Origin of the sequence: Rhizobium sp. CF080 (assembly GCF_000282095.2) — a bacterium.
Classification (GTDB): Bacteria; Pseudomonadota; Alphaproteobacteria; order Rhizobiales; family Rhizobiaceae; genus Neorhizobium.
Window position 1 is genome coordinate 275,383 of the sequence record NZ_AKKC02000009.1, and the last position, 56,105, is coordinate 331,487.

The following is a 56,105-nucleotide window of genomic DNA, read 5'->3' on the forward strand; positions in this document are numbered from 1 at the left end:
TTCCTTTTCGGACTTCGCCTTGCCTGCCGAGCGTTCATAGTTGGCAGGTGCGATTTCCATCGCCTCATCCATCTTCGAAGCCTTCCCCTTGACGTAGGTGAAGACACTGGTTGCCTTGTCAAACGAGACCTTGCCGAAAGCCGTTGACCACGAAACGAGACCCTTGCGGTAGTTGACCGGAGTCACCGCGTAAAGCGCGTTGAGGTATTTCGGATCGTTGTGCAATTCGACATGGTTCAATGCCGAATATGCAAGCTGGTGCTCGCGCTCCGAAAAGGTGGAAACCACCTTGCCGAAACCGTTGATTGCCGAATTGAGCTTGGAACCAGTGAGAACAACGAACTTAGCCATAACCATTTCTCCATTTGTGCCATGATTGGCGGGTTTGAAGCGATTGCTTCACTAAAGGCATGCTCGGAGACATGCCCTTAAAGCTGCAATCACAAGGCCATTGCGGCCTCGTCTTTCCGGCGTTCGATTTCTTTCCGGTGAGACCGTGCCGTTTGTTCCGCCGTGATCGATCCGGCAAGGTTGCCGTTTCGAAGGTGGGAAGCCGCACGACGTTCCATGTAAGCCGCAAGGTTTTCCAACGCCTGAATTGCCCGTAGTTCTTCCATCTCGTTCGCCCTTCCACTGAAAGAGCAAGGCCGTTCGCCTTGCCGTCGCAATGGAAAAGGCCCGCCAGAGTGAGACCGGCAGGCCCTTAGAAACTTTGATGTTTCGGTTATTCGGTTGTTTGTTCTCTGAAATCCCGTGCCTGTATCGGTTGAAGGGTTGCAGCACTTAAGGGATTTTCTCCCTTTGCCAGCTATCTTTCCGCCACCTGAGAGCGTTGCCGCTCCCTGCCGTGCCTATTGCTATTCCTAAAGCGAGCCTTTCGCCTTTCCAGTGCATGTTGATCCATGCTTCGCAATCTCTCCCGCCACCGCTCTAAGAGCGTTCGGCCGGAACCTTCACCGATGCAAGTGTTTTGATATCCGTACCTTGCCGCACGTCCTTCCCCGCAACACTGGTTTTGAGTTTCCAGCTACTGACACGCTTTCGCCTTGTCATTGGGTCGCCTGATTCGTGACCGCGTTTCTCGTTCGTCCAAGCTTTCTTTCAATCGCCAGAAACCACACGAACGAGTGTCCGTCACGTCTCTGGTACACCTGCCGAAAGCTTGGCAAGAAACCGTCATCTTGTTTTCAAAGAACCCGGCGAACCGCCTAACCGGCTTGCCGTCCCGAATGCTTTTCTCCATTCGGTATGAACAAGATAATACGTTTCGTATTGAGTAAAAGCCCTAAATTACGAAAAACATGCCGAAACCGTATATCATATTGAAAACATTGAAAAAGAAAATTTGCAGAAACGTATTGCTACCCGTTCACAGCTGCCAAAAGTAGACCGGTTTTTCAGCCGAAATCCGCAAAAGTTATCCATTTAAATCAGAGAGTTAGACGAGGAAAATAGGGTGTCGAGCTGTGCTCCGGTTCGAAGCCCGCCAAAAAAGCCAGCAAAACCAATAGGGCGTTCGCCTGGTAGCAATCCTATACGACCCGAATAAACAGCACTCGAAGAGGGCAGGGGGACGCAAGGGAACGGGAAAGAGCCCCGCTTGCGTGTTAACAGTGCTGCGAGTCACACAAGCTTCCAGAACGTCGGATTGCGTCCTGAGTGATCCGGCTTCCAGCTTCCCCCTTCCATCGCTAGCACGCTAGGCAGCACCCGCCGCGCATATCCTTCCAAGCCGGGTAAGCGCCGTTCCGTGCATCCGTCACCGCCACGCCGCGACCGCTTCACCGCGACCACGCAAGCAAGCGAACCATTGACGCAAGGCAGGTGGAAGGGGGAGGGACAAGCCCCCAGAGGGGGAGAGGCAAGGCACCCGCCACCATGCCAGTGCGTCACCTGCCAGACTGCCAAGCCGCACCCTTGGCACCCGCCACACGGCAGCACCTGCCGCGACCATAGGCAGGCAGGCACCCTCGCAGGGCATTAGTTCAATGATATCAACGCGCTACGCACCCCCGCCGAGCTAGGTTCTTCCGAGGGGGAGGGGGTCGACCGCGGGTCGGCGGCAGCGCAGCCTTTGAGCGTTTTTGTGATTTCGAAATTCACCCTTCCGATTCCCGTTTTTCCAGCGAGAGGAAGCGATCGTGTTCAGATCTCCATTCAGCATCACGCCGGTGACGGACGGCCGAGGGGTGGTCACTGGCACCAGGTACTTCTTCGACGAACTCGACGAGGATCAACGTGAGGAAATCATTCGCAAAATTCCCCGAGCGAAGATCTCGGACCGGGGAGTTATCGAGGTGATCGTTCCGGCTGACGACGAAGAAAAATAATTCTCCGGATCGGGCAAGAAATGACCAGGCGCCACCGGGCGGATACCAAGCGCCTTGCGAAATCATTCTACGGGTCGCATCACCTGAATGCGCAACGTAGAACAATCATATCGTTTGGGGTCTCGGATGCGCATCGTGGTCGGCCGGTCGAACATGTCGGCGCTTAGGCGCTTCGAGGAAATGGCAAAGCTGCTCGCAAGTCCTCGAGCAAAATCGGAACTGATGCGCGGCGTGATCGACGCCGGCCGCAGGACGAAGACGCCAGTGCAGCGCGCGGTCTTTCGGCAGATGGCGCTGAAGCCTGGCAACTACAACAGCTACGTCGTGGCCGGCACGAGAGGCGTGCCTCGCAAGGAGCTCCTGGCCTACGACATCTTTGGCGTGAAGGGCGGCGCCAAGATCGAGGCTTACAAGGGCCTGCGCGCGGTAAGCCGAGGCAACAAGCTGAACGTCGGCCGCAAGGGCGGCGATCGCGGCGTGGTCCGATCCGGCGTCTGGAACAACCCGCGCATCTTCAAGCGCTCGTTCGAAGGCAATGCCGGCAGCTTCTATGCGATGCGGCCGGCGAGCGCCGGGACATCGAGCCGCGCACCGAAAGCGCTGTGGACGTTCGGCCTGAAGGTCAGCCAGCCGAGAGGCGCGCGCGGACGGTTCGAAGCGACCAATGTCCAGTATGGCAAGGTCCGCAAGCTCTTCGGCCCGGCGCTGATGAAGGAAATCCCGGAGGACCAGTCGCTCATGACCTTCATGGCGCAAGGCCCGATGCACCTCGAGCAGCAGGTGATGAAGCGGGTAACGAAACTCATGAGGTACTGATGGCAGCCCGGACTAAAAACGCCGCAGCACCGGCGAAGTCGTCCAAGAAGGCCCTCAAGCCCTTGAAAACCAAGGCGGCGAAGGCGGACGAAAAAACGGCCGTCGACGAGATGGTCGTCAACCAGACCGAAATGGCCGCCGTTCTGGGCGTGACCACGCGGTGGCTTCGGGAGCAGACCGCGGCCGGCATCGTCCCAACGGAAGGACGAGGGCGCTTCAAGATCGGCGCCGTCGTCCAAGCATACATCGCCTACTCCAAGGAAGGGGCGGTGAAAAAGACCGGGACCGAGAGCCTGGACGATCTCCGAAAAGAAAAGGCCCTCGACATCCGCCTCGCTCGAGCGCGGAAGGATCGTGAAGTCATCGCCCTCGACGAAGCCATCAGCACGGCAGAGGAGTTGGCAGGCTTGTTCGTCTCCTCGCTCGTCGGTCTCCCAGCACAGATAACGGGGGTGCCGAGAGAGCGGCAACGGCTGAATGACATCTTCGACGCAGAGCGCCTACGCCTCACCGATCGTTTCACCAAAAGGATCGCAACTCTTCGCACGGGCGAGGAAGATCCTGACTCCACGGCCGAGGACTAACCCGGTCGAATGGGGCAAGACCCGCGAATACAAGGAAACGGCCGGGCATCCCGGACCGCGCAACCCCTACAAGACGCCATACATGGTGCCGTTCGCCATGCGGGTTCATGCGCGCACTCACAAGCGCGTCGTCATGGTGGTGTCGGCGCAGTCCGGGAAATCGGAAACGTTCCTGGACCTGATGGGCGAGCGCCTGGACACGGCGCCGGTGCCGATCATCTACGTCGGCCCCTCGAAGCGATTCATCACCGAGCAGTGGGAGCCCCGCATCCTCGAGCTGATGACCGAGACGTCGCTTAAGGATCGGGTCGGCGCCAAGAGCCGGCAGACCAAGAGCCGCAAATTCATCAACGGTGTCCCGCTTCGCCTGGCACACGGGGGCTCGACCGGCGCCATGAAATCCGACCCGTTTGGCATGGCGTTCACTGACGAAGCCGACGAGCTCATGAAGGAGCTCAAGGGGCAGGGTAACCCGATCGGCCTGATCGATGCGCGCGGCGACACCTACGCAGACTTCGTGCATGCGATCACGTCAACGCCGAGCGAGGGGGTGGCTGAAGTGGAAGTCGACCCTGAAAGCGGCCTCGAGTTTTGGGGCGAGAGCGATCCGGAAGAGGTCAAGTCGACCGTCTGGCGCCTCTGGATGACCGGCACCCGGTACCATTGGGCGTGGCCTTGCCCACACTGTGGCGAGTATTTTATCCCGCGCTTCACTTGCCTCGGTTGGGAAAAGCCGAGGGACAAGGACGACAGGGAGCTGCCGTCGACGCCGATCATGGCGATGCAGACCGCGCACCTGGTTTGTCCGCACGGCTGCGTGATCTTCGAAAACGAGACGGTCACCGTCGAGCCGGCCAACCTGCCGGCGAAGGAATGGATGAACGCCCGCGGCGTCTATGTTGCCCCAGGCCAGAAGATCCTCGCAGACGGCACAGTTGAGGGCCCCGTCCCGGAAGCGACAACGGTCAGCTATTGGGTGTCGGGCTTGTGCTCTCCGTTCGTGCCGTGGGGCGAGCGCGCTCAGCGCTACGTGGAAGCGGTACGATCGGGCAACCCGGGCGACATCGCGGCCGTCAAGAACCAGGGCTTCGGCGAGCTCTATTCGCCAGGTGGTGGCGCGGTACCGGAGTGGAAGGAAGTCGCCGCGCGGGCCAGCCCGGACTATCGCTGCGACGAGATCGCAGAAGGTGTCCGTGTCCTAACGCTCACTGCCGACGTCCAGAAGGACCGGATCTATTACACGATCCGCGGATGGGGAGCGCACGGGACGTCTTGGTTGGTCAAAGCCGGCGAATTGTACGGGTCGACCGAAGAGCTCGAGGTCTGGAACGACCTGGCAGTGGTCGTCACAGATACCTACGACGGCATCCCGATACGGCTGGCGCTGGTCGATTCCGGCTTCCGGCCCGGCAAGAAATTCGTCGTTCCAGAGCACCGTGTCTATGCGTTCGCTCGTCGCTTCCCCCAGCTTGTGAGGGCGACGAAAGGCGCATCGACAACGATGAGAAAGCCGATCAGCACCAACACGATCGACATCAACATCGACGGCAAGGACATCAAGAAGGGCCTCGAGCTGGTCCGTCTCGACACCGATTACTTCAAGAGCTGGGTGCAGCAGAAGATCCGGTGGCTCGATGACCAACCCGGCTCCTGGTACCTGCCCGAGGATATTTCGGAAGATTACTGCAAACAGATGGTCTCCGAAGCTCGAGTCCGCGCACCGGGCGGCAAAGTCAAATGGATCATGAAGTCGAAGGCGAACCACTACTTCGACTGTGAAGCCATGCAGGGCGCAGCGTGCATGCTGCTCAACCTGACGAAACTGAGAGATGGACCGCCGCAGCGTCGGCGCCCCGTCCAAGAGCAACCAGCACCACCACAGGAAGCGGCTCGGCCGGCGCAACCCAACAAGGGGGGCAGCCGTCCCTCCAGCTATTGGGGAGGTGCTTCAGACAGGTATTGGTGATGGCTGACGAGATCCCCATCGACGGACTGACCACGGAGGAGAGGCAGGCTTTCCTGAAAGATTTGAAGGAAGCCTTCTACTCCGGCACCCATCGCGTCCGCTTCCGTGAGCGCGATGTCACCTACCGCAAGCTCACGGAGATGAAGCAGATCATCGACGAGCTCGAGGCATCCCTGAAACCGAACCGCCGGCCACGCGCCGCCGTCTTCACAACGTTCGGTCGGGGGTACTGATGGTTTCCAACTTCCTCGACAGAACGATCGGCTTCTTCAGCCCTGAGAAGGGAGCGAAGCGGGTCGCGGCACGGAAGCGGATGGAGCTGCTGGATGGGATACGGGCTTACGAGGGCGCGTCGAATGGGCGGCTGGCTCAAAACTGGCTTGCGCCTCGCGGGGATGCAAACGGCGAAATTTCGCGGGCGGGTGCAACGCTCCGGGATCGATCGCGCGATGCTGTCCGCAATCATCCGCTCGCGGCAAAGATCGTAACCATCCACGCCAACAACTTCGTCGGCTTCGGCATCACGCCGCAGTTCAAGACCGGCGATCCGGATCGTGACAAGAAGCTCACCGAGCTCTTCGACGAATGGTCGAAGGTTTGCCATGTGGATGGATCGACTGACTTCTACGGCCTGACCTATCTCCTCGCACGCATGATGGTGCAGGACGGCGAACTCTACATCCGTAAGCGGACCCGGCTCATGTCGGATGGGCTGCCGGTACCGCTCCAGCTGCAGGTGCTCGATAGCGAGTTCTGCGACTGGTCCAAGAGCATCACGCTCGAGGGTAACCGGATCATCAACGGCATCGAGTACGACGCGATCGGCCGGCGCCGCGGATACTGGCTCTACCCGCAGAATCCCCTGGGCAGTTACTCGTTTGGCGGCACGGTGGCCGTCAGCGGCTTCGTGCCGGCGACGGATGTGGCTCACATTTTCGAGCCGCAGACGAACCAGATCCACGGTGTGCCTTGGCTGGCGCCGATCCTGACCGAGCTAAAGGATCTCAGGGACTACGAGCTTGCGGAGAACATCCGCAAGAAAGTGGAAGCCTGCTCCGTCGGCACAGTCGTTCTAGGCGACACCGAGAACGATGACGACCCGAACGTCGGCATCACCGTCCCCGACCCGCCTGGCGAGGGCAAGGTCGAGCCGGCGGTTACGGACGTCTACGGCAATCCGATGGAACGGATGGAGCCGGGGATGTTCCACATTCTGACGGGCGGCAAGGACATCAAGTTCAACACCCCGGCGATCTCGGCGGGCATGGAAGCGTATCTCCGCACTCGCCACCGCAGCATCGCGGCCGGCGCGCGGGTGACCTACGAGCTCATGACCGGCGATTTTAGCCAGGCCAATTTCGCATCGGGCAAGCTCGGCTTGCTCGAGTATCAGCGGTTCGTCGGGCATGTGCAGTGGCACATTCTGATTCCGCAGGCACTCGACAAGATCGGCGCTTGGTTCATCGAAGCCGCAAAGCTGGCCGGAAAGCTTCCTGCGAACGTGGCGGTGAAGATCGAATGGACGCCGCCCGAAGTCGAAAGCATCACCCGTCTCGACGACGCGCGCGCAGATCTCCTCGAGGTCCGCATGGGCAAGCGCTCCATGCCCGAGATCATCGCCAAGACCGGACGCGATCCAGCGACCGTGCTCAAGGAGACAGACGAGTGGAGCGCCAAGGTCGATGCGACCGCCACCAAGCTCATCCTCGATTCCGATCCGCGCAAGGTCACCATCCAGGGCCAATTGCAGATGACGAAACAGGATGGCGACAACGGAGAAACCGATGCCCCAAGCTCTTAGAGAGGCAATCGAGAAAGAAATCCGCATCCCGAAGAGCTTCGGCGAGGTCGAGGTGCGGGCCGACACCTTCAACGAGAACGATCGCACAGTCGAGGTTTGCTGGTCTACCGGCGCCAAGGTGAAGCGATATTCCTGGGATGAAGGCTACTACATGGAAGAGCTGCAGGTGGACAAGAAAGCTGTCCGCCTCGATCGGTTCAGCGCGATGTCGTTGCTCGACACGCACGACAACTACTCCATGGATTCGAGGCTGGGCACTGTCGTCCCAGGCTCGGTTCGCTTCGAGAACGGCAAGGCTTACGCGCGCATCAAGTTCTCGAGGAAGCAGCGCGCCGAAGAGATCATGCAGGACATCCGCGACGGACATCCCCTGCCGATCTCGGTTGGCTACAAAATCCACCGGTATGAGAAGACCGAAGGCGCAGACGGGCAGCTGCCTGTGCTGAGGGCGATCGATTGGGAGCCGCTCGAATTGTCGGCGGTACCGATCCCGGCGGACGCCGGAGCAATCTCCAGATCCGAGCCGGACGGCAAGGACTTCGAAACCGTCCTGGTCCGGCAGGACTCACCCCACGCGGCCGTGCCCGCAACTACGAAGGAAAGACCCATGAATAAGCGCGAAGCCGCGAAGCAGTACAAGGGTGATCAGCTGGACGCCCTTGCCATTGGTGCAGGTATCTCCCGCAAGGAAAACGAGACTGACGAAGCCCTGCGCGCTCGCCTGCTCGATGCCTTCGACAAGGAAGACCGCGCCGCCGACGAGGCCGAAAAGGCTCGCAAGGCTGCTGAAGAAACCGCTCGCCGTGCCGCTGAAGAAGAAATCCAGCGCCGCGCAACCGGTCAGCAGCACCAGCAGCAGCCCACCGGTCTGACCGAGCAGCAGGCGCAGCAGCGTGCGGACGAGGCTGTCGCCGCCGAAGTCAAGCGCCGCTCCGACATTGAGGGCTTCGCTAAGATCTCCGGCCTGAAGTCCGACGACGAGCTCGTCCGCAAGGCGATCGACGACCGCCACACGATGGAGCAGTTCCGGAACGCGGTCCTCGACAAGATGATCGCCGACCAGGCGCGCTCCCCGACCTTCCCGCACAGCGAGAGCCGTGGGATGGATGCGCAGGACACAATGCGCCGCATGGTCACCAACGCCATCCTCCATCAGCTCGGCGTCGAGTCGAAGCTCGAGGACGGCGCCCGCGAATGGCGCTCGATGGGCGCGATGGAGATGGCCCGGGAACTGCTGGCTGCACGCGGCCAGAGCACCCGTGGCGGCGTCCACCAGATCGCCGAGCGCTCGCTGCACACAACGAGCGACTTCCCGATCATCCTGCAGTCGGTCGTCCGTGCGGTTCTCCTGTCCCGCTACACCGGCTACGAGAACACGTTCCAGCTCTTTGCCTCGCGCGAAGTGCTGCCGGACTATCGTGAAGCCAAGGTGCTCGATATCGGCGCGGCGCCCGACCTGAAGCTGAAGAACGAGCACGGTGAGTTCGTGTCCGGCACGCTCCGCGAAAGCGAAGAAGCCATGAAGCTGCAGCGCTACGGTCGCGCGATCGGCTTCACCCACGAAATGCTCGTGAACGACCAGCTCGGTCAGTTCATGAAGGTGGTCGGCCAGTGGGGCGAGAAGGTCGCCAAGCTGGAAGGCGACGTCATGTGGGGCGCCATCATCAACAACCTGGTAATGAAGGATGGCTTTGGCCTCTTCCATGCCAACCATAAGAACCTTGCCGCCAGCGGTACGGCTCTCGACATCGCCAACCTGAAGAAGGCCCGCACGGCGATGCGCGGTCAGAAGGACATCGACGGCGGTATCATCAACCTCAACCCGAAGTATCTGTTCACCGGCTCGAACCTCGAGCTCGATGCGCAGACGCTGGTTGCGGCTCCGTACAACCCGGTCGTCGCCGGCGAAGTCACCCCGCAGGCGATCAAGTCGCTGGTTCCGGTCTACGAGCCGCGCCTCGACCTGATCACCAAGAACGCATGGTTCCTGTTCTCCGACTCCGCTTCGGATCGCGGCCTGCACTACCTGCACCTGCTGGGTTACGAGCAGCCGACCACGAACGAGCAGATCGGTTTCCGCATCGAAGGCGTGGAGTTCACCATCGCGCATTCGTTCGGCGTCGGCCTGACAGACTACCGGTTCGCCTACAAGAACCCTGGCGTCGATCCAACCTGATCGGGATCACCTGACCCACTAGGCGCCGATTAAACCCGGCGCCTTTTCCTTTTTGCAAACACGGGAGAACCCCACATGCGCAATTTCATTCAGCCGGGCAAGGTGATCACCGCAGTGGCGCCGTCTGGCGGCGTCGTCAGCGGCGGCTTCTACAAGATCGGTGCCTTTTTCGGTATCGCCACCACGACCAAGGCGGTTGGCGAGAACTTCGAGCTCGACATCAGCGGCGGCGTCTACGAGCTGCCGAAGACCTCGGCCGAAGGCTGGGCGTTCGGCGACACGATCTACGCCACCTCCGGCGGTCTCATGACCACGGTCAGCTCCGGCAACACCAAGGTGGGTACGGCCGCTGCTATCGCCGCCAACCCCTCCGGCTCCGGCCTGGTGAAGCTCAACAACAACTTCTAATCGCCTGACGGCGGCCTTCGCCGGCTGCCGCAACTCCCACAAGGAAACGCGATCATGACGACCAAGAAGACCACCGCCAAGGCCGACCTCTCGAAGAGCTACGTGGCCGCACTCGACACCATCTTCGAAGGCAGCCCGGTTCGTGAGGGTGTCCCCGTCAGCGTGAGGGGTATGGCCGAAGAGCGCGTCCAGGAATACCTCGACGCCGGCCTGATCGAGCTCCCGGACGAGCCGTCGAAGGAGGCCGTGGAAACGAGCAAGCAGCTCTCGGAAGAAGCCGCAAAGATCGACACCTCCGGTGACAAGCGCACCGAAAAGTAGGGGCAGGCAATGGCACTCTTCAACCGCCTGGACAAATTGACGAGCCGGGCGGTTGATACCGTCAACGCCACCCGCTTCGTGCTCACGCCGATGACGAGCACGCCGAACGGTCGCACCCAACGCGACGCCAATCGGCAGATTATCGATGGCCGCGGCATCTTCGACTATGCCGAGATGGAATATGGCGTGCAGCTCGGCGTGCGCAAATCTTACCGAGAGGGCAATGACCTTCGGTCCGTCCAGTCTGGACGAGATCCGCAGCTGTCGGTTGACCGCAAATATTTCGGAAGCTTGTCCGAGGAGGCGCTGCAGGGCGACATCGTCAAGTTCCCGGATGACCCCCACCTTCCAGATTTTCAGGTGACGAAGGCGCAGCGTGACGGGTTGACCCGCATAAAGCTCGACCTCGTCCAAATAGGAGGACAGGCATGAGCCTGAACCGCTTGGTAGCGCGGCTCTCCGTCGTGTCCGCCCTGAACAATTACCTCACGGCGCCCTGGCCGACGCTGGCCGGCCCGAACATCTTCGACTCCAAGATCGAGCCGGTCGAGGATATGAAGCTGGACCGCGCGTTCCCGTGTGCCGTTGTCTACACCGACTACGACAAAGACCATTGGGCGAAAGCTGACAGCGATCGCAAGCACCGCCTCATGACGGTCACCATCGAACTGCTGATCGTTCAAGTGGCGGAGCAGATCGAGACAGAAGGTCAGCCGACTCGCTATCAGCTCGAGACGCCGACCACGGACAGCGAGATCGAAACCTCGCTCGACATATTCGAGGTGCAGATCTTCCGCGCGCTCAACGCCGGCAACGTGGCGAGCGACTGCTTCAACTATCTGTGCACGTCCTACGACAACGTGATCAGCCGCCGCGGTGCATCGATCGAGGGCGGCCAGCGCCTAGCAGCGCGCCAGCTCACGCTCGAAATGAAGACGCCGCGGGACAATATCAAAGGGGTCATCCCGGAGCAGATCGAGGCATTCCTCAACAAGCTGGAGGAGCACGCGGACTACGGCGACCGCGTCGACAACATCCGCGCCATGTTCACCGCTACCGCTACCGAGACGGCGGGGGAGAAGGCACGGAAGGCTTACGGCTATTCGACGGATGTCGGCAGGATGCTCGGCTACGAGCCCGGGCCGGAGGTGCTCCTGCCGGCGAACCTGACCTTCCAGCTCAAGGGAGGATGAAGGCATGAGCTACGAGGTGGTCTTCCGCCGACTGCTGGACCGCATTGAGCTCCTCGAGCGCACCCTTCAGCGTGTCCAGACCCGTCAGAACAGCATGTTCCGTGAGGGCGTTGTCACGTCGGTCGATGCTGAGAACTATACCGCGATTGTCGATGCGCACGGGATTGAGAGCAAGCCCGTCCCTTGGCTGCAGCAGGCAGGCGAGATCAACGAATGGACTCCGCCATCAAAAGGGCAGCGGGTCGTTCTGGTTTCACCCGGCGGCGACATGGGGAAGGCGTTCATTCTCCCCGGGGGCTTTACTGATGAGGTGAAGCAACCGCATGACAAGGGAGCCGAAAAGCGTGTGAAGATCGGTGGATGCGTGCTCACGCAGTCAGCCTCGGGTCTGATCCTCGAGGTCGACGGCACGAAATTCGAGTTCACTGCCGGAGGTTTTAAGCAGACCAACGGCGACCAGATCCACCATGGCGGCAAGCAAGAGCACGACGGCCAGAACGTCGGCAAGACACACGTTCATGGCGGCATCGTTCGCGGCGTCGCGGACACCGACCCACCCCACTAAGGAGACGACCATGAAGACCACCTATTTCGCGACCGCCGAAGGTCACATCCTGGGCAGCTGGCGGAACGCGGGCGATTCCGTCGGCGAACTGACTGAGCGCGAGGCGAAGTATCTGGAGATGCACGGCACAATCGCCAGGACGAAGCTTGAAACCAAGGGCAAACCGCCCGCCCTGGAACCTGACGCGGCAGTGATCGAGCGGAAGACGCGATAATGGCTCGGGTCGGGCTCGACGCCACAACCGGTCGCCTGCTTTACGGGTGGGACCACTGCGTTCAGAGCATCACCAAGATCCTGACCACTGAACTGCGCGAGCGGGTGCAGAGGCGGAGCTTTGGCTCCGTCCTGCCAAGAATGATCGACCGTCCGCAGAACCAGGAGACGGTCATCGACATCTATATGGCCGTTGCTGAATCGCTCGAGCCACGCGTCGTCGAAGGCCACCAAATGGGCGAGCCAGGCTTCGTGCTTTTGAGGACCAGCCTGGATGCTAATGAGGCCGGTCATCTCCTCATGCTCGTCAGCGGCGTGTTTTTCGAGAACGGCCACCTTGGCGACTATAGCAACCCTGCCGCTCGTGAAATCTCCTTCGTGGTCACACAGGACAGTTTGGAGATCGCCGCGGCCTAAGCTCGAAAGGAAGGGCGTTGTCCACTTCGGCGATCGACATAACCAAATTGCCAGCGCCGAGAGTAATCGAAGAGCTGAACTACGAGGCCTATCGAACTCGCGGCATTCAGGAATTCGTCGCCGTGTGGGAGACCGTTCGTGCGGAGAATCCCTCTCTCGGGCTACCATCTTACACGGTTGACGCGCTGGAGACCGACCCCTTCGTCATCCTCAATGAGGCCGAAAGTTATCGCGAGACGCTTCTGAGGGCTCGCGTCAACGCGGCGCTTCGAGCAACTCTTTTGGCGTTTGCCAAGGGTAGCGACCTAGATCATCTCGCCGCCTTCTATGACGTTTCACGAATGATCGGGGAGCTTGACGACAGGTTGGTTGACCGCGTCATACTGGCCATCCAGGGCAGATCGACCGGCGGTACTGAGCCACGTTACAAATTCATCGCCATGTCGGCGGATATCCGCGTCCAAGACGCCATTGTCTATACTGTCGGCCGTAGCCCGCTCATTCACGTCGCCGTTTTTTCCACTGCTCCAGACGGCGTGGCGTCCGCGGATCTGTTGGAGATCGTCAACGCGGCCCTTCAGGACCCAGCAGTTCGAATGGTCAACGACACCATCGTAGTCGCCTCGGCAGTGAAGCAAGTCATCGACGTCGTCGTGGATGCCTGGCTGTTGCCAGACGCCGACGTCGCAACCTTGGACCGGGCTGCCGACAACCTCCGGGCAGCTTGGTCATCCGCTCGGTCGCTCGGCCGCGACTTCACCACCAGCTGGTGGATGGCGCAGCTCATGATCGCGGGAATTCACAGGGTGAAGCCAATCGCACCGTCTGCCGACGTGGTTGTCGTGCCGTCAGAGTCAATTTCGATCGGAACGATCACCCTTAACAACAGAGGAAGGGCTTACTGATGACTTCTTTGCTCCCCCTCAATACAGGATTGTTTGAGGGGGCGCAGGAGAAGGCCCTCCTGCCGAGGTGGCCCCTTTTGGAGGTTGGAGCAGATGCAATTGCTTCCGCAAAGAGAGCCCCTCCGCCTTCCGTCCTGCCATACCTTGTCTACGAATATGGGCTTGGTGAGCTGACGCCCTACGTGCCGAACCTCTACACGCTTGTCGTCGACCGAGAAGGCGTGAATTGGCAGCGCATTCGCGGAACACCGGCGGCCGTCAATAAGGGCCTTGGTTGGCTTGGTTACTCCGCCACGATGGAGGATGCTTGGCACGGCCGTGCCTATTGGAATAGCACCCAACTGCGGTTCCCCGAACTGCCCGCTAACGACAACCTGGATCTGGAGCGGATCGAAGGGATCACTCGCCTTTCTATGCCGCTGCGTTCTCGGCTCCGCCGTGGCGTCCATCAATATGATGTTGGCGCGGTCGAGGCGGACGGAAGCCGGCTCGACGCCAGCATTCTCGATCGGGAGAGTGGCGTTGCCGTTACGGCCACCGGCACGCTCTGGTCGTTCGGTCGCACCACCGAGATCGATCATCTTCTGACGGAGGCCGAAGGCACCGCGATCGGCAATTGGATACCCGAACCAGCGGAAGGTGGGCTGAAATGGGTGGACATGCAATACCCGTGGGTGACCGCGAACTTCTTGTGGGCCGATAACCCGGCTGTACAACGCCGAACACTGATGGCCGCCTGGTTCGCCGCGCGCGTTCTTTACGTCACGTTCCGCGACCAGAGCGGAGACGTCATCGGCCATCGACGTTGCCGTGCTGATCATCCCGTTCGCGAGCAGGTCGAGGGCGCCTACCTAGTCGGCGGCGTGCGCTATCAGCCGCAACCGGGCGCCGCGCGTGTTTACCTCGAAGCGATGACAGATTTCGAGGACGCATTCGACGTCGAAGCGAAGGCCGTCGAACTGACGGTTGGCGCTACCCTGGCGCCTGGCATCAAGCCCGGCCGGCTCTGGCTGCAGCCGGGCGAGCTACTCGGCGGTCACGCGATCGCCGTCACGTCCATTTCCCTGCCGCTGCGCAAGACGGTGCGCGAGCAGATCAAAATCCTCATGAGGTTCTAATGTACGAGCACGCTAGCGGCTTGCCCCACGCCTATGACCGCGCCGCAGGAAAGCCTGAACAGCAGAGCGTCGTTTTTTATGGCGATCGCCCGTTCATTCAGGGCGCCGAGTTGGTCGAGCTTCAGACGATCATCCGTGGTCGCCATGATCGGCTCGGCCGCCTGGTCGCCCGTGAGGGCAACCGGATCGCCCGCGCCGACGCCATCGTCGATATCGAAATTGGGGCCATCACCCTTGCCTCCGGCAGTATCTATGTCTCCGGCGACGTCTTCCCAGTGGGCGAAGCCGTTCTGGAAGACGTGCCAATGACCGGCCGCGTCGAAATCGGCGTTCGTCTGGTCCGCTCTTACGTGACGCACGAGGATGATCCCAGCCTCGTCGGCCTGGTTCCCGGCTCTCTTGCCGAGGGCGAGCCAGGTGCTGCGCGCGAAATCGCCAGCATCTCCTGGGCTCTTGAAGGCGACGACGGTGAAGGGGCCTTCTATTCCGTCTACACCCTGCTCGACGGAACTATCCTCGACCAGACCGGCCCGTCCATTCTGGAGCCGGCCCTTCAGGCAATCGCCGCCTATGATCGCCCTAACGGCAATTACATCGTGTCGGGTTGCCGCGTGACGGCGATCAGCGCCGCCGGCGGCAATCAGATCTTCTCGATCGAGCAGGGCGAAGCTAACATCAACGGCTACAAGCGCACCCGTCTTGCGGCCCTACGGCACACTCAGCCCATTGCTTGGGAAGAGGTTGCCATTCCCGGCGAAACCAAAACCTATGGCGGCGGGGCGAGTTACACGTTCGCGGTCGATTTCGCGCCGATCGGCGTCATTAACTCGATCCTTCTGACAAAGGAAAAGACTGTCACGCTAACGCGGGGCGCGATCGCCAATGGCTCTGACGGTTTGCCAGACAGTAGTGTGATTTCGGTCTCGTCCGTCGTCCAGGGCGGCACGACCTACGTCGCGGCCACCAGCTACAATCTTGTCGGCAACGCGATCGATTGGGCGCCTGCCGGCGCGGAGCCGGCAATCGGCTCGACGTATAACGTTACCTATCGGTACCGTGCTGCCGTCGCGCCCACGGCAAGCACCGACACGACAATCACCGTTTCGGGCGGTGTGGCAGGCGGCGACATCATCACTGCCTACACGCAAAAGCTACCGCGCATCGATCGCCTCTGCCTCGGCCAGGACGGTTCGCCGATCTACATCAAGGGGCTGCCGGCGCGTAGCAATCCGATGGCGCCGGGGGTGCCGAGTGAAATCCTGCCGCTTTGCCAGATCTTCAATGACTGGATGTCACTGCCCGTCGTCACCAATGACGGGGTGCGCTCCCTGCCGTATTCGGAGATGTGGCGGTATTTCAACCGGGTGATCGATTATGAGCGGCTGTTCCAGCTGGAGCGCCTTCGCAACAACATCGACTTTCGGGAGCCGGTCGCCAAGAAGGGGATCTTCGTCGATCCCTTCCTCGACGACAGCTATCGCGATGCGGGCGAGGCGCAGACCGGTGCGATTGGCAATGGCATGCTCCAGCTCGCCATCACGCCGACGTTCTTCACCGGGACGCTCACTGCGCCGGTCATGCTGGATTGGGTTGAGGAAGTCCTGGTCACACAGGACCTGAAGACGGGTTGCGAAAAGATCAACCCCTACCAGAACTTCAATCCGCTGCCCGGCTCACTCCGCCTCACACCGGCTGTCGACTTCTGGACCGAGGATAGAACCGACTGGCTCTCTGCGCAGACCATCGAGTTCAACCGTGGCACTCGCTTCGACGGTGGCCCGCTGCAGACGACAGACACGGAAACCCAGCTCGTCGACCATCGCGTCGAGCAGCTGGAATTCCTTCGGCAGATCCCGGTGGCTTTCACCATCAGCGGCTTTGGCCCAGGCGAAATCCTCCAGACGCTGACCTTCGACGCCATCAACGTCAAGCCGGCGGGAACACAGACTGCCAATGGTTCCGGACAGATCACCGGCACGTTCAACATTCCGCTGAACGTCACCGCTGGCACGAAGATCGTTGCCGCCAAGGGCGTCGGCGGGACGGAAGCCAACGCGATGTTTACCGGACAAGGCACCATCGAGATCGACACCATGCGGCGGGTGACAACGGTCCAAAACTGGACAGCACCTCAGCTGGTTCAATGGGTTCGAGATACCGGAAATAACGGCTGGGACAATAACACCTCCGATGGCACCGGAAGTGCGCCGGATCCGCAAGCTCAGATGTTCGCGGTACCGGAGATGCGCCAACTGGTGGGCGTCGATTTCCATATCTGCCATGTCGGCAACCAGGCGAACCATCTGCTCGTGGACCAGGTATCGATCAACAACGGATACCCGACGACGAACATTGCCGCCGAGGTAGTCGTGCCGATGACAGGTGCCGTCGCCGGCTGGAAGGAGGCGCGCTACAATCTGCCGCTGACCACGCCGGCTGATCGGGCGCATGCGTTCGTCATCAAGACCGATGATGCCGACCATTCCGTCTCGTTCGCCAAGCTCGGCGGCTTTGATGAGACCTTGCAGAAGTTCGTGACCTCGCACCCTTATGTGACGGGGCCGCGTTTCTCCTCGGTCAACGCCCAGACATGGACGGCGCATCAGGATGAGGCACTCGCCTTCAGGATCGTCGCCGCGAAATACCTGGTGACCACGAAAACGGTTCCCCTGGGTAGCTTCGCGCTCAATCAGGCCTCTGATCTTCAGGTCCGAGCCGCTATCGAGCTTCCCGGTCCCGGATGCTCGGTCGTGTTCGAGATCGAGCGCACCAACGGCACGATTTACCGCCTCTTGCCGTTCCAGGTGCTGCAGCTCACTGAGTTCATCACCGAGACGGTGCAGCTGCGCGCCATCCTGACCGGAACAGAAAAGCTTTCCCCGGTGCTATTCGCTCCGGTGCAGCTGGTTGCCGGCAAGATCGGCACGACGCTGACCTACATCACCCGCGCCTTCACGCTGGGGACGGCTGTCCGGTTGACCAGCTACCTGAAGGCGTTCCTGCCGGGCGGCGCCTCGGTCGCCATGCACTATTCCAAGGATGGCGGAGCCTGGACGAGTCTTCCGTTTGTCAGCGCCGACGCCTTGGCGTTCCCGCTGTGGACGGAGCGCAAACATGAGGTGACGGGCCAGACCGGCACTCTGGTTCGCCTTCGCATCACCGGGACCGGAGGACCGGCCGCCCGGCTCATAATCGGCGATCTTGGCGCCGGCATCTTCTGAGGATCGATATGGCAGTCACCGAACACTACGCTATCCCGCTTCCCGACCCGGCCGCCGAGGTTGATGAGGAATTCTATCGCCTGCAGCAGGCGTGGGCGGTCGTCGATGCCGCTATTTGGGCTCTGGCTAATGTCGTCGCCAACAAGGCCAATGCCAGCCACGGACATGGGATAGCTGATATCTCCGGTCTGGTGACGGCGCTTGCCGGAAAGATGGCCGCCACGCAGACGTTCGCGCTCGACGACCTGACCGACGTTAACGGCGCTACGGGCGCGGCAACCAATTACCTTCTGGTCAAGAACGCCAGCGGGCAATGGGTTCCATCTTCGGCTATCGCCGCGCTCGGTACCCATCAACACGCGACGGCCGACATCGTCGGCCTGACTGCCGCGATCAATGCCGCTGTCGCCGCCGTGGTCGCGGCGGCGCCGACGACACTCGACACACTCAACGAGCTGGCGGCCGCGATCGGTGACGATCCGAATTTCGCGGCGACGATAGCCGCGCAGATCGGTTTAAAGGCACCAACCGCGAGCCCGACCTTCACAGGGACGCCGGCAGGCCCTACCGCCGCCGCTGGAACGAACACGACGCAACTGGCAACGACAGCTTTTGTTGCCGCGCTCGGCGCTCTGAAGGCTAATCTGGCATCACCAACATTCACAGGGACGCCAGCTGCACCAACTGCCGCGGCCGGCACTAACACGACGCAGCTGGCGACGACGGCATTCGTCGACAATGCGCTAAGTAAGACGGTCGTCAAACGAAGCGGGCAACTTACACCTTCCCTCGGCGGCACCCTCACTTACGCTCACGGCCTCAGCTACACCCCCGATGAGTATTGGGCGGAGTTGGAATGCATCGCGACTGACAATGGCTGGGCCGCTAGCAACGTAATCAGAGCGCATGTCGACGACAACGGCGGCGGCTACGGTATCGAAGTATTTCGTGACGGCACGAGTGTGTATGGCATCGTCGGTGCAAATGGTATCGGCGTTCATCATAATAAAACGACTGGTGCTGCTTTTGTCCCAACAGTAGCAAGCTGGAGAGTGCGTCTATGTACACGCTGAGTGAAAGGTTCTATCGGGATACAGAGGGGCGTTTTCTTGGCTCCTTCATTGGCGATTGGGTCAAGCAACCGACGCAGTCGGAGCCGCCACCAGATCCGTTGCCGGAAGGATGGGAGCCGCCAGACGAGGTATACGTCGAGGTTTGGCCGGATATTCCTGCCGGGGCTGTCGAGGTGTCACTAGCCCCCGAGCGAGCCGGTCAAATCTACGACCAAGTGGCATCAGTATGGATGGATCCGCCGGTCACCGCCGCAGAAGTGGACGCCGAGCGTGATCGGCGGATCGGGGCGGGTTTCACCTTCGAAGGCGTTTTGTATCAGTCGGACAAAGAGGCGCGCGAAAACATCATGGGGGCGCACAAGGCGGCCTCGGATGCGATGATGCTGTTTGGTGCTCAATCCGGAGATCTTGCTTGGCGCCTGCTTCTTGACCCCGCAGGACCGGAAGTGTTCGAGTGGATCGCTTCGGACAATTCCCGCGTACCGATGGATGCACCTACCGTGCTTCGCTTCGGCTATGCCGCCCTGTCCCACAAGGCGAGCCATATCTTCGCTGCGAGCGATCTAAAGAGCATGGACCCGGTACCGGTCGACTTCGCCACTAATCCGGTTTACTGGCCGTAAGCCCGCGCATGCTAGCCGCGGCGAAGCTCTAGGCCGACTCCCTTGCCGTCCACCAACGTACAGCCAGGACTGGACGACATCTATCTCGTCATGCTTTTAGTGCTTCCCAAGCGTAAACGAGAGACCGCCATGAGCCTTAGATCGACCATCCTCAACGCCGTCATAAAAGACAGCATGATGATTACGGATTGCGCCTCTAAAGAGGACATCATGAAAGTCATCAGCCTGTTGACGCCGGTCCCGATTGGGGTCGAGCTTATTCGTATCGGCAGTGAGGGAGATGGGGGCTATTTGATTCCGGATGATATGGACGGGATCGAGTATTGTTTCTCGCCGGGGGTTTCGGAGGTTGCGGACTTCGAAGGGGATCTCGCCTCTAGGTTCGGGATTAAGTCTTTTCTCGCCGATGCCAGCGTCGAGGCTCCTCCGTCTCCTAATGGAATGTTTGATTTCGAGAAAAAATTCCTCGGGGCGACGGATGGAGGGGATTTCATCCGATTGTCAACCTGGATTAACGAGAAGCTAGGCCCCGGTGAGAGGTCTGACATGATCTTGCAGATGGATATCGAAGGCGCGGAATTTGACGTCCTTATCGAGACTTCCATCGAAACATTGAGGCGCTTCCGGGTGATGGTCATCGAGTTTCATGAGCTCGACATGCTTCTCACCAAGAAGGCGTGCCGCTTTCTAACGCCGATTTTCGAGAAGTTGGCGGCGGAGTTTGTCGTGGCTCATATCCACCCTAACAACTATCGAGCCCCGAGCTCAGCTTACGGTATCAAGGTGCCGCGAATTCTAGAAGTGACATTTCTTCGTAAGGACAGGATCAAGGAGGACCGCGCAGTGGAATGCTTGTCATTCCCGCATAAACTGGACCGAAAGAACGTGCCCTCTGCGCCCGATGTCATTTTGCCGGAGATGTGGTGGAAGCCGCAGGCGTAGGCCTGCAACAATGGTGAATCCGCCGGCCGCCAACGGACCCGATTCCGGCTGACGTCACCACAGATCCTGTCTACTGGCCGACGTGACGTAGACTGCGTCAAGGGGCTGCTGCCGGACATTTAGACTCAACCGAACCCGCCCTTTGAGGCGGGTTTTTCTTTGCCCGCCATCCGGTGCGGGAAAACAAAACCAATAAGGAATAAGCGCGATGGCCGACATTTACCTTCACGGCGTGGAAACTACTGAAAATACCAATGGCCCGCGGCCTGTCGAGACGATCGACACCGGCGTGATCGGCCTCATCGGCACTGCCCCGGATGCGGAAGCTGGACTCTGGCCGGTTAATACTGTGGTGCCAATTTATGGCGCTGGCGGTGCGGTCCAGGGCCTCGGTGCCAACGGCACGTTAAAAGATGCGATTGAGGGCATCTTCGATCAGGCTGGTCGGGTCTCCCATACGATTCTCGTTGTTCGCGTGACGGAGGGCGCCAATATCAAGGAGACGATGACGAATATCATCGGCAGCTCCACGCAATTCACCGGCGTGCACGCGCTCCGCAAGTCACCCGGTGAGCACGGTCTTACCCCAAAGCTTCTTATTGCCCCCGGCTTCACCTCGAGTCGCCCGACCGATGGCATCTCGGCGATAGCCAAATCGACGGACGGGGTAGGGTACACCTCCGCGCCTACGGTGGCGATATCAGGCGGAGGCGGGACTGGCGCAACTGCCGTCGCAACGATCAACAGCGTTACCGGAAAGCTCGATGAAATCGTCATCACCAACCCGGGGTTCGGTTATACCACCGTCCCGACGGTCACGCTTTCCGGCGGCGGTGCAACGACCCAGGCCACGGCAACGGCGACGGTCGGCACGGTCGCCAACCCCGTCACGATGGAGTTGCTGACGCTGGCTAACCGGTTCCGCGCAGGCGTGATCAAGGATGCGCCGGCTACCACGACCTCGGCCGCGATTTCGGACCGTCTGGACTACGACACCGATCGTCTTCTGATAGTCGAGCCGATGGCGAAGATCTTTAAGGATGCGGCGGTGGTGCAGGAGCCGGCTTCCGCTCGTGTCGCGGGCCTTCAGGCTAGGGTGGATTATAGCGAGGGATTTTGGGTCTCGCCGTCCAACCATGTGATCGAAGGCATCGTCGGCGTGTCTCGCCCGATCGAGCATTCCATCACCGACCCGTCGGCCGAGTCTCAGCTGCTCAACAAGAACGCGATCGCCTGCATCGTGCGTGCCCCGAGCGGCGGCTTCAAGCTTTGGGGCTCTCGCGTGCCGTCGTCGGACTCGCTCAAGTCCTTCTGGTCGGTCCGGCGGGCCCACGACACGATTATCGACTCGATCGAGCGGGCTGCAGAGCCTTTCATCGACCGACCGTTCAGTGTCCAGGTGCTCGTCGACATCGCTGAGACCGTAAACAGCGCGCTTCGTCGCTGGAAAGCTTTGGGCGCTACCCTGGGCGGCCGCGTCTGGCTCGACACCACGCTCAACACCAAAGAGACGTGGGCGAACGGGCAGCTGTTCATCAGCTACGACGGTGAGGCGCCGGCTCCGATCGAGCATATCACCTTCATCTTCAACCGGAACACCGGCTACTACGAGGAGCTCGGCTCCAGTGCCGTCCGCGAGATCGCCCGCATGGCTGGTACGGCTATCCCTGCCAACGCCTGATCACAACCGCACGCATAAGGAGATCGAACCATGCGGCATATTCTGCAGGGCTTCACCATGTTCATGGATGGGCTCGACTTCGGCATCGACACGGAGGAAGTGGAGCTCCCGCTCCCGACCCCGGTCACCCAGGAATACAGGGGAGGCGGCCAGGATTTGGGCATCACGCTTCCCATGTCTGCGATCGAGGCCATCCAGATCACCGTCAAGATGGCGGGCCACAACCCCGACATCATGGCGGTCATGGCGCAGGCGCCGGGCGTCACCCGTCGCGTTACCTTCCGCGGCGGTGTGATGCGGGAGCAGGACGGTGGGATTGCCGCTCACGTCTGCATAGTCGAAGGCGCCATCAATGGCAGCTCTCGCGACCGCTGGCAGCGCGGTGAGAAGTCAGGCGTCGAGTTCGTCATGAACGGTGTCAAGTATTTCCGCTACGAGGCCGACACCCGCATCATCCATGAGCTTCAGGTCTGGCCTCCGGTCCGGATGATCAACGGCGTCAACCAGCTCGCCGCTCTTAACCAGGCGCTCGGCTATTAAGTCGAGCCCCCAACCTACAGGAGAGTGACGTGGTGGATCAGGTCACAAGGGCAATGTCGCAGCAGGAAATGGATCGCGTCCTGGAGCGCAAGGCAAAAGAAGTGGTGGTGGGCGCAGTTGCCAGCATGGCGCCCCCCGTATTCGTCGAGGGCGCCGTGAGACACATCTCCGTGCCACTCGATTATCCGGTCACCTTTAACGGCGGGACCATCAGCGAGGTAGTCATTCGACGGCCGACCATGAGGGAGTGGCGCGCATACCTTCGGGAATGTGTTGACGCGGTGAAAGAAAGAGGTCCGGGCGCTGACGACGATGTCGACCAAGTCTGGCTCAGCGTACCAGCCGTCGTTCTGGAGAACCTCGATTTCATCGATGCTTCGCGTGTGGAGAGCGCGCAAGAAGGTTTTTTCGAACGCACAAAGTCGTCTCCAGAGACGGAGACGGCGGATTCGTCGTCCAGCACATCCGACACTGGAGAACCTTCGCCTTCGTCGTGATGAGGGAGAGCCAGGGCGGCGTGAGTATGGAAACCATTTTGGACGGCACCTTCCCGGATCTCATCGATCTGTGGGAGGAAGCCGTCTATATTCGATAGGTGAACAATGGTCAGCCGCACCGCTACCCTCAGACTCCAGCTCATCGATTCGGTAAGCGGCCCCTCAAAGAATGCGGCCGGCGCGATCAGCAGCATCAATTCGGCGCTCGCCAAGCTCGGAAAGGGCGGGTCGCCCGAGATCCGGCGACTGGCAAAGCAGCTCGAGTACCTTCAGAAGAAGGCGGGTTCGATTGAGGATTTCACGGCTACTCGCCGTGGCTTCAAGGATCTCGCCACGCAGATGAAGGCGGCGCAGAGCAACGTCTCCCGTCTCGAGGCCGCGCTTAAATCCGCATCCAAGCCTACAGCGAAAATGAAAGCGGATCTCGAGTCCGCCAAGGCCTCCCTGCGATCGACCACACAAGCCTTTAGGGACCAAGGGAACGCCGTCCGCCAGTCGGAACGTGCCCTGCAATCATACGGTATCGCCGGCCGCCGTGGGATCTCCAGCTCGCAGCAGGCAATTCGCAATGAGATCGGCAAGACGATTCGCGAAATGCGTCGCCTCGACCAGGAGGCGCGCAAACCCAAGCCGCCGACCCCGCGGCCGCCACCTAGCCAGCGCCCTCCCGGCGGAGGATCTCCAGCCTATGACGCCGTCACGGCGGTGGGCGGCGGCGTGGTCGCCAACACCGGCAAGAACATTGCTCAGAAGTCGTTTTTCCTAGGCGTCGACTTCAACCGGGCCGCTGAATACCAAGCCGCGTTGGGTGACTTCAAAGGCGCCGATCGGAACGCGCTCAATCGTCAAGCCGAGAAGATCGGTGGCGACACCCGCTTTTCGAACGTGGATGTCGTCCGAGCGCAGACCACCGTCCTCCAGCGCGGTATCCGCGACGTGAAGCAGATCTTGGATCTGACGCAGAAGGTCACCGATTATTCGCTTGCCATGGGCGTCACTCTCGAGGAAGGCGCTGAGGCGGTGACCGGCTCGGCACTGTCGAAGCGCATCGATCTTCAGGATACCAAGGCTATCGGCAACTTTGTCGATTTCATGGTCTGGATGGCGAAGAACGGCGGTATGTCGAATGACGACGTCAGCCAGTTCGTCAAATACGGCGGTGCGCCTACGACGGGCGCCAAGCTGTCTGATGAAACCATGGCAGCCATGGGCATGATCCTCCGCCGCTCCGGAGTGCGAGGAGACGAGGCCGGCGTGTTCGCCCGCTCGGCCGCATCCAAGCTTGTGGCTCCCACTCAGAAGGGCAAGGACGCCCTGGCTGCGATGGGTATCGACTTCAGTAAGTTCACGTCGATCGACTCCATGAATGAGGCCGGTATCGGCATCATGATGAAGCAGAAGTTCGCAGCCACCCTCACTGACGACATGAAGCAGAAGGTTAGGGAGCTCATCCAAAACGGTGAGTTCACGGACCAGGAAACCGGTGAGAGCCGATCGGTCATCTCGGACACCGGCGAGTTCGCTTCGCAAATGAGCCAGATCCTCGCCCCTTTGTTCACCGATAAGAATGGGAAGATGTCTGTTCAAGACGCCAAGGCCCTTTCGAAGGCTCTTGCCGACTACCAGAAGTATTCCATCGACAGCGTCGACACGATGGGGCTGCTCAACGCGATCGCCGGCGCGCAGCCGGGTATCGGCAACCTCAATGCTTTCTTCACCGACAAGCAGGGTGGCCGCGCCAACATGATCTTCTCGCAATGGGCAGAATTTCAGAGGCTGCTCGGGATGATGCAGAACGTTCCCGGTGGGATCGCAAACAAGATCGGTACCGAAGCGAACCAGGGCATCTACGGTGATTGGACGAAGCTGACCGGTACCATCGAAACAGCGATGACCCGCATCGGGCAGGATTGGGAGTTCGCGACCAGGCCGATGATCAACAAGGCCAACGAGATCGTCGACAGCTTCATTGGCCTATCGGACAGCACCCGACGTCTCATTGAAGCTTTCGGTGCTGCGGCGGCAGTCCTCGCCGGCTATGCTGCCGCCCAAGGTGCAAAGAGTCTATTGGGACGCCTCCTGGGTGGCGGGGGCGTGCCTGCGCCGGCCGCCGCTGCCGGAGGCGCTGGCTTTCTCGGCAGGGCATCCGGGCTTCTTGGCCGAATTGGGCTTCCTTTTCTGGCGGCGACGACTCTCGGCCGAGGCTCCTTGGTGGACGACCCGAAGCTACTCGAACGCCTACGTGGGGATCTTAGCGGTGCAAGAACCGCCCAGGTCTCACAGGCCGCCAAAGTGGCGCAGGCGCAACCGATCAGGGACCAGATGAATGGTATCACCGCGAGCTGGCCCATCGCCGCACAGCTCGGGATGCGAGACTACATCGCTGCGATCGTTAACGGTGGCGCCGACGCCCAGGCTGAGGCCGCCAGGGTCGGGGAAGATATCAAGACGCAGCTTTCGATTTACGCGAAGCCTGATGTCGATACCAGCCAACTTCAACGCGCGCTCGATCTGGCACGTCAGTTGGCGGCAGTCCTCAGAGGCGAGGCAAGCGGCGGCAGCGTTGCGACATCGTCCGCACCCTCGGCCGATACGCAAATTGGGCACCCGCGGGCGCGCGGCGGCCCGGTCAAGAAGGGTGTCACCTACCCAGTCGGGGGCAGCGGCATCGAACTGTTCACTCCTGGAGCTGACGGCTTCATCAGCCCGGGGGGCGCGGGCGGAGGAGCAGCCAGCATCAGCGTCCACCAGACGAACCACTTCCACGGCGGGCGCGGCAAGGATGACGGCGAGCTTGTCCGCACGCTCGATCGTCAACTTAACCGCGCTGCGCAGACCGCGTTCTCAAGCATCAGATACGGAGACAGTTAAATGCTTATGGCGTGGGGATCATACCGGTTCACGGTACCGAACTACTCGGTCGAAACGCTTCGGCGATCCATTGAGGCGAGGGTTGAACCGCAAAACATCATCGGCGCGGCTCCCTCGCTGCACCGACTCGGGCCAGGCAATGAAAAGCTCACGCTCTCTTCGACATTCCACCCGCGCCACCTCAACGGGCGCGGGCTTGAGCAGCTGGCGGGCGTGCGCCAAGCTGTCAACGCTCTGGTTCCACTGCCACTTGTTCATATCAACGGCGCAGGCATGAACATTTTCGGCAACTGGATCGCCACCTCGGTGGAGGACGAGCAGACGGTGCTCGACAACGCCGGCACCCCACAGATGGTCACCGTGACCATGAACCTCACGCGCGACGACACGTCGGCGGCCAGGTCGATGGCGATCTCGGCGGTGCTCGGCGGAATCAACTTCAGTGTGAGGCTCGGTTTCTGATGCCTGTTCCGTACTTCACGATCTCGGCCGATGGCGTGGATGTCACCGGGCGGCTTGCTGGACTCGGCATGACCATGACGGTCACCGACGGAGCCGGCCTCAAGTCCGACACGCTGCAGATCACCATCGACGATCCGGAAGGTTCGGTTGAACCTCCGCGCACAGGCGCAGTGCTCAATCCGCTCGGCGGGTACGAAGGGCGGATGCGGGACTTCGGTCTCTTCTCCGTCGACAGCGTGGTCTATAGCGGCTGGCCGCAGAAGATCACCATCGATGCCAAGTCGGTAGCAGCGAAATCACTTGCCAAGCAGCGCGAGCCAAAGGCGTACCCAAAGGAAAAGTACCCGACATACGGGGACATCTTTTCGGAGATCGCCGGCAAGATTGGCCTTACGCTACAGATCTCTGTTGAGATCGGCTCGAAGGAAAATCCCTACGAGGCGCAAGCGGAAGAGGACTCGCTCGAGTTCACCACGCGCCTAGGGGAAAAGTTGAATGCCTCCGTCTCCGTCAAGTCCGGGAACCTGGTCGTGGCAAAGAAGGGGTCTGGTGAAAGCGTGGGCGGCGTGGCGATGGGCGTGATCTTCGTAGCCAAGGGCTACAACATCCTCTCCTACACCGTCACGGAGAAGGATGAGCCGAAGCATTCGGAGGTCGAGGCCACCTACTACGACCGCCAGAAGAACAAGCGCGAGACCGTCACCGAATCGACGGGGCTCGATGGCCCGAAGTTCCTGGTACGCACGCCGTTCCAGAACAAAGAAGAGGCGGAGGAGGCGGCTAAATCCCGCGCCAGCGAATTGGTGCGCATGACGGGCGATGCCAGCTTCGAGATCGATGGCGAACCCTTCGCGCAGGCGGAGGCCTATGCCGTGGTGAGCGGGTGCCGTTCTCGAGTCAATGGCCTGTGGTGGGTTCAGACGGCCACGCACCAGTTCTCGGCCGACGGCCCTTACACTACATCGCTTCAATGCGGAGCGCCGACCGATGAGGGCAAGGGCAACGCATCCGAAGCCGCATCTGCTGGCGGGGGGCCTCCCGGGAGCGGATACGAGGCGGGCACGCCTCAACTCACAAGCCCTGATACCGGCGTAGCGTAACCGAAGAGGAGCCCATAATGAAAGGCCAGTTCATGACTGGCGCCGATGGCTCGGCCGTCTACGTCACGATTGACGGAGACATGATCGATGCCATCGCGCACGCCTACTATGGCAAGCACGCCCGCAACACCGAGGCCCTCCTCGAGGCGAACTGGCACGTCGTTTACCTGGGGCCCGTTCTGCCGGCTGGCACCGTGATCAAGCTTCCGCAGATCGCCACCACGGCGCAGCCCGCGACCTTCCGCAGGCTTTGGGACTGACCATCTCAGCAGCACGCATCCACTGAGCCCCGCGCCGGCCGGCCGGGGCTTTTTCTTTAAGGAGACATCCCAATGAATTTTACAGGCACGGGCGCCAAGCTCGCCGGGCCGGACTTTGCTCGTGCAGCGAAAACGATCGGGTGCGAGACTGCCGTCGTTCAAGCCGTCGTTTCCGTCGAGGCCGCAGGCGCTGGCTTCGATGCGAATAACCGCCTGAAACTCCTTCCGGAGCCGCATTATTTTTACAAACTGTTGTCCGGTGCCAAGCGGGACGAGGCGGTGCGGCGGGGGCTCGCGTATCCAACTTGGGGTGAGCAGCCATACGACAAGACCCAGGACCTACGCTATGAGCGCCTTGCACGCATGATTGCCATTGAGCTTGAGACGGCTCTCGACAGCTGTTCGTGGGGGCTCGGTCAGATCATGGGCGCCAACGCCGAAACATGCGGGTATCCCAACGCCCGCGGCATGGTCACCACTTTCCTTGAGGGGGAGGGCGCGCAGCTTGACGGCATCGTCGGCTTCATTATCGGCAACGGTCTGTCCGGCGCCATGGTGCGTAAGGACTGGAAGGTGATCGCCCGGGGCTACAACGGCTCTGGCTACGCCAAGAACCAGTACGACACGAAGCTGCAGAAGGCTTACCTAAGCTTCGCGAAGGGGCAGCCTGCCGGTGCTGATCCTCTGGCGGATGGCGTCCTCTCCATGGGTGATGCCGGCGCTGTCGTCATCGATCTGCAGAAGGCGCTGACCGCTCGCGGCTTCGCCACCGGCGGGATCGACGGCGCGTTCGGCAAGCTGACCGACCAGGCGGTTCGCCAGTTCCAGAAAGTCACCAGGCTTACGGTCGACGGCAAGGTCGGCCGAAATACCGGACGGACGCTCGGCCTCGGCTGGGCTGCCTGATCAAACCGCACAATCCGCTACCACCGCCGCCTCGAGCGGCTTTTTCTTTGGAGACTACTATGATCCGCAAGTATGCAACCCTGTTTGTTCTGGCCGTTGTGGTCGCGCTCGCTTCCCCTGTTATGGCGGTGGTGGCGCTGGCGCAGGAGGCCGCGTCCAACACCACGGTTAGCGGCGGCAGCATTTTCGCTGTCGTTGCGCCTTACATCCTTGAGCTCGCATCGGTGCTCGTGGCGGCCATCGTCGCCTGGTTGAGTGCCAAGGTGAAAACGCTGATCGGCATCCAGATCGAGGCGAAGCACAGGGAAGCGCTCCAGTCCGCGCTGCAGAACGGCATAAATCTCGGAATGAGCAAGGCTGGCGGGTGGATCTCGGCGAAGGACTACGACCTGAAGAACAAGGCGCTGGCCGAAGGCGTCAATTACGTGCTCGCGTCGGTTCCCGATGCAATCAAGTTCTTCGGCCTGACGCCTGAAAAGCTCGGCAAGCTGATCGAGGCGAAGCTGCCGACCTACAACGAGCTCTCCGCCGTAGCTGGCGGGGCGGTCGTCGTTCAGGCGCCGGCCAATGGTTAGCACCATTCTATCCTTCCTCTCCACATTCCTCGTCACGCTCCTCACGGAGTGGTTGGCGGACCGGCGTCGGGATGCGGAGATGAAGAAGGCGGGGTCGGTTGAGGCCGCCTCCGAAACTCAAAAGCAGATCGCGGAGGCTGAGAATGTCCAGCACCAGAATGACCTTGTTGAGCGCGGCGGTGCTGCCGACGTTGCTGGCCGGCTGCGTGACCATCTCCGGGCCGGTGGCAACGGCGCCTGATCTCGCTCGCGTTTGCCCCGCGCCCACGGCCGTGGTTCGCCAGAAGGCGATCCTTCGATATCTCGAGTCAGCATCGCCGTCTCCGGATCTCGATGTCCTAGCAACCGAATGGGAACGCCTTGACGAAGGGACTCGCAAGGCGAGGGGGCCGGTGAAATGAGCGACGAGGTGCTGACCGAAGCCGGTAGAAAGATCATGGACGCCAGCCCCGTCTACGGGCCGATGCTGGTGATCCTTGGCCTCGTGATCGTCGCGCTCGTTCTCTGGATCAAGTCGATTTTGAAGGACAAGGACGCGCGGGCAGATGCCCATCTTGAGGACGTTCGCAAGTACGCCTCGGAGAACGAGACGACCCGTTCGGCCATTGCCGCCAACACTGAGCAGATCCGCGCCAATACGCAGACCATGACAACGATGATCGAAGTAATTCGAGAACGGGAAAGGGCGCGCGGATGACGCTGACTTCAATCCTCGAGAAAATGTTCATCAAGAAGGTGGATCGCGAGAAGAGCGCCCTCCGGGATCTGGTTCTCCACGCCGAACGGGCGGAGCTCGAGAGAAATCAAGGCCTTTTGAGGGGAGAGGTCCGGCAATACGAGCAGATCGTCGCGTCCAGTTCACGCATCATGGACACCATGACGCAAGCCATGATTATGATGGAGACTCCCCGTGGCAGACCAAAAAAATAGTAACCACCTCATGTGGGCGTCAATCGGTCTCGGTGCCGGGTATTGGGTTTTGGCTCCTCTGGCTGGAAATCCCCTCCTATCGATCATCTTGTCTATGGCTGTCGGCATCACCTCATGCGTGGCGCTTTACGAGTATGCGCCGGAGGCGTGGCAGGTGGTCGTGAAACAAAAGCGAAGCGCGGACCCGCGTGGTCGAGGCAGCCACCTCGCGCTTTACGGATTCTTCCTGTTCTCCTTCGGCTCTGCATTCGCGTGCGCGTATTCCCTGAGCTGGCTCTGGTACGGACAGCCGAACGCATGGATCGGTTCGCCGGCCGCCAACTTTAGCCGCTTCTGCCACGCCAGCGGCTTTGCACTGATGCAGGCGGGGCCCGCCTTGAAGAAGGAAGGCTTTGTCGTGCGGCCCACCTGGTGGGTGACGGCTATCGCGGCCGCACTCCTCGTCCTCCTCGGCTTCTATCTTGGCCTGCAGTTCAAATCGATCGAAGTTTCGGACGTGCGGGAGTGGCAGAGTGTAGTCGCCGCTAGACCGGTTTGCCCACCGGGGGAGCCCGGGATGATTCCGACCAGCAAGCTCATCCACACCGATTCGGGCCCCTATCAAGATCGCATCGCCCTGCGCCGCTGCGTCCCTGACGCGGGCGATGACAAGCGCTCCGGATCCCCGGCGTTCAGAGATTAACGTGCTGCGTTCTCGCGACCCGTGGCCTGGGGCGTTGCGGCGAACGCTTGCTCTCGGCGTGATCCACCGCGCCGAGGGCGCTTCTTTCCCAGCATTTCAACATCTCAAGGAGTAATTCCATGGCCCTCTCTGGCTGCCACATCGTATGCGCTTACGCAGGCTCTCTCGCGCCGCAGGAGCGGGGCGTCGCCATTCTCGGTCGACCACTCTGGTCTGAAACTCTGACGGCCGGCGGCTCCGCCAGTGCCAAGGCAGCTCCGGGCGCTGATCCGTACGGCAAGCGCGGCCAGGCGGTCATTCATTATCGCGCAGTGGTCGACGGCTACCTCATCATCGACAAGGCTCCGAGTGCCGGAAACGCCACGCAATCGCGCGTGGTGGCGCCGGCGGGGGAGATGCTTACCGTCTACGTGGACGAGGGCGACAAGGCGTTGTTTGTAGGAGCGTGATATGCAGCTGCGAAAATCACTTAGCGGGCTTGGCTCGCTCAAAGGGTTACCGTCACTCGCCGCCCACGTCTCGAAGGGCGGCGGGGGCCGAGTGCTTCGTATCGCGGCCACGCTCGGCCGTATCTCTGGCACGAACGTCGATGGCGGCAACGATGGCACCAACACCCAGCACATCAGCCGCAACGTCCATCGGACAGGCAAGTACGCCGTATCAGGTTTAAGGCTGGTTGCTGGTAACGTGAAGCTGCCGGGAGTTTCGCCTTTTGGTGAGTTGGGCGTCGGAAACGCCGTGACCTATCAGAGCGAGATCGAGCTTGCGGGCGTCAACACCGTCGCCAAGTGGGGCGGCGCCAACTCGCTCTCCGTGCCCGACAAGTCCATCGGTATTTCCGACCCGATTATGGACCTGCCGGCCGGGCAGGTGTTCTACACGCGCCACTGGACAGCTGTTGCCGACGCGACCAAGAATTGGCCCCGTGCACAGTCCATCAGTGCAAATGGGCAGCGCGCCATCAAGGGAACCGATCTATCCTCGTATTTCAGCGGGACGGGCACGCTTGTCGGCGGCACGACAGACGCTCCACACCCGCCGCTCGCTCTGCTCGGCATGGTCCCGCGAGATTCCGTCGCGGTCGCCTACACCGGCACGAGCATCGAGGATGGCAACGGCGACCTCACTACTCTCTCTCCTGACGGTGCCGTGGCGTATATCGGCCGGGGTCTTGAGAACGTCAACGGGTTCAACCTGCCTTCGTGCAAGATGTCGCGCGGCGGCGAAAACCTGCAAGGGCTGGCCGATCCAGTCAGCGGCGCCATCCGACGATCGATGCTGCAGTATGCGACCCACTTCATCTGCGGCTCGCCCACGAACGACATGCTGGTTTCGCTCGCAAGAACGATCGCTGCCATCCAGCAGGACTTCATGACGGTGTGGATGGACGCCTGGTCGAAGGGAGTGCAGGAAATCTGGCAGGTCAACATCATTCCTCGGACCAACAGCAGCAACGTCCCGCTGACCAACTACGAGGCAAATGGAACGTCTCATCGTGATGTTCTGAACAATTGGTTCGTCAACGAGTGCGTCAATAACGGCTGGATCACCGGCGTCATCAACTTTGCTGCCGACTGCGAAGATCCCGTAACGCGTGGAACGTGGAAGGCGGGCTTTACGAGTGACTGGACTCACCCGCTGGACCAGGCTCACACGCTTGGCGCCGCCCGCGTGAACGCCATAGCTTCCAACTGGACCGCGCACTAACACCCCACCGCCCCATCATCGGATGCCGCCACGATCCCCTCCAGGCGGACCTGAGCCCCGTAGCCTTAACCGGCTGCGGGGCTTTTTTCTATTTGCACCAGTCGTTCTTGCTACCGGGCCGCCATTCACGCGCGGTACCGTCTCTCAACAGGATCTGCCCAATCTCCCGCCCGTCCGGCAGATACAGGTTGACCAACGGGCGGTCGAAATCATCTATGCCCTTTGCCTCGATCTTGATCCGTTTGTCTCGGATGAGATCGGCCAGGTGGCGCTTGGCGATAAGAGCCAGCTTGCGCTCCTTCTCGCATTTCGCATGGATGCCAACTTCAGGTGTGTCTATGCCCCGGACATCAACGACGCCATGTCCGAGAAGGCGCATGTTCTGGCCGTCGCATTTCACGGTATCGCCGTCCACGGCGGTCAGCGACGCGCAGATGATCATCGCCCCTATCATTCCCCCACCCTTATTTCTGTTTTCTGCCGCACCTGCATGCCGCGATACGTCTCGGGCCGATGCTCCATGCAAAACCAGTCGGTCTTGGACTTATCGCGCTCGAACCCGAAGCCTCCCCATTTCGAGCAGCCCGGATGCTCGCACCAGTGCTCGAAATGCACCGGGGCGGCGGGATGGGTTGCTGTGCGTTCGTCGCTCACGTCATTTTCTCCAACATTTCCATAGGTCAGCATAACAGCGTCACCTGTGGTGAGGCTTTTCACTGGCTTACCATTCTCGCTCGTCTTCATACCGACAGTTCGAGATGCCATGTGCGCTGCCAGCATCTCCGAAACCGCCGCCTTGATGCTCGTTCTGAGATATGATGAGGGCCCGTTTTGTCACGGTGAATTTTCTGAGCAACGCGCGGGTGATGTCGCGGGCCGCCTCGCTGCGGGCGACGTCCCATTCAGCCTTGCTCGTCCAGCGCCTGGCGTCGTCGTCGTCAATGTCGAAGAGTGCCGTAAAGACGGTCAGGTAGACGTCGCTGAAGCCCGCGGGCTCGCCGTTCCCGATATCCCAGAAGAAGGAAAAAGGATCGAAGGTGCGATCCATGATTTTGCGCGCTATCGCGTGAATGTCGCCGGCGTGCCTCCTTTGCGAGCGCCCGGTTCCTGCGAAGGCATTGAGGTAGGGGCGATCGATGCAGGCTATACGATGGGCGATGGCGGATCTTAGTTCTCTGGCGATATCCATGGCGGTGACCTCGTATTGATAATGAGCGCCGCCGCCAAGCGCGTTCTTTAAATGTTCTGGTTTTGTGGGAGAGTCAATCACCCATGCTGAGCTGATCCACAAGGTCAGCGCACGTCGAAGCCGAGGACCCTGAATTGCCAGACGCCGTCTTCGAAATATTTCGTCACGCCACTGATCGGCGGGATGCCGTCGTGTCTTAGCTTCTCCTGCTGAAGCTGCAGCGCTTGGTCGGGGCTGTCGCAGTCTGGCCATCCCGCTATCGCTTGCGGGTAGACATCGTCAGGGTGCCCGCTGGGGACGCCACTCTCCCAGACTATCAGCCCGACCCTTTCGTTTTGGTCATGTGCGACTTCGACACGGGAAACGGTTGGCCACTCAACGTCGCCCTGGCGGCCGAAGATGGGGGCGGAAAAGACTTCAAAGGCCTCTGGGCCGCCAAACTGTTCCATCAGATCGATGAGCCTTGGCGATGGCGCCATTTCTCGCTCAAGAGGCGGCCAAAAATACTGGATGTCTTCGTCCAGATCGATGACTTCTAAAATATCGACCATCAGTTCTCTCCCGTCAAAGCGGGTTAATCGCCATCGCTTCCTGGAACTTCGAGCTGTTCACGTCCCGGCTGACCCGGTGGAATTGGAGCAGGTTGTCGAGATGGTGCTTGAGCAGCTCGGTGGCCTGCGGAACGGCCGTCCCGGCGGAGAGCCAGTCGTCATAATATTCCGGGTCGAGGATAACTGGCTGCCGGCTGTGCAACTGCTTCATCGGCTCCTCCGCCTCGGCCGTCAGGATCGTGCAGCTCGTGATGCCAAGCGCCTCGTTGTGCGCCCACAGGCCGGCGAATGAGAAGGGCGCCTCACCTGGTTGAAAGATAAACCATGGATCTTTCTTCCCGTCCTCTGGCGATACGGTCCATTCGTAAAAGCCATCGGCTGGTATCAGGCAGCGGCGCATTTTGAAGGCATCGCGAAACGCGGGCGTCGTTGGCGCGGTCTCGCTCCGGGCATTGAAAAGGGTCGCCTTCGGTATCTCCTTGGCCCAATGAGGCACAAGCCACCAGCGGCCTTCATCGACCACTTGGTTGCCCTCTTTGTCGTGACGGACGAACAGCACGTTCTGGGTCGGCGCGATGTTGTATCGTGGTTCGGTGTTGCGCCCGCGGTCATTATCTAGCCTCAGGCGGTAAAGCCGATGGACTTCCGACCAAGGAAGGTGATGGGTAAAGCGGCCGCACATCGGTCTCTCCTCCTGCTCGACAAACGGCGATACCGTATATTAAGCATCCTCTGATGCAATACGGGACATGTCCAAGCGCCCGCGCAAGCCTTCGAAGCCGTTGCTCATAGACGAGAACCTGCCCCTGCAGAGCCGGCGGGTTCGCCGCCGTGATCCAGAGCAGCCGCATCTTCCCTTCGATCCCATGCCCGATCGTGTGGAACCGTGCCTGGCGTTGCTGAAGAGCAAGCCGCCCCAGGGTGACGAGTGGTCCTACGAGATCAAATGGGACGGATATCGGATCGCGGTGCATATCGAGCCCAACCGGATCCGCATCATCACCCGCGGCGGCCATGATTGGACGCATCGTTTTCCTGGAATCGCTGATGCCGCAAAGGCGCTTGGCCCCGTCACGATGATCCTCGACGGGGAGGCGGTCATGCTCGACGAGCAGGGCCGGTCGGATTTCGGTCTGCTGCAGAAGTCCTTGGGCGCTTCGGGCAAGGCGGCCGGCAAGCTGCCGTCTCGGGATTCGATCCTCTATGCCTTCGATCTCCTCTACCTCGACGGACACGATCTGCGTGGGCTGGAATACTCCGCTCGCCGGCATCTGCTCGAAGATGCTCTGGATGAGCCAGGCGGGACGATCAGGGTCTCGGAAGAGTTCAACGCCGACCCGGATGATCTTCTCGCCCACGCATGCAGGCTGGGCTTGGAAGGGATCATCGCCAAGCATCGCGACCGGCCATACCGGTCCGGCCGTACGGGCGACTGGCTGAAGATCAAGTGCATCCAGAGCGACAGCTTCGCGATCATCGGCTACGAGCCGTCAACGGCGCTTCCCGGCGCAATCGCCAGCCTTCTGCTAGGCGCCCGGTACCGCGACGGCTACAAGTACGTCGGCAGTGTCGGGACCGGCTTCAAGCATGACGAGGCTCGACGGCTGAAGAAGATGCTCGACAAAATCAAGACGAGGCTGCCGGTTGACAAGGTCCCGGGCAAAAACCTGGTGATGACCGGGCCGATGTATGTCGCGGAAATTGAATACCGCGCATGGACGAATGACGGGAAGCTCCGCCATGCTTCGTTCAAGGGGTTGCGCGATCCTGACGACGTCTCGGAGATTTACCGGCTCCCGGGCTGAAAGTTCGAGAAATCGCAGCTCTAAAAATGGGGTGAAGTGCCTGCCAGCCATGCGCCTGCCGACGCTTGTCTTTTCACCCTCTGATCGTTGAGCAACCCCATCTTTCTCAGTTTAATTTCGATCATTTGCTTTGAAGCCTCAAACTCTATCGACAGCAGTGTGAGAAACTTGTAATACACCAACAAGTTATCCTGCTGATCATCTACGAAGATGAAGCCGAGGCCTCTGTATTTGATCCCGAGTTGAAGCCTGAATCTCGCCATTGCGAAGATGAACGCTCTATCCGGCAGGATAAGATCCGCTGAAAAGGCATTCGCCTGGAACTCAAGCCGGTCATAATTTAAGGGGTTTGAAGCCTCGCTGCTTATTTCCAGGTCTCGTTCTAGAATGGTTTCTGACCGCAAATAGTTCTGATGCCGTAAGCAGAAGTGTCCAATCTCGTGACCGATCGTAAAGCGCTGTTGATTGCTGTCTTGGTGTGAGTTTATCTCAATCGTGTTGAGGTCGAAGTTCGCTGAGCCCAAAATTTGGGCGCCGTCAGCACCCCTAATCACGCTGTTTGTGAACCTCAAATCAATGCCGAGCATCAGGCAGATCTTAGCCAGATCGACTGGACCAGCCTCATATTCGATCTGTTTCAGAATTTCCTCTGTCGCTTTCTTTATATCTTCAGCAGCGATGTACGGGACAGAAACCCGTGGGCTCCCGCTAACAGATTGGGTGGCCTCGTAGCCTGGCTCGAGGCTCGCCAGGAATTCTGCAACTGTGCCGAAGTAATTGCCCTCACAATAAGCAGAGAATTTCAGCGGCTTGGCGATGCCTTCGCCCCGAAAGATCTGTGACTTCACAGAGTGGGTGTCGAGGAAAGAACGACCCTTGCGGTCGACGACGATCTCCGCTCCGCGCTCGTCATATTTCGCGATGCCCAAGCCTCTGCTTTCGGCAACGTTGCGAGCACCCGATTGCAGCTTGGATGAAACGACCATTACGCCTTTGTGCCGGTTCGGAAATATCTCTTTGAGTTTGTCCGAAAATTCCCTGACGCGGTCTTCCGGTACGGCCCCAGCATAGTTTTTACATTCAAAGACAGCAAAGAAATGCGGTTTCTGCCGTCCTGGGTGGTATAATTCGATCACAACATCGAACTCGACGGGAGCGCCTCTGTCCCTGGAGGGGTATTTTTTCTTTCGGAGGATTTTACACTTCCCGTGCGGATATATGCCGAAGACTTCCTCCTCCCGGCTTTGCTGGTCGACAAGATATTTATAGAACTCATCTTCGAGCTTATCGCCCTTTTCGGTGGAATTCACGACTCATCCTCGACGTGGCAACCGGAGGATGATCATCCAATTCTTTTCGCTTGTTGGCTATCGCAACCTCGGTGTAGTGAATTGACGACCCGATTTGCCCACTGTTAATCCGTCAGTTCGCGGTGGCAGACGGTATGTCCGCGAGGATATTCACTCCAGATTCCGCTTTAGCGCCTTCAGCAGCGCGTCGAGCTCTGCGTTCGAGCCATGCGCCAGCACCAGGTTATCCGCCACCTCGATGATAGCAGTCAGCACTTCGGTCTCTTCCCATCCCGCTTTAACCGCGGCCTGTATCAGATCCTGAATCGGGATCTCGACCGCCATCTGGCAAAGGAGGTGGCGGTTCTCGTCGCCAGGCGGGACGGTTGGTGGAGGGATGTCGGTCATGGTATGACGCCCCGACGAGCACTATTCCAGCTCGGGAATTTCTCCGCTCTGGAAGAGCACGACCGGCGGTCCATACTCACCGATGGCTGGGTCTGCGTCCCTGCTCCAGGCTACAACGCCATCATATTGGTCTGCCATCATGCGGGCGTCCCGTTTGGCTCGCTCTTCGTTGTCGACTTGGCGGGGATCAAATGCGGGGATGAGGTTACCCTCGTCATCTTTTGTGAATGCGGCCAGAACAATGAGTTTCCCCGATGTCGACATTGGCTTCCTCCATTTTGTCGGCTGCGCGGCGCAACCTAACCTCATGATAGTCGCTTATCGCGCGGCTCAAGGCAATCTGCCACGTTCCTAGTATGATCTCGTCATGTTCCCCGTGTCGGCTGTTGTGACCACTACGGCCTCCCGCTACCATTCAATCCCATCGCAACCAGTCAGCACGCCGTTCCAGTCAGCATGACACAATCACCGGCTGCCTAAGCGAGCTGTTGGTGCCTGCCTGCTGGCTTTCGCCGCTAGGAGTCCGAGAAGCCGAATGGTGCATCTGTTCGCCGAAAGGTGTCGGCGAGGATTTGACGTCCGATCGGCGGCTCTGATCGTGCCGAACACTCGCTGCGATGACAGAGGCGGCAGCCGATCCCGATCGGTGTCGGGGTTTCGTTTGAGGTGCGAGCGCGATTGTAGATCAGCCGCTCCGCATGTTGCGCCTCGCAGACCAGGGCGACGGCGCGTTCCACATGCGGCTGGCCATAGGCGCCGCCGCCGGAACTCACGGTTCTGGCAATGGAGAAGAAGCGCTGACCGTCGGGCAGCTCGAGCCACTGTGTGACGACCCGACGCGGCGTCGAGAACACTTGATGGACCGTCCAGAGAGGACAGCCGCCCCCATGGCGGGCGAAAGGAAAGGTGCCGCTGTTCAGCCTTTTCGAGACGTTGCCCGCGGCATCGACGCGAATGAAGAAGAACGGAACGCGTTCCTGCCCCGGCTTCTGAAGGGTCGTCATCCGGTGGGCGGTCTGCTCGAAGCTCGTCCCGAACTGCCGGGCGAGAGCCTCGACATCGTAGCCCCGCGCTTCGACCGCGCGGGCAAATTCAGCATAGGGCATCAGGAGAGCCGCGGCACAATAGGCCGCGAGGGCCCGGTGACCCAGCCGACGCGAGTTTTCATTCTGGAACTTGCCCTCGGTGAGGGCGAGCTGGATATCCTGTTCAAACTCCAGATAGGCAAGCTGCTGCGCCAGCTGAAAGTTCTGACTTGCAACATCCAGCACATCGCTCAGCAGGATCTCTTTTCGATGCCAATCCAGCCTGCGGACAGAGCCGGTCATGACCTCTGGCGGCATGCGCCTTACCCGAAGATTGTGATGCTGCTTGAGATAACCGACGAGACCGCCGCTTTCTCCGATCCTGACGGCGAGTTTTTCTGCTGCCGCATCAAGTAGGGGAAAGCAATTTCGTCGCGCTGACAGGAAGCTTCGAACTGCGGCGACCGGATCAGAGGGGCTCTCGGGAGCCTCGGTGGAAGACCTCTGATTGAGGTCCGCCAGTGCGAACTGTTCTTCCTTGTAAGCGAGGTGCAGCCTGAGCAGCGCTTCCGCAAACCCCGGGAAGCTGCTCGCCACGTCGCCAATTTCCAATGCGTCAAAGTCGATGTCGCCGAGGATCGGGTCCCGCACGACGGATTGCAGACGAGCGACCATGTCGCGGCCGGAATCGTCGGCAAATTCGGAAAAATCGATCTTGTAGGTTTTGGCGAGACGCAGAAGCATTTCCGCCGTGACGGGGCGCTGGTTTCGCTCCATCAGCGCGATGTAGGACGGCGATATCTCCAGATCCAACGCCATGTTCGCCTGCGTCAGGCCCAGATCTCGCCGAAGACGCCGCAATCGCGGACCTAAATAGACACCGTGCTTATCCATACATGGCATTACAACATTACAAACGTTTTTTGTAAAGTTTGACAACGTGACACCGAAGTCACTCGCTTTTCCGCGGGGCGGGGATAATTTCTCTCGCAGTGCAAAAAGATTTGCGGAGGAACCATGTCGTATCAGAATCAGGTTGAGAATGCGGGCAAGATTATCCGGAGTGACTGGACGGGCGTCACCGCAGAAGCTGTCGCGCGGATGCGGTTGCAGAACCGTTTCCAGACGGGACTGGATATCGCCCGCTACACCGCGGCGATCATGCGAAAGGACATGGAGGCCTATGACGCCGACCCTTCGAAATACACCCAGTCGCTCGGTTGCTGGCACGGCTTCATCGGCCAGCAGAAGCTGATCTCGATCAAGAAGCATTTCGGCACGACCGACCGCCGCTACCTTTATCTGTCGGGCTGGATGGTTGCCGCGTTGCGTTCCGAATTCGGTCCGCTGCCGGACCAGTCCATGCACGAAAAGACCAGCGTCCCGGCGTTGATCGGGGAACTCTACACGTTCCTGCGTCAAGCGGATGCGCGCGAGCTGGGCATGCTGTTCCGCGAGGTTGATGCGGCACGCGAGGCTGGGGACCAAGTCAAGGAAAAGCAGCTTCTGCACGCGGTCGACAATTACCAGACGCATGTCGTTCCGGTCATCGCCGATATCGACGCTGGCTTCGGCAACGCAGAGGCGACCTATCTGCTTGCCAAAAAGATGATCGAGGCCGGTGCCTGCGCGCTGCAGATCGAGAACCAGGTTTCGGACGAGAAGCAATGCGGCCATCAGGACGGCAAGGTCACGGTTCCACATGAGGATTTCGTCGCGAAAATCCGTGCCTGCCGCTATGCGTTCCTGGAACTGGGCATCGACGACGGCATCATCGTCGCCCGCACGGATTCACTCGGCGCGGGCCTGACAAAGCAGATCGCCTTCAGCCGCGAGCCGGGTGACATCGGCGATCTCTACAATTCGTTCCTGGATTGCGAAGACGTCAACGATCTGGCGAGCCTCAACGGCGATGTCATCATCAATCGCGATGGCAAGCTGGTGCGCCCGAAGCGCCTGGCGTCGAACCTCTATCAGTTCCGCGAGGGAACGGGTGCTGACCGCTGCGTTCTCGACTGCGTCAACGCCCTGAAGAACGGCGCCGACCTGCTGTGGATCGAAACGGAAAAGCCGCATATCGAGCAGATCGCTTCGATGGTCGATCGTGTCCGCGAGACCGTGCCCAACGCCAAGCTGGTCTACAATAATTCGCCGTCCTTCAACTGGACACTGAACTTCCGCCAGCAGGTCTTCGACACCTGGCAGAAGGAAGGCAAGGATGTCTCCGCCTATGATCGCGCGAGGTTGATGAGCGTCGATTACGACGGAACGGAACTGGGCCTTGAGGCCGACGAAAAGATCCGTACCTTCCAGCGCGACGCGTCCAAGCGGGCCGGCATCTTCCATCACCTGATCACGCTGCCGACCTATCACACGGCGGCATTGTCCACCGACAATCTCGCCAGGGAATATTTCGGCGAGGCGGGAATGCTCGGCTATGTCGCCAACGTCCAGCGCAAGGAGATCCGCGAGGGTATCGCCTGCGTCAAGCACCAGAATATGGCCGGCTCCGATCTCGGTGACGATCATAAGGAATACTTCGCCGGCGAAGCCGCGCTCAAGGCTGGCGGTTCTCACAACACCATGAACCAGTTCGCGGCTTAATCACGGCGGCAAACGGTCGGGGGCGCGCAGGAGGAGGCGCGCCCCGACCGCGCTAGGCAACACGGCCGGGCGCCAAACACGTAGGCGAGCCGGGCGACACGACTGGAATAGAAGGTGTTCGCTTGGTTTGCTGCCCGACCTACTATTCAGTCCTAGCGCAACCAGTCTTAGCGTGCGACTTTTCGGAGCAGCGTCGACATTTCCGGCGGTTAGCGGATATTTCTCATCGCCGTCTCCGCTTTCCCTCAGAAATTCCCTTCGAATTCCCTGCCGAAATGTCCGTCAATCTCGGTCAGTTGTACAGAACGGCGGCCGTCTCGCGGTTGTTTTGTCCGGACCTTTCAAGCCACATCTGCTTTCGCCATGCATGTGGGGCAATCCCGTACAGGCGGCGGAAACTGTTGGTGAGGTGTGCCTGATCGGTCATGCCGCAGTCGACCGCGATCTGGCAGAGTGGTTCATTGGTGTCGGTCATCATCCGGCAGGCCAGTTCCATGCGCTTGCGAGTGACGTATTTGTGCGGTGTTTCGCCGAAGCTTGCCTTGAAGGCGCGCTGGAAGTGGCCGGCGCTCAGGTTGCAGAGAGCTGCCAAGTCTTCGACGCGGATCGTCGAGCGGAGATAGACTTCGACATAGGCCTGCACATTGCGCATCTGCCAGGGCGCCAGGCCGCCAGCGGCTGTTTGGCAGGGGGCGGATCCGGGTTGATCGGGGCCTCGCATGACCTGCCTGGTGGCAAGCCCCTCGAGATTGATCTCCGACGTCCGATATCCTGAAACGCCGTCGCGCTTCGTCGAAAGGTTGGCTGGCTGTGCCTTCGCGGGCTGTGGGAACTGCATCCTAAGTCTCCTTCACTCTTAGTGTGCTTCGTCTCGGGCGGCGCGACATCGAAGGGCTTTGAGCCAGTGGGGGCGACTGGAAGGTCCCTGCCTGCTGGTGTCGATGACCGGAGTCTAACCCCGATGCAGCCGGCGGGACTATTCGACATGAGGGCTGATCCCCCTATCCAAAGGTATGACCGAGACGCCGTGGAGTTGTCCGGCTACCTCTGCGGGTCACGTCTCTATCCCGTGGACATAGCAAAAGGCTCCGGAGCGATCGCTCCGGAGCCTTGTATTCAGGCTGGGTTCCTATTGCGTGCGGCGGCGCGAGAGACGCGATGTGCGGCCTGAGGCCTGGCTCAATCGAAGAACGCCAGGTCGTCTTCGGACAGATAGCGCTTGGCCTTTTCGGGCACGAGGTCGACGCCCATGCCAGGCCGGTCGATGACGTCGATGAAGCCGTCCCTGACGATCGTCTCCGGCAGGCCTTCGACGATGTCGTACCACCAGGCGGGGTCGCCGGTCGTGTATTCGAAGGCGACGAAATTGTTGGGGAGGGTGGCCGAGACCTGGATGAGGGCGGCGAGGCCGAGCAAGCCGTTCGCCGTTCCATGCGGCGCCATCAGGATCGAATGCAGGTCGGCATATTCGGCGATCCATTTCAGTTCGGCGATGCCGCCGACATCGGCCGGGTCGGGACCGACCACATGGACCGCCTGGCCCTCGATCAGCTCCTTGAAGTTCTGCCGCAGATAGATCTGCTCGCCGGTATGGATCGGCGTCGTGCTCGTGCGGGTCAGTTCGCGATAGATGCCGGCGTTGACCCAGGGCGTATAGTCTCCCGAGAGCAGGTCTTCGACCCAGAGAAGATTGTAGGGTTCCAGCATGCGCACCAGCCGGATCGCGTCCGGAAGCATCCAGCCAGGCCCGCAATCGAGCGCGAGCCCGATGCCGTCGCCGGCGACTTCCTTCATCGCGGCGACGCAATCGACGAAATGCCGCAGGCCCTTTTCGGTGATCGGGCCGCGATCGAGCGCCCCGTGGAAGGGGCTCGCGTTCGGCTCGTGATAGTAAAAATTCTCGATCGCCCGTTTCATCGGCGAATGGAAGCCGATCGGTTGCTTGATGATGGTGAAGCCTTCGGGGAGCGCCATCATCTTCTTCAGGTCGTCGGCGAGGTCCTCCGGCCGGTGGTCGGCCAGCGGGAAGCGGATAGAACCGTTGTAGACGCGCACGCGGTCGCGCACCTTGCCGCCGAGAAGCTTGTAGACGGGCACGTTGGCGGCCTTGCCGGCAATGTCCCACAGCGCCATCTCGATGATACTGACGGCGGATCCCCAGGGCTTGAAGCCACCGCGCTGGCGGATCTTCAGCATGACGCGCTCGACATTGGTCGGGTCCTCGCCGATCAATGCCTCGCGGAAGGCGAGGATATGGGTCTTCAGGTAAGGCTTCCAGGTTTCAGCCTGGCCGTAGCCCGAAATGCCCTCGTCGGTGACGATCCGCACGATCGGGCTTTTGCCGATGACCGCGCATTTGAGATCGACGATCTTCATTTTTCCTCCCAGTCGACGTTTCGGTCCTGATCAGACCGGCATTGCTTCGCTCATCGCCCGCGCCGCATCGATGGCGGCAAGCCGGATCTCCTCCATGCGGCTCGCCTCCGCGCCGGCCAGATAGGGAATGCTGATCGCCGCGACCACCCGCCCGGTCCTGTCCCGCACCGGGGCGGCAAAGGCCTGGATGCTCGGCGCGTTCTCGCCCCTGTCCTGCGCCCAGCCCAGCCGCTTGATGCGGGTCAGTTCGGTCATCAGCCGTTTCGGATCGGTCAGCGATTTGGGCGTATAGGCAACCAGCGGCTTTGCGAGCCAGGCGGCCAGCTCTTCGGGCGGCAGATGCGCCAGCAGCATCTTGCTGGCGGCGCCGGCATGGATCGGCATGCGCTGGCCTGGTGCCACCGTCAGAGCATATTGCCGACGGCCTTGCGCCGCTGCCAGAACCAGAATGCCGTCCTGATCGATGACCGACAGCTTGCTGCCTTCGCCGATCTCGGCCGAGAGCTTGTCTAGGAAGGGCTGCGCAAAGGCCGCGAGGTCGATCTCGCTGACGCCGCTTGCGACATGCGAGGCAAGCGACAGCAGCCGCCGCCCCAGATGATAGGCGCCCGCATCGTCCCTGCGGACCATGTCGTGGCCCTGCAGTGTGTTGACGATGCGATAGATGGTCGTGCGGGGCAGGGAGAGCAGGGCAGTCAGCTCCCGGATCGTGGCGCCGTTCGGCCGCCGCTCCAGTTGCCCGAGGACATCCATCATCCGGTCGATGACCGGGATCGTGTACTTCGACGCGCCGGCGTCACTCATTTGATCCATGGAATATGTTCGTCGTTGACAATCGGTTCGGCATCTTCCTATCATGCATTATTGAACTTCGGAAGTTCAAATATGAATTTGCTTGGTATTCTTTTGGAGGGATGAGCAGGTTCGAATTGGGTTTCTGCTGGAGGAGGCAGACCACATGGACAGAGATTCCGCAGCGATCGCGGCAAAGGCCGCGCGCTTCAACAAGCTCTACACCGCTGCCGTCTACGACATTCTCGACGAAATGGGGCTTCCGCATCAATGCATGGATCTCGACATCCGGGCGCTGGATCGCGGCATGCGGATCGCCGGACCCGCCTTCACCGTCGCCTGTACGGCGGACATGCGCACCGACGACGAATACGACAATGAAGAGGTGAAGACCTTCACCTTCTTCCGGCGGATGTATTCCGGCTGCGTCGTGCTGATTTCGGCGGCCGGGGAGCGCAAGGCCGGTCACTGGGGCGAGCTGATGAGCACCGGCGCGAAGAGCAAGGGTGCGGTCGGCGTCGTTGTCGATGGCGGCATCCGCGACGGCAATATCCTGATGGGCATGGAGAACTGGCCCGTCTTCACCCGCTATCTTTCCCCGATCGAATCCCGACAGCGAACCCGTATCAGCGGCATCGAGGTGCCGATCGCCGTCACCGGTACCCTGACCTCGCAGATACGGGTCGATCCCGGCGACTGGATCTTCGGCGATATGGACGGCGTGATCGTCATTCCCGCCGACAAGGTGGATGCGGTGCTCGACCGCGCCGAAGAGATCATGGGCATAGAGAACCGCTCGCGCAACGAGATCCGTGCGGGCGCCGACGTTGCCGATGTCTATGCCAAATACGGCCGCCTCTAACCGGAGACATTCTCATGCTGACCGTTTCGTCGATCGCCCATGTGGCCATTCGCGTCAAGGATATCGATCGTACCCTCGACTTCTATGTCAACAAGCTCGGCTTTTCCGAAATGATGCGCCTCGACCGCGAGGGCCGGCTCTGGCTGGTCTATCTGCGCATCACCGATGATCAGTATCTCGAAATCTTCCCGGAAGGCGAGGGCGACAAGGCGGCCGAGCGCGAGGCGGTCGGTTACAATCATCTGTGCCTTGCCGTGCCGGATATCCAGAAGACCGTGGCCGAACTCGATGCGCTCGGCATCGAGCGCATCCGGCCGACAATCAAGGCGGCCGACAACAACTGGCAGACCTGGATCGAGGATCCGGACGGGCACCGCATCGAGTTGATGCAGATGGCCGATGACAGCCTGCAGTTCGAGGCGATCAAGCGGCTGAAGGCGCAGGCCCGATAGTCATAGGCAAATAACGAGGGGGCAGGCACCGGCCTGCCAGGAGGAACCTCATGAGGATCGTGCAGCAGAAGATCTTTGTTGCGAATGTGTCCCGCACCAATTTCGTCTTCGTCAAACTCTATACGGATGAGGGCTACGAAGGTGTCGGCGAGGCGACGCTGGAGTGGAAGACGAAGACCATCGTATCGGCGCTGGAAGAGCTTGAGCGCGTGCTGATCGGCCGCAATCCGTTCGAGGTCGATGCGATCGTCGAGCAGTTGCACCGGGACTCCTATTGGCGGACGGGGGCCGTGTTCCGCACGGCGCTCGGCGCCATCGAAGCGGCTCTGCTGGACATCAAGGGCAAGGCGCTCGGCGTGCCGGTCTTCGAGCTGCTCGGCGGCAAATACCGGGATCGCGTCGAATGCTACGCCAATCATTGGTTCTTCGGCGCGGTGACGCCCGATCAATATGCCGAGAATGCGCGCAAGGCCGTCGCCATGGGCTACCGCGCCCTCAAATGGGATCCTTTCGACGTCGCCGACCTGGAAATGAACCGCAAGCAGCGCCGCCAGACGATCGATATCGTCGCGGCTGTCCGCGATGCGGTCGGCCCCGATGTCGACCTGATGCTCGACGTCCACGGCCGGCTCAACGTGCCGACGGCGATCGCCATGTGCCGGGAACTGGCGCCTTTTGACCTGAGGTGGATCGAGGAGCCGACGCCACCCGAGAGCATCGATGCGCTGGTGGATGTGCGCGAGAAAAGCCCGGTGCCGATTGCTGCCGGTGAGCGCTGGTACGAGCCCGGCAAGTTCCTCGAGGCGCTGAACAAGAAGGCGGTCGATATCCTGCAGCCGGACGTCTCGCATGCGGGCGGGCTCGGAGAAACGAAGCGCATTTCGCATATGGCGCATCACCATCTGATCCCGATCGCGCCGCATAATCCGGTCGGTCCGGTGATGAACGCGATGACGCTGCATATGTCTGTCGCCATCCCGAATTTCTCGATCTTCGAGACCGTTTCGGTGGATGTGCCGTGGCGCAAGGAACTGGTGCGGGAAACCCTGCAGTTCGAGGACGGGGCAATCCTGGCGCCGACCGCGCCGGGGCTCGGGGTGGAACTCATCGAGGAGGCCTGCGGCCGCTACCCTTATGCGCCCTACAATGTGCCGCTGTTCGACGGCAGCATGAACACCAGCGGCGTTGCCACGGGCGCGGCAACGCTGAAGGACGGCACACGCTCATGAGGCCGGAACAATTGACAATCGAGGCTTCTTGGCGCAAGTTATATTGCGAATTGGCGACATTCAAATATGAACTAGCCGGCGGCAAAGCCGGGCGTCAATCGGGGAGGGTAACGTGCGGGTAGGTCTGACCCTGTTCGGCGATCATCTGTCGGAGGATGGCGCGCGTTATGCGAGCCAGCTCGGCGTCGGCGATGTCGTCGTTCACCTGACCCAATATGCCCGCAACGCCGATAACAGCGCATACCGTAACGGCGGTGTCGGCCCCATCAATGGCGAATGCATCGACGTGCCGCTCTGGACATACGACCATATGGCCGGCGTCGTCGCGATGCTGGCAAGGCACGGGCTCAAGGTCGCGGCGATGGAAAACCTGTCGCCGAATTTCTGGTCGGACATCCTGCTGGACGGGCCGAAGAAACACGAGCAGATGGACGGGTTGAAGCAGCTCGTCCGCGACGCCGGAAGAGCGGGCATCCCGGTCATCGGCTACAATTTTTCGATTGCCGGGGTCTGGGGCTGGCAGCGCAAGCGTGTCGCCCGGGGCGGGGCGATGACCGCGGTGTTCTTCGGCGACGAATTCGATACGGACACGCCGATGCCGGACGGAATGCTCTGGAACATGCGGTACCGCGATCCCATCGCAGGGGCTGCGCCGATCAGCGTCAGCGAGCGGGATCTCTGGTCGCGCCTCGAATGGTTCCTGAAGGAACTCGTGCCTGTCGCGGAAAAGGCGAATGTCCGGCTGGCGGCCCATCCCGACGATCCGCCGGTGGAGCGGCTGCGCGGCAATGCGCGTCTCGTCAACGCCCACGCGAAATACCAGCGGCTGCTGGACATCGCGCCGAGCCCGGCCAACGCGCTGGAGTTCTGCGTCGGTTCGCTGCAGGAAATGGTCGATGGCGACGTCTACGAAACGACCCGCCATTTCGCGCGACTGGGCGCGATTGCTTATGTGCATTTCCGCAACGTCCGCGGCAAGGTCCCCCACTATGTCGAGACCTTCGTCGATGATGGCGATGTCGAGATGGCGGAAATCGTTCGGGTCCTGAGGGACGAGGGTTTTGACGGGGTGATGGTTCCCGATCACGTCCCCGATCTCGATTGCCCGGCCCCGTGGCATGCGGGCAATGCCTATACGATCGGCTTCATGAAGGCCCTGACAATGAACGCCCATGCGCTGGGGCCGGCGCGTTCGCAGGATGTCGCGCATTTTGGGAGAGCAAGGCAGGCCGCAGCATCGCGGTGAACCAATCCGGTGGAGGCCGGTCGGGAAAAGTGCGGCATGGAGCCGTGCGGAGGAGGAGATGATGATGAAATTCAAGACGCTGGCCGTCATGGCCACGGCAATGACGATGCTGACGAGCGGCGTGGCACTGGCCGGCGAGGTCGTCTGGTGGACGCCTAACTTCAACGAGGCGCGGGCACGCGAGCTCGTCACCAAGTTCGAACAGGCTAATCAGGGCATCAAGGTCAAGCTCGAGATCACCACGACCGACGGCCTGCCGCAGCGCGTCCTGACCGCCCTGCAATCCGGTGCCGCACCCGACATCATCGACGTCCAGCACGCCTGGGTGAACGGTTATGCCCAGAACGGCCTGGTCGTTGCGGTCGATGACGTGTTGAAGGACCGCGAGGACTATATTCCCGCGTCGCTGGATTATGGCACCTGGAACAGCAAGCTCTGGGCCATTCCGTATCGCATCGAGACCCATGCGGTCATCTATAACAAAGGCGCGTTCAAGGATGCCGGCCTCGATCCGGCCAAGCCGCCGCAGACCTGGGACGAACTGGTTGCCGCTGCCAAGACGCTGTCGAAGGGCAAGGTTTCCGGTTTTGCCATCACCGGTGGCGGTGAAGTCGGCAATACGATCTTCCGGTCGCTGCCCTTCATCTGGATGAACGGAGGCGATATCATCTCTGCGGATGGCAAGAAGGCGGTCGTCAACCAGCCGGCGGCCGTGGCTGCGGTCAAGTTCTATACGGACTTCTTCAAGAACAAGCAGTCGCCGGCCTCGACGCTCGAAAACGACGGCACCGCAAACCGCCGGCTGTTCATTGCCGAGACGGTTGCCGCCTATCAGTCCGGCCAGTTCGACGTCGCGTCGATCAAGAAGGAAAATCCGAAAATCGATATCGGCGTGATGCAGATCCCGCATCCGGCAGGCAAGCCGACCGCCGCACTCCTCGGCGGCTGGAGTTTCGTCATCCCGTCCTCGGCCAAGAACCAGACCGAGGCCAAGAAACTCGTCGCGTTCCTTGCCGAGGCGCCGAACCAGGGCGCTCTGACGGATACGTTCCCGGCTCGCAAATCCGCCATGTCGCTGCCGCGCTTCAGCGACCCGATCCTGACGGTGTTCAAGGAAATGCTGCCCTATGGCCGCGCCGCGCCGAACAACAAGAACTGGGTGCAGATCACTCAGGCCTATTTCGACGGCATCCAGCGCATCCTTCTCGGTGACGAGGACGTGCAGAAGGCCATGGACGGAGCAGCCAAGGACATCCAGGCGCTGCTCGACCAGAAATAGCTGTGCCCATCACTCCGGGGAAAACACCTTTCCCCGGAGCATGAATTCCACCCGATGTCGTTCAAGGAACCCGCAGATGGACCGCAATTCGACGGGCCTCGTTTTCGTATTGCCGGCGCTGATCGTGCTGGCGATGCTGATCGCCTATCCCGTTGCCTATACCGGTCTGTTGAGTGTGACCGACAGGCAGGGCGCCTTTGTCGGCCTCACCAATTTCAAGGCGGTGCTTTCGGCCCGCGCCACACCGCAGGCATTCTGGAACACTATCTGGTTCGTCGGCGGCTCGATCGTCTTCCAGGTCATCCTCGGGACGGCAACCGCCATCCTGCTCAACCAGAACTTCATCGGCCGCGGCATCGTGCGCTCGATCACGCTCATTCCCTGGGTCGTTCCGGGCATTGTCGCGGCGACCACCTGGGCATGGATGTTCCATACGGAATTCGGCATCATCAACTATATGATGACCGGTTCCGGCATCATTCCGGAGCCGATCGGCTGGCTGACCAACGGCAATACCGTGATGCCGGTGCTGATCGCCATCAACGTCTGGAAGCTCTTCCCCTTCGTGGCGATCATGGTGCTGGCCGGCCTGCAGTCGATCCCCAACGACCTTTATGAAGCCGCGCGCGTCGACGGCGCCAATTTCTGGCAGGAAGTCCGCTTCATCATGATCCCGCAGGTGCGGTCCGTCATCGTGGCGGTGACCCTGCTCCTGGTGATCTGGGGCCTCAATTCGATCACCATCATCTATGCGATCACCCGCGGCGGGCCGGCCAACCGGACGCTGATCACGCCGATCCAGATTTTCCGCCTGGCGTTCGAAAGCACCCAGTTCAACCAGGCGGCAGCGCTTTCGGTGATCTTCTTCGCCGTCGCGCTCGTCATCGTCATCATCTACATCAGGGCGCTCGCCTCGACGCCGGGAGAGGCCAAATGAGCGACGCCAGCACCCTCAAGAGAACGGGCCTGCCGCTGCCGATCACCATCATCGGCGCGGTGATCGTCGTCCTCATCTGCCTCTTCCCGTTCATGTGGATGGGCGTCTCGTCGATCAAGACGCTGCCGGAGCTCTATACCGTTCCGCCGATCTGGTGGCCGGAGACGCCGACGCTCGGCAACTATTACAAGGTCCTCTTCGAGAGCAATATTCCGCGCTATTTCCTCAACAGCGTCATCATTTCCGTCGGCTCCACGTTCCTGGCGCTGATCCTGGCGATCTTTGCGTCCTATGGCTTTGCGCGTTTCGATTTTCGCGGAAAACCGCTGCTGCAGAGTTTCGTGCTGATCGGCCAGCTCTTGCCGACAGCGGCGATCATCGTGCCGCTGTTCATCACGCTGCGGGTGCTCGGCCTCGTGAACACCTACTGGGGCCTGATCCTCGTCTACATGATCATTACCCTGCCGCTCTCGGTCTGGATGCTGACCTCCTATTTCAAGGCGATCCCGGTGGAGCTCGAGGAGGCGGCGATCATCGACGGGTCGTCGCGGCTCGGCATCCTCTTCCGCATCACGCTGCCGCTGTCGACGCCCGGCATCGTCGCGGTCATCGTCTATGCCTTCGTCACCACCTGGAACGAGTTCGTCTTCGCGCTTTGCTTTGCGACCGACTCCTCTGTGAAGACCCTGCCGATCGGACTTGCGGAATTCTCCACCGAGTTCAACACCGACTGGGGTGCGGTCATGGCCGCCTCGGTCGTCATGACGCTGCCGATCGCGATGCTGTTCTTCTCGATGCAGCGGCTGTTCGTCGGTGGCCTCACCGCTGGCGCCACGAAAGGATAATCATGAGCGACAAAACCATCCCCAGATTGGGCCTCGGCACCTATGGCAGGACCGGCAGCGAGGGCGTTGCCGCCCTCCTGAAGGCCATCGAGATCGGCTACCGCCATCTCGATACCGCCCAGAGCTACAATACCGAACAGCCTGTCGGAGAGGCGGTGCGCCGCTCCGGCCTGCCGCGCGGCGATTTCTTCATCACTACCAAGGTGGCCGATACCCGCCTCGACACCGCGCAGTTCATGCCCTCGGTCCGCGAGAGCCTCGATACGATCGGCGTCGACCAGGTGGATCTGCTTTTGATCCACTGGCCTTCCCATAAGGATGCCGTGCCGTTCGATGACTACATGACGGCGCTCGTCGAAGCGCAGCAAAAGGGTTATGCGCGCCTGATCGGCGTTTCCAACTACCCGATCGCGCTGCTCGAAAAGGCACGTTCCCTGGTCGGGAAGGATACACTCGCCACCAACCAGGTCGAGATCCACCCCTATCTGCAGTCACCGAAGCTTGTCGCCTATGCGCGAAAGATCGGCCTGCCGCTCACCGCCTATCAGCCGCTCGCCAAGGGCGAGATCGCCAGCGATCCGGTTCTCAAGCGGATCGCCGAGAAACATGGGACAACGGTCGCGGCCGTCGCGCTCGCCTTCCTGATCGGGGAGGGGCATATCGTCATTCCGGCCTCCGGCAGCGAGGCCAATCTTCGCGCCAATTTCGCGGCCCTTAACGTCTCATTGGACGAGGCTGACATGGCGGAGATCCGCAAGCTTGATCGCGGCTATCGCCGCATCAATCCCGAAAAATCCCCCGGTTGGGATGACTGACATCATGAATGGAGTTGCCCCTTGGGTTCGGTGACCATCAGACAGGCGCGCAAGAGCTATGGCGCGCTGGAAGTCCTGCACGGCGTTTCGGTCGATATCGCCAATGGCGAGTTCGTGGTGCTGGTCGGACCGTCCGGCTGCGGCAAGTCCACCCTGTTGCGGATGATCGCAGGGCTGGAAGCCATCAGCGGCGGCGAGATCGCCATCGACGGCAGAGTGGTCAATTCGCTCGCTCCGAAGGAGCGCGACATCGCCATGGTGTTCCAGTCCTATGCGCTCTATCCGCACATGACCGTGGAAGCCAATATGGGCTTTTCGCTGCGGCTTGCCGGCGCGCCGAAGCAGGAGATTTCCGCGCGCGTCGCGGACGCCGCGCGGATATTGGGGCTTGAACCCTATCTGAAACGCTACCCGCGCCACCTCTCGGGTGGCCAGCGCCAGCGTGTGGCGATGGGGCGAGCAATGGTACGCAAACCGAAGGTCTTCCTGTTCGACGAACCGCTATCCAATCTCGACGCCAAGCTGCGCGTGCAGATGCGCTCCGAGATCAAGCAGAACCATCATCGTCTGAAGACGACGACCGTCTATGTGACCCATGACCAGATCGAGGCGATGACCATGGCCGATCGCATCGTCGTCATGAACGGCGGCGTCATCGAGCAGGTCGGTTCGCCGCTCGATCTCTACGACAGGCCGGCCAACCTGTTCGTCGCCGGTTTCATCGGGTCGCCGAGCATGAACGTGATCGGCGGCAGACTTGAGAACGGGATTTTTGCGACTTCCGACGGGACGTCCGTTGCGGTTCCCAATGTCGCCTCTCTCGGCAATCGGGCACTCCATATGGGGTTCCGGCCCGAACATCTTACCCTCGACGACAACGGCCTGCGCGCGGAGATCATAACCGTCGAGCCAACCGGCTCGGAGACCCAGGTCGTCATGCGGCTGGCGGGCTACGAGGTGACCGGCGTCTTCCGCGAGCGCATCATGAAACTGCCAGGCGATACCATCTCCGTCAGCATTGATGTCGCACGCGCCCACCTCTTCGATCCCGAGACGGGCCAACGCCTGGAGGCTTGACGATGAATGCGATCCTCGGCGGCGGAACGCACTTGCTGCAGATCTGCTTCGTGACGCACACCTTGGAGGAGTCGGCCGGCTGGTTCGCGCGATTGACCGGCTTGCCCTTGCCGCCGCTCAGCTATGCCGCCGAGCGGGACAAGGCGCAGGCGATCTATGATGGTCGTCCCGCGCGGGTCGGATGCCGGATCATGATGTTCCATTTCGACAATATCGACCTCGAATTCATCGAGCCCGGCCCGGAGCCCAGCGCCTGGCGCGATCTCCTGGAGCGCAAAGGCCCGGGTTTCCACCACATCGCCTTCAAGACCCGGAACCTGACGCGCGACACTGTCGAGCTTGAAAAGGCGGGCCACAGCCTCATCCAGCGCGGCGAGTTCCAGAGCGGCACCGGACGTTATGCCTATTTCGGCGCAGAGGACGTGCTTGGCGGATTGATCGAACTGCTGGAATACGACCGCGATAAAGAGAAGCAGAACCGCGATAAAGAGAAGCAGAATTGAGCGAGATCCGCATGACCTATCCGATTTCCTACCAGCTTTATTCCTCCCGCAATTTCCCGCCGCTGTTCGACCAGTTCCTCGAACTTAAATCCTTCGGCTACGACGCGATCGAACCCTGGCTGCCGGCCTACGAGGCGGATCCGAAGGCCTTCCGGCAGGCGCTCGACGATGCCGGCCTCAAATGCCATTGCTTCCACATGCCATTGAAGGGGCTGGTCAACGAGCCCAATCGCTTCATCGATATCGCGTTGGCGCTCGGCGCGACGATCATGATCCCGCCCTATGTAGTGCCGGAGGAGCGGGGCACGACGGCCGAATACTGGCGCCGGCTCGGGACGCAGCTTGCCGAGGGTGCCGCGATCGCCGCCGGACAAGGCCTGAAGGTGGCCTGGCACAATCACGATTTCGAATTCTGCCCGATGGTGGATGGCTCGCGCCCCATCGATCATATCTTTGAAGGTGCGGGCGATGGCGTCTGGTTCGAGATCGATTGCGGCTGGATCACCCGCGCCGGCGGCGACCCGGCGGCGGAACTTCGAAAATTCGCGGATCGCATCATCGCCATCCAGGTAAAGGACATGGCGCCGGCCGGGACGACCATCGACGACGGCTGGGCGCCGACCGGCTCCGGCATCATCGACTGGCCGAGCCTCGTGCCTTTGTTCCGCAAGACCAAGGCCGAGCATATTGTCACGGAACACGACAATCCGAGCGACTGGCGCCAGTTTGCCAGGAACTCGATCGACTACATCAAGGGGCTGGGGCTGTGAGCTGCAGCGAACTGATCGCGCTCCCAAGTGACGCGTATTGCCCGGCTGCTAGTTGCTGTCCGGGCAGAACGACTGGGAGACCGGGTCCCGGCTGCGATAAAAGTTCAGTGCCGACCAGATAAATAGAACAGTATTTCTCTAGATTTTGTGCCCGTCTGTTAGCCTGCGCTCTCCATTCGAGGAGAGACTAATGACGACCAGACCGGGACAGATCAAACTTGGGGCCTTTCTCTACCCCACCGGGCACCACATAGCGGCATGGCGACATCCTGAAGCGCAGGCGGATGCGGGGTCGAATTTCGCCCACTATGCCGGGCTGGCGCAAGCGGCCGAGGCGGCGAAGTTCGATCTGGTCTTCATGGCCGACGGTGTCGGCACCCGCGGCACGGATATCGATGCGCTGAGCCGGACCGCTCAACGCTATGTGGCGCAGTTCGAGCCGATCACGCTTCTGTCGGCGCTTGCCGCGCTCACCCGCAATATCGGCTTCGTCGCGACCGCCTCCACCTCCTACAACGAGCCCTATCACATCGCCCGCAAGTTCGCCTCGCTCGACCATATCAGCGGCGGCCGCGCCGGCTGGAACCTCGTCACTTCGGCGAGCGACCACGAGGCGCATAATTTCGGCCGCGACGAACACTACGCCCATGCGGAACGCTACGAACGGGCCGAGGAATTCGCCGATGTCGTGCGCGGGCTCTGGGATACGTTCGAGGAAGACTCGTTCCCACGCGACAAGCAAAGCGGGATCTTCTTCGATCCGGCCAAGCAGCATGTCCTCAACCACAAGGGCAAGCATTTCAAGGTGCGGGGACCGCTGAATGTTTCGCGCGCGCCGCAGGGGCACCCGGTCCTGGTGCAGGCGGGTGCGTCGGAGCCGGGTAAGGAGCTCGCGGCGCGAACCGCCGAAGTCGTCTTCACCGCCCATCAGACCATCGAGGATGCCAAGGCGTTTTATGCCGACCTCAAGGGCCGGATGGCGAAATACGGCCGCAGCCGCGACGAGCTGAAGGTCATGCCCGGCATCTTCCCGGTGATCGGCCGGACGGAGGAGGAGGCGCAGGAGAAGTTCCAGCAGATCCAGGACCTCATCCACCCGGTGGTCGGCCTTTCGCTGCTGAACGGCATGGCCGACGGTGTCGACCTCTCGCAATACCCGGTCGATGGC

Annotated in this window: 63 protein-coding genes (2 of these 63 only partly in view); 49 read left to right on the forward strand and 14 right to left on the reverse strand. The window is 60.8% G+C overall.

All coding sequences use genetic code 11. From position 1 onward, the window contains the following. Both PMI07_RS21680 and PMI07_RS35060 read right to left on the reverse strand, forming a co-directional pair. Positions 1-351, reverse strand: the 5' portion of a protein-coding gene (locus PMI07_RS21680; protein ID WP_007752871.1) for a hypothetical protein. The gene continues 219 nt to the left of window position 1, outside the view; the window shows 351 of its 570 coding nt (coding positions 1-351); its start codon is at positions 349-351; its stop codon lies off the left edge, out of view. An 89-nt stretch (positions 352-440) separates the two neighbouring features. After that, positions 441-617, reverse strand: coding sequence for a hypothetical protein (locus tag PMI07_RS35060; RefSeq protein ID WP_155956601.1), 177 nt, complete (start codon positions 615-617; stop codon positions 441-443). Positions 618-2,141: 1,524 nt separating this feature from the next. Between PMI07_RS35060 and PMI07_RS21685 the strand changes: the two genes are divergently transcribed. The 35 genes from PMI07_RS21685 (at position 2,142) to PMI07_RS21855 (ending at position 32,883) form a co-directional block, all read left to right on the forward strand. After that, the gene (locus PMI07_RS21685) at positions 2,142-2,330 is read left to right on the forward strand and encodes a hypothetical protein (RefSeq protein WP_007752970.1); all 189 of its coding nucleotides are present in this window, start codon (positions 2,142-2,144) and stop codon (positions 2,328-2,330) included. Between the two features lie 126 nt (positions 2,331-2,456). Beyond that, a complete protein-coding gene (locus PMI07_RS21690) occupies positions 2,457-3,146 on the forward strand; it encodes a hypothetical protein (protein ID WP_007752968.1) in 690 nt (229 codons plus the stop codon). Further along, complete coding sequence (locus tag PMI07_RS21695) at positions 3,146-3,730, forward strand: hypothetical protein (protein WP_007752965.1); 585 nt, start codon at positions 3,146-3,148, stop codon at positions 3,728-3,730. Before PMI07_RS21690 ends, PMI07_RS21695 begins: the two co-directional genes overlap by 1 nt. Further along, on the forward strand, positions 3,624-5,696 hold the full coding sequence (locus tag PMI07_RS21700) for a terminase gpA endonuclease subunit (RefSeq protein WP_081760898.1): 2,073 nt from the start codon (positions 3,624-3,626) through the stop codon (positions 5,694-5,696). Before PMI07_RS21695 ends, PMI07_RS21700 begins: the two co-directional genes overlap by 107 nt. Then, positions 5,696-5,929: a hypothetical protein gene (locus PMI07_RS21705; protein ID WP_007752963.1), complete on the forward strand. Its 234-nt coding sequence runs from the start codon at positions 5,696-5,698 to the stop codon at positions 5,927-5,929. Before PMI07_RS21700 ends, PMI07_RS21705 begins: the two co-directional genes overlap by 1 nt. Beyond that, positions 5,929-7,497, forward strand: a complete 1,569-nt coding sequence (locus PMI07_RS21710; RefSeq protein ID WP_007752962.1) for a phage portal protein — start codon at positions 5,929-5,931, stop codon at positions 7,495-7,497. The genes PMI07_RS21705 and PMI07_RS21710 overlap by 1 nt, the downstream gene beginning before the upstream one ends. Continuing rightward, complete coding sequence (locus PMI07_RS21715; protein WP_007752961.1) at positions 7,481-9,673, forward strand: prohead protease/major capsid protein fusion protein; 2,193 nt, start codon at positions 7,481-7,483, stop codon at positions 9,671-9,673. The genes PMI07_RS21710 and PMI07_RS21715 overlap by 17 nt, the downstream gene beginning before the upstream one ends. A gap of 75 nt (positions 9,674-9,748) precedes the next feature. Beyond that, positions 9,749-10,081 (forward strand): DUF2190 family protein, encoded by a 333-nt coding sequence (locus PMI07_RS21720; protein ID WP_007752958.1) that lies wholly within the window; start codon positions 9,749-9,751, stop codon positions 10,079-10,081. A 54-nt stretch (positions 10,082-10,135) separates the two neighbouring features. Next, positions 10,136-10,402 carry a hypothetical protein gene (locus PMI07_RS21725; protein ID WP_007757785.1) on the forward strand — a complete coding sequence of 89 codons (267 nt, stop codon included), beginning with the start codon at positions 10,136-10,138 and terminating at the stop codon, positions 10,400-10,402. A 9-nt stretch (positions 10,403-10,411) separates the two neighbouring features. Beyond that, positions 10,412-10,834, forward strand: coding sequence for a hypothetical protein (locus PMI07_RS21730; RefSeq protein WP_007757786.1), 423 nt, complete (start codon positions 10,412-10,414; stop codon positions 10,832-10,834). Beyond that, positions 10,831-11,595 (forward strand): hypothetical protein, encoded by a 765-nt coding sequence (locus PMI07_RS21735; protein ID WP_007757787.1) that lies wholly within the window; start codon positions 10,831-10,833, stop codon positions 11,593-11,595. The genes PMI07_RS21730 and PMI07_RS21735 overlap by 4 nt, the downstream gene beginning before the upstream one ends. Positions 11,596-11,599: 4 nt before the next feature. Beyond that, a complete protein-coding gene (locus tag PMI07_RS21740; RefSeq protein ID WP_007757788.1) occupies positions 11,600-12,160 on the forward strand; it encodes a phage baseplate assembly protein V in 561 nt (186 codons plus the stop codon). Between the two features lie 10 nt (positions 12,161-12,170). Continuing rightward, entirely contained in the window at positions 12,171-12,374 is a 204-nt protein-coding gene (locus PMI07_RS21745; RefSeq protein ID WP_007757789.1) for a hypothetical protein, read from the forward strand. Next, positions 12,374-12,790, forward strand: coding sequence for a hypothetical protein (locus tag PMI07_RS21750; RefSeq protein WP_007757790.1), 417 nt, complete (start codon positions 12,374-12,376; stop codon positions 12,788-12,790). Before PMI07_RS21745 ends, PMI07_RS21750 begins: the two co-directional genes overlap by 1 nt. Positions 12,791-12,807: 17 nt before the next feature. Beyond that, the gene (locus PMI07_RS21755) at positions 12,808-13,695 is read left to right on the forward strand and encodes a baseplate J/gp47 family protein (RefSeq protein WP_007757792.1); all 888 of its coding nucleotides are present in this window, start codon (positions 12,808-12,810) and stop codon (positions 13,693-13,695) included. Continuing rightward, positions 13,695-14,813 carry a phage tail protein gene (locus PMI07_RS21760; RefSeq protein WP_007757793.1) on the forward strand — a complete coding sequence of 373 codons (1,119 nt, stop codon included), beginning with the start codon at positions 13,695-13,697 and terminating at the stop codon, positions 14,811-14,813. The genes PMI07_RS21755 and PMI07_RS21760 overlap by 1 nt, the downstream gene beginning before the upstream one ends. Beyond that, entirely contained in the window at positions 14,813-18,034 is a 3,222-nt protein-coding gene (locus tag PMI07_RS21765) for a DUF4815 domain-containing protein (RefSeq protein WP_007757796.1), read from the forward strand. Before PMI07_RS21760 ends, PMI07_RS21765 begins: the two co-directional genes overlap by 1 nt. An 8-nt stretch (positions 18,035-18,042) precedes the next feature. After that, on the forward strand, positions 18,043-19,107 hold the full coding sequence (locus PMI07_RS21770) for a hypothetical protein (protein WP_007757803.1): 1,065 nt from the start codon (positions 18,043-18,045) through the stop codon (positions 19,105-19,107). Beyond that, a complete protein-coding gene (locus PMI07_RS21775; RefSeq protein WP_024164019.1) occupies positions 19,095-19,730 on the forward strand; it encodes a DUF4376 domain-containing protein in 636 nt (211 codons plus the stop codon). Before PMI07_RS21770 ends, PMI07_RS21775 begins: the two co-directional genes overlap by 13 nt. Positions 19,731-19,772: 42 nt before the next feature. Beyond that, complete coding sequence (locus PMI07_RS21780; RefSeq protein WP_007770159.1) at positions 19,773-20,672, forward strand: FkbM family methyltransferase; 900 nt, start codon at positions 19,773-19,775, stop codon at positions 20,670-20,672. 208 nt (positions 20,673-20,880) lie between these two features. After that, a complete protein-coding gene (locus tag PMI07_RS21785) occupies positions 20,881-22,353 on the forward strand; it encodes a phage tail sheath subtilisin-like domain-containing protein (RefSeq protein ID WP_024164020.1) in 1,473 nt (490 codons plus the stop codon). A 30-nt stretch (positions 22,354-22,383) separates the two neighbouring features. Further along, a complete protein-coding gene (locus tag PMI07_RS21790) occupies positions 22,384-22,893 on the forward strand; it encodes a phage major tail tube protein (RefSeq protein ID WP_007755787.1) in 510 nt (169 codons plus the stop codon). Positions 22,894-22,922: 29 nt separating this feature from the next. Next, complete coding sequence (locus PMI07_RS21795; protein WP_007755790.1) at positions 22,923-23,390, forward strand: phage tail assembly protein; 468 nt, start codon at positions 22,923-22,925, stop codon at positions 23,388-23,390. Positions 23,391-23,495: 105 nt separating this feature from the next. Continuing rightward, a complete protein-coding gene (locus tag PMI07_RS21800; RefSeq protein ID WP_024164021.1) occupies positions 23,496-26,261 on the forward strand; it encodes a phage tail tape measure protein in 2,766 nt (921 codons plus the stop codon). Further along, positions 26,262-26,723 carry a phage tail protein gene (locus PMI07_RS21805; RefSeq protein ID WP_007761714.1) on the forward strand — a complete coding sequence of 154 codons (462 nt, stop codon included), beginning with the start codon at positions 26,262-26,264 and terminating at the stop codon, positions 26,721-26,723. After that, positions 26,723-27,823: a hypothetical protein gene (locus PMI07_RS21810; RefSeq protein ID WP_007761717.1), complete on the forward strand. Its 1,101-nt coding sequence runs from the start codon at positions 26,723-26,725 to the stop codon at positions 27,821-27,823. Before PMI07_RS21805 ends, PMI07_RS21810 begins: the two co-directional genes overlap by 1 nt. Positions 27,824-27,840: 17 nt before the next feature. Further along, positions 27,841-28,083, forward strand: a complete 243-nt coding sequence (locus tag PMI07_RS21815; RefSeq protein WP_007761720.1) for a tail protein X — start codon at positions 27,841-27,843, stop codon at positions 28,081-28,083. Positions 28,084-28,155: 72 nt separating this feature from the next. Beyond that, positions 28,156-28,989 (forward strand): N-acetylmuramidase domain-containing protein, encoded by an 834-nt coding sequence (locus tag PMI07_RS33750; protein WP_007761724.1) that lies wholly within the window; start codon positions 28,156-28,158, stop codon positions 28,987-28,989. 59 nt (positions 28,990-29,048) lie between these two features. Then, positions 29,049-29,564 (forward strand): hypothetical protein, encoded by a 516-nt coding sequence (locus PMI07_RS33755; protein ID WP_007761726.1) that lies wholly within the window; start codon positions 29,049-29,051, stop codon positions 29,562-29,564. Further along, a complete protein-coding gene (locus tag PMI07_RS21830) occupies positions 29,557-29,805 on the forward strand; it encodes a hypothetical protein (RefSeq protein WP_007761728.1) in 249 nt (82 codons plus the stop codon). The genes PMI07_RS33755 and PMI07_RS21830 overlap by 8 nt, the downstream gene beginning before the upstream one ends. Positions 29,806-29,961: 156 nt before the next feature. Beyond that, positions 29,962-30,261 (forward strand): hypothetical protein, encoded by a 300-nt coding sequence (locus PMI07_RS21835; protein WP_007761732.1) that lies wholly within the window; start codon positions 29,962-29,964, stop codon positions 30,259-30,261. Then, a complete protein-coding gene (locus PMI07_RS21840) occupies positions 30,258-30,494 on the forward strand; it encodes a hypothetical protein (protein WP_007761735.1) in 237 nt (78 codons plus the stop codon). The genes PMI07_RS21835 and PMI07_RS21840 overlap by 4 nt, the downstream gene beginning before the upstream one ends. A gap of 94 nt (positions 30,495-30,588) precedes the next feature. Beyond that, positions 30,589-31,176 (forward strand): hypothetical protein, encoded by a 588-nt coding sequence (locus PMI07_RS21845; protein ID WP_155956602.1) that lies wholly within the window; start codon positions 30,589-30,591, stop codon positions 31,174-31,176. 119 nt (positions 31,177-31,295) lie between these two features. Then, entirely contained in the window at positions 31,296-31,625 is a 330-nt protein-coding gene (locus PMI07_RS21850) for a hypothetical protein (protein ID WP_007761740.1), read from the forward strand. 1 nt (position 31,626) lies between these two features. Then, a complete protein-coding gene (locus PMI07_RS21855) occupies positions 31,627-32,883 on the forward strand; it encodes a hypothetical protein (RefSeq protein WP_007761744.1) in 1,257 nt (418 codons plus the stop codon). Between the two features lie 88 nt (positions 32,884-32,971). Here the strand turns inward: PMI07_RS21855 and PMI07_RS21860 are convergent, their stop codons facing one another. Genes PMI07_RS21860 through PMI07_RS21880 form a run of 5 tightly spaced genes read right to left on the reverse strand, consistent with a single transcriptional unit; the run spans position 32,972 to position 35,305 of the window. After that, the gene (locus PMI07_RS21860; protein ID WP_007761746.1) at positions 32,972-33,337 is read right to left on the reverse strand and encodes a thermonuclease family protein; all 366 of its coding nucleotides are present in this window, start codon (positions 33,335-33,337) and stop codon (positions 32,972-32,974) included. Further along, positions 33,334-33,570: a hypothetical protein gene (locus PMI07_RS21865; RefSeq protein ID WP_007761748.1), complete on the reverse strand. Its 237-nt coding sequence runs from the start codon at positions 33,568-33,570 to the stop codon at positions 33,334-33,336. Before PMI07_RS21865 ends, PMI07_RS21860 begins: the two co-directional genes overlap by 4 nt. A 34-nt stretch (positions 33,571-33,604) precedes the next feature. Next, positions 33,605-34,153: a hypothetical protein gene (locus PMI07_RS21870; RefSeq protein ID WP_155956603.1), complete on the reverse strand. Its 549-nt coding sequence runs from the start codon at positions 34,151-34,153 to the stop codon at positions 33,605-33,607. A 23-nt stretch (positions 34,154-34,176) separates the two neighbouring features. Further along, positions 34,177-34,623: a hypothetical protein gene (locus tag PMI07_RS21875; RefSeq protein ID WP_007761752.1), complete on the reverse strand. Its 447-nt coding sequence runs from the start codon at positions 34,621-34,623 to the stop codon at positions 34,177-34,179. Between the two features lie 13 nt (positions 34,624-34,636). Then, on the reverse strand, positions 34,637-35,305 hold the full coding sequence (locus tag PMI07_RS21880; RefSeq protein ID WP_007761755.1) for an SOS response-associated peptidase: 669 nt from the start codon (positions 35,303-35,305) through the stop codon (positions 34,637-34,639). Positions 35,306-35,372: 67 nt separating this feature from the next. On the opposite strand from PMI07_RS21880, the gene ligD reads away from it, so the two are divergent. Next, entirely contained in the window at positions 35,373-36,428 is a 1,056-nt protein-coding gene (gene ligD / locus PMI07_RS21885) for a non-homologous end-joining DNA ligase (protein WP_007761759.1), read from the forward strand. 20 nt (positions 36,429-36,448) lie between these two features. Here ligD and PMI07_RS21890 read toward each other — a convergent pair whose 3' ends face one another. The 4 genes from PMI07_RS21890 to PMI07_RS21905 form a co-directional block, all read right to left on the reverse strand. Then, on the reverse strand, positions 36,449-37,738 hold the full coding sequence (locus PMI07_RS21890; RefSeq protein WP_007761762.1) for an ImmA/IrrE family metallo-endopeptidase: 1,290 nt from the start codon (positions 37,736-37,738) through the stop codon (positions 36,449-36,451). Between the two features lie 150 nt (positions 37,739-37,888). After that, on the reverse strand, positions 37,889-38,125 hold the full coding sequence (locus PMI07_RS21895) for a hypothetical protein (RefSeq protein ID WP_007761765.1): 237 nt from the start codon (positions 38,123-38,125) through the stop codon (positions 37,889-37,891). A 21-nt stretch (positions 38,126-38,146) separates the two neighbouring features. Beyond that, complete coding sequence (locus tag PMI07_RS21900) at positions 38,147-38,389, reverse strand: hypothetical protein (protein WP_007761766.1); 243 nt, start codon at positions 38,387-38,389, stop codon at positions 38,147-38,149. Positions 38,390-38,640: 251 nt separating this feature from the next. Next, positions 38,641-40,044, reverse strand: coding sequence for a helix-turn-helix transcriptional regulator (locus PMI07_RS21905; RefSeq protein WP_037087792.1), 1,404 nt, complete (start codon positions 40,042-40,044; stop codon positions 38,641-38,643). 123 nt (positions 40,045-40,167) lie between these two features. Between PMI07_RS21905 and PMI07_RS21910 the strand changes: the two genes are divergently transcribed. Next, entirely contained in the window at positions 40,168-41,754 is a 1,587-nt protein-coding gene (locus PMI07_RS21910) for an isocitrate lyase (RefSeq protein ID WP_007772523.1), read from the forward strand. Between the two features lie 292 nt (positions 41,755-42,046). Here the strand turns inward: PMI07_RS21910 and PMI07_RS21915 are convergent, their stop codons facing one another. From PMI07_RS21915 to PMI07_RS21925, 3 genes are all read right to left on the reverse strand, one after another. Further along, complete coding sequence (locus tag PMI07_RS21915) at positions 42,047-42,592, reverse strand: AraC family transcriptional regulator (RefSeq protein WP_024164023.1); 546 nt, start codon at positions 42,590-42,592, stop codon at positions 42,047-42,049. A gap of 341 nt (positions 42,593-42,933) precedes the next feature. Continuing rightward, positions 42,934-44,130 (reverse strand): mandelate racemase/muconate lactonizing enzyme family protein, encoded by a 1,197-nt coding sequence (locus PMI07_RS21920; protein ID WP_007755895.1) that lies wholly within the window; start codon positions 44,128-44,130, stop codon positions 42,934-42,936. 30 nt (positions 44,131-44,160) lie between these two features. Further along, complete coding sequence (locus PMI07_RS21925) at positions 44,161-44,943, reverse strand: IclR family transcriptional regulator (protein WP_155956604.1); 783 nt, start codon at positions 44,941-44,943, stop codon at positions 44,161-44,163. A gap of 145 nt (positions 44,944-45,088) precedes the next feature. Between PMI07_RS21925 and PMI07_RS21930 the strand changes: the two genes are divergently transcribed. From PMI07_RS21930 to PMI07_RS21985, 12 genes are all read left to right on the forward strand, one after another. Next, positions 45,089-45,784 carry a demethylmenaquinone methyltransferase gene (locus PMI07_RS21930; protein ID WP_007755898.1) on the forward strand — a complete coding sequence of 232 codons (696 nt, stop codon included), beginning with the start codon at positions 45,089-45,091 and terminating at the stop codon, positions 45,782-45,784. Positions 45,785-45,798: 14 nt separating this feature from the next. Further along, entirely contained in the window at positions 45,799-46,236 is a 438-nt protein-coding gene (locus tag PMI07_RS21935; RefSeq protein ID WP_007755899.1) for a VOC family protein, read from the forward strand. A gap of 50 nt (positions 46,237-46,286) precedes the next feature. Beyond that, entirely contained in the window at positions 46,287-47,465 is a 1,179-nt protein-coding gene (locus PMI07_RS21940) for a mandelate racemase/muconate lactonizing enzyme family protein (protein WP_024164024.1), read from the forward strand. 112 nt (positions 47,466-47,577) lie between these two features. After that, positions 47,578-48,711 carry a mannonate dehydratase gene (locus tag PMI07_RS21945; protein WP_007767186.1) on the forward strand — a complete coding sequence of 378 codons (1,134 nt, stop codon included), beginning with the start codon at positions 47,578-47,580 and terminating at the stop codon, positions 48,709-48,711. 61 nt (positions 48,712-48,772) lie between these two features. Next, on the forward strand, positions 48,773-49,990 hold the full coding sequence (locus PMI07_RS21950) for an ABC transporter substrate-binding protein (protein WP_245277209.1): 1,218 nt from the start codon (positions 48,773-48,775) through the stop codon (positions 49,988-49,990). 76 nt (positions 49,991-50,066) lie between these two features. Continuing rightward, the gene (locus PMI07_RS21955; RefSeq protein ID WP_007767190.1) at positions 50,067-50,927 is read left to right on the forward strand and encodes a sugar ABC transporter permease; all 861 of its coding nucleotides are present in this window, start codon (positions 50,067-50,069) and stop codon (positions 50,925-50,927) included. Next, the gene (locus PMI07_RS21960) at positions 50,924-51,772 is read left to right on the forward strand and encodes a carbohydrate ABC transporter permease (protein WP_007767193.1); all 849 of its coding nucleotides are present in this window, start codon (positions 50,924-50,926) and stop codon (positions 51,770-51,772) included. Before PMI07_RS21955 ends, PMI07_RS21960 begins: the two co-directional genes overlap by 4 nt. Positions 51,773-51,774: 2 nt before the next feature. Next, complete coding sequence (locus PMI07_RS21965) at positions 51,775-52,587, forward strand: aldo/keto reductase (RefSeq protein WP_024164025.1); 813 nt, start codon at positions 51,775-51,777, stop codon at positions 52,585-52,587. 21 nt (positions 52,588-52,608) lie between these two features. Beyond that, positions 52,609-53,664 carry a sn-glycerol-3-phosphate ABC transporter ATP-binding protein UgpC gene (ugpC, locus tag PMI07_RS21970; RefSeq protein WP_007771931.1) on the forward strand — a complete coding sequence of 352 codons (1,056 nt, stop codon included), beginning with the start codon at positions 52,609-52,611 and terminating at the stop codon, positions 53,662-53,664. A gap of 2 nt (positions 53,665-53,666) precedes the next feature. Beyond that, positions 53,667-54,167, forward strand: a complete 501-nt coding sequence (locus PMI07_RS21975) for a VOC family protein (RefSeq protein ID WP_007771933.1) — start codon at positions 53,667-53,669, stop codon at positions 54,165-54,167. Then, positions 54,164-54,937, forward strand: coding sequence for a sugar phosphate isomerase/epimerase (locus PMI07_RS21980; RefSeq protein WP_245277210.1), 774 nt, complete (start codon positions 54,164-54,166; stop codon positions 54,935-54,937). Before PMI07_RS21975 ends, PMI07_RS21980 begins: the two co-directional genes overlap by 4 nt. A gap of 190 nt (positions 54,938-55,127) precedes the next feature. Beyond that, positions 55,128-56,105 carry the 5' portion of an LLM class flavin-dependent oxidoreductase gene (locus tag PMI07_RS21985; protein ID WP_024164026.1) on the forward strand. The gene runs 378 nt beyond the window's last position, so 978 of the gene's 1,356 nt are visible here — the first part of the coding sequence; the start codon lies at positions 55,128-55,130; its stop codon lies off the right edge, out of view.

Bases quoted from the DNA above. Each gene is read 5' to 3' on its own strand.
- PMI07_RS35060 (WP_155956601.1), bottom strand. From the start codon at position 617: ATGGAAGAACTACGGGCAATTCAGGCGTTGGAAAACCTTGCGGCTTAC.
- PMI07_RS21690 (WP_007752968.1), top strand. From the start codon at position 2,457: ATGCGCATCGTGGTCGGCCGGTCGAACATGTCGGCGCTTAGGCGCTTC.
- PMI07_RS21695 (WP_007752965.1), top strand. From the start codon at position 3,146: ATGGCAGCCCGGACTAAAAACGCCGCAGCACCGGCGAAGTCGTCCAAG.
- PMI07_RS21700 (WP_081760898.1), top strand. From the start codon at position 3,624: ATGACATCTTCGACGCAGAGCGCCTACGCCTCACCGATCGTTTCACCA.
- PMI07_RS21705 (WP_007752963.1), top strand. From the start codon at position 5,696: ATGGCTGACGAGATCCCCATCGACGGACTGACCACGGAGGAGAGGCAG.
- PMI07_RS21710 (WP_007752962.1), top strand. From the start codon at position 5,929: ATGGTTTCCAACTTCCTCGACAGAACGATCGGCTTCTTCAGCCCTGAG.
- PMI07_RS21715 (WP_007752961.1), top strand. From the start codon at position 7,481: ATGCCCCAAGCTCTTAGAGAGGCAATCGAGAAAGAAATCCGCATCCCG.
- PMI07_RS21720 (WP_007752958.1), top strand. From the start codon at position 9,749: ATGCGCAATTTCATTCAGCCGGGCAAGGTGATCACCGCAGTGGCGCCG.
- PMI07_RS21725 (WP_007757785.1), top strand. From the start codon at position 10,136: ATGACGACCAAGAAGACCACCGCCAAGGCCGACCTCTCGAAGAGCTAC.
- PMI07_RS21730 (WP_007757786.1), top strand. From the start codon at position 10,412: ATGGCACTCTTCAACCGCCTGGACAAATTGACGAGCCGGGCGGTTGAT.
- PMI07_RS21735 (WP_007757787.1), top strand. From the start codon at position 10,831: ATGAGCCTGAACCGCTTGGTAGCGCGGCTCTCCGTCGTGTCCGCCCTG.
- PMI07_RS21740 (WP_007757788.1), top strand. From the start codon at position 11,600: ATGAGCTACGAGGTGGTCTTCCGCCGACTGCTGGACCGCATTGAGCTC.
- PMI07_RS21745 (WP_007757789.1), top strand. From the start codon at position 12,171: ATGAAGACCACCTATTTCGCGACCGCCGAAGGTCACATCCTGGGCAGC.
- PMI07_RS21750 (WP_007757790.1), top strand. From the start codon at position 12,374: ATGGCTCGGGTCGGGCTCGACGCCACAACCGGTCGCCTGCTTTACGGG.
- PMI07_RS21760 (WP_007757793.1), top strand. From the start codon at position 13,695: ATGACTTCTTTGCTCCCCCTCAATACAGGATTGTTTGAGGGGGCGCAG.
- PMI07_RS21765 (WP_007757796.1), top strand. From the start codon at position 14,813: ATGTACGAGCACGCTAGCGGCTTGCCCCACGCCTATGACCGCGCCGCA.
- PMI07_RS21770 (WP_007757803.1), top strand. From the start codon at position 18,043: ATGGCAGTCACCGAACACTACGCTATCCCGCTTCCCGACCCGGCCGCC.
- PMI07_RS21775 (WP_024164019.1), top strand. From the start codon at position 19,095: ATGTACACGCTGAGTGAAAGGTTCTATCGGGATACAGAGGGGCGTTTT.
- PMI07_RS21785 (WP_024164020.1), top strand. From the start codon at position 20,881: ATGGCCGACATTTACCTTCACGGCGTGGAAACTACTGAAAATACCAAT.
- PMI07_RS21790 (WP_007755787.1), top strand. From the start codon at position 22,384: ATGCGGCATATTCTGCAGGGCTTCACCATGTTCATGGATGGGCTCGAC.
- PMI07_RS21800 (WP_024164021.1), top strand. From the start codon at position 23,496: ATGGTCAGCCGCACCGCTACCCTCAGACTCCAGCTCATCGATTCGGTA.
- PMI07_RS21805 (WP_007761714.1), top strand. From the start codon at position 26,262: ATGCTTATGGCGTGGGGATCATACCGGTTCACGGTACCGAACTACTCG.
- PMI07_RS21810 (WP_007761717.1), top strand. From the start codon at position 26,723: ATGCCTGTTCCGTACTTCACGATCTCGGCCGATGGCGTGGATGTCACC.
- PMI07_RS21815 (WP_007761720.1), top strand. From the start codon at position 27,841: ATGAAAGGCCAGTTCATGACTGGCGCCGATGGCTCGGCCGTCTACGTC.
- PMI07_RS33750 (WP_007761724.1), top strand. From the start codon at position 28,156: ATGAATTTTACAGGCACGGGCGCCAAGCTCGCCGGGCCGGACTTTGCT.
- PMI07_RS33755 (WP_007761726.1), top strand. From the start codon at position 29,049: ATGATCCGCAAGTATGCAACCCTGTTTGTTCTGGCCGTTGTGGTCGCG.
- PMI07_RS21830 (WP_007761728.1), top strand. From the start codon at position 29,557: ATGGTTAGCACCATTCTATCCTTCCTCTCCACATTCCTCGTCACGCTC.
- PMI07_RS21835 (WP_007761732.1), top strand. From the start codon at position 29,962: ATGAGCGACGAGGTGCTGACCGAAGCCGGTAGAAAGATCATGGACGCC.
- PMI07_RS21840 (WP_007761735.1), top strand. From the start codon at position 30,258: ATGACGCTGACTTCAATCCTCGAGAAAATGTTCATCAAGAAGGTGGAT.
- PMI07_RS21845 (WP_155956602.1), top strand. From the start codon at position 30,589: ATGGCTGTCGGCATCACCTCATGCGTGGCGCTTTACGAGTATGCGCCG.
- PMI07_RS21850 (WP_007761740.1), top strand. From the start codon at position 31,296: ATGGCCCTCTCTGGCTGCCACATCGTATGCGCTTACGCAGGCTCTCTC.
- PMI07_RS21855 (WP_007761744.1), top strand. From the start codon at position 31,627: ATGCAGCTGCGAAAATCACTTAGCGGGCTTGGCTCGCTCAAAGGGTTA.
- PMI07_RS21860 (WP_007761746.1), bottom strand. From the start codon at position 33,337: ATGATAGGGGCGATGATCATCTGCGCGTCGCTGACCGCCGTGGACGGC.
- PMI07_RS21865 (WP_007761748.1), bottom strand. From the start codon at position 33,570: ATGCTGACCTATGGAAATGTTGGAGAAAATGACGTGAGCGACGAACGC.
- PMI07_RS21875 (WP_007761752.1), bottom strand. From the start codon at position 34,623: ATGGTCGATATTTTAGAAGTCATCGATCTGGACGAAGACATCCAGTAT.
- PMI07_RS21880 (WP_007761755.1), bottom strand. From the start codon at position 35,305: ATGTGCGGCCGCTTTACCCATCACCTTCCTTGGTCGGAAGTCCATCGG.
- ligD (WP_007761759.1), top strand. From the start codon at position 35,373: ATGTCCAAGCGCCCGCGCAAGCCTTCGAAGCCGTTGCTCATAGACGAG.
- PMI07_RS21895 (WP_007761765.1), bottom strand. From the start codon at position 38,125: ATGACCGACATCCCTCCACCAACCGTCCCGCCTGGCGACGAGAACCGC.
- PMI07_RS21900 (WP_007761766.1), bottom strand. From the start codon at position 38,389: ATGTCGACATCGGGGAAACTCATTGTTCTGGCCGCATTCACAAAAGAT.
- PMI07_RS21905 (WP_037087792.1), bottom strand. From the start codon at position 40,044: ATGGATAAGCACGGTGTCTATTTAGGTCCGCGATTGCGGCGTCTTCGG.
- PMI07_RS21910 (WP_007772523.1), top strand. From the start codon at position 40,168: ATGTCGTATCAGAATCAGGTTGAGAATGCGGGCAAGATTATCCGGAGT.
- PMI07_RS21915 (WP_024164023.1), bottom strand. From the start codon at position 42,592: ATGCAGTTCCCACAGCCCGCGAAGGCACAGCCAGCCAACCTTTCGACG.
- PMI07_RS21920 (WP_007755895.1), bottom strand. From the start codon at position 44,130: ATGAAGATCGTCGATCTCAAATGCGCGGTCATCGGCAAAAGCCCGATC.
- PMI07_RS21925 (WP_155956604.1), bottom strand. From the start codon at position 44,943: ATGGATCAAATGAGTGACGCCGGCGCGTCGAAGTACACGATCCCGGTC.
- PMI07_RS21930 (WP_007755898.1), top strand. From the start codon at position 45,089: ATGGACAGAGATTCCGCAGCGATCGCGGCAAAGGCCGCGCGCTTCAAC.
- PMI07_RS21935 (WP_007755899.1), top strand. From the start codon at position 45,799: ATGCTGACCGTTTCGTCGATCGCCCATGTGGCCATTCGCGTCAAGGAT.
- PMI07_RS21940 (WP_024164024.1), top strand. From the start codon at position 46,287: ATGAGGATCGTGCAGCAGAAGATCTTTGTTGCGAATGTGTCCCGCACC.
- PMI07_RS21950 (WP_245277209.1), top strand. From the start codon at position 48,773: ATGATGAAATTCAAGACGCTGGCCGTCATGGCCACGGCAATGACGATG.
- PMI07_RS21955 (WP_007767190.1), top strand. From the start codon at position 50,067: ATGGACCGCAATTCGACGGGCCTCGTTTTCGTATTGCCGGCGCTGATC.
- PMI07_RS21960 (WP_007767193.1), top strand. From the start codon at position 50,924: ATGAGCGACGCCAGCACCCTCAAGAGAACGGGCCTGCCGCTGCCGATC.
- PMI07_RS21965 (WP_024164025.1), top strand. From the start codon at position 51,775: ATGAGCGACAAAACCATCCCCAGATTGGGCCTCGGCACCTATGGCAGG.
- PMI07_RS21975 (WP_007771933.1), top strand. From the start codon at position 53,667: ATGAATGCGATCCTCGGCGGCGGAACGCACTTGCTGCAGATCTGCTTC.